Here is a 57,671-nt window from a genome sequence, read left to right as displayed (position 1 = left end):
GCGCGCTCGGGGTGAAGCTGGCCCGGCCGGAGGCGAAGGTGCTGGCCGTGGTGGGTGACGGCGCGTTCCTGATGAACTCCCAGGAGATCGAAACCGCGGTGCGGGAGAATATTCCGCTGGTGGTGCTGATCTGGGACGACGGCGGTTACGGCCTGATCGAGTGGAAGATGGACCTCGAACTCGGCGAGCACCACCACATCTCGTTCGGCAACCCGGACGTGGTGAAGTACGCGGAAAGCTTTGGCGCCAAAGGATATCGGATCAAGAGTGCCGACGAACTGCTGCCCACGCTGCGGGCGGCACTGGATGACGACGGGGTGACCATCATCTCCTGTCCGGTCGACTACTCGGAGAACCTGCGGCTTACCGACCGGCTGGGGGAGTTGGACGAAACGCTGTGAGCTCACCCGTGGTCGAATAGATCCGTGCTGTTCCGCCAGCTGGAGTACTTCGTCGCCCTTGCCCATGAGCGGCATTTCGCGCGAGCCGCGGCCGCCTGTTTCGTCTCGCAGCCGGCGCTGTCGGAATCCATCCGCAAGCTGGAGCAAGAGCTCAAGGTCCCACTGGTCCGGCGCGGGCAGAAGTTCGAAGGTCTCACTCCCGAAGGTGAGCGGCTGGTGCACTGGGCCAGACGCATCCTGGCCGACCGGGATGCGCTGCAACAGGAAGTCACCGCCCTGCAGACCGGCCTCAGCGGTGAACTCCGGCTGGGGGTGGTCCCGGCGGCCGCGACCACCGTGGCGCTGCTGACCGACCCGTTCTGCACCGCGCACCCACTGGTGCGCGTACAGCTGGAGACCAATCTGCGATCGGCCGGGATCATCGACCGGATCCGGCAGTTCGAACTCGACGCAGGCATCGTCTATCCCGATCAGCACGACGCCGACGACCTGCTGTTCACTCCGCTGTACCGGGAGGAGGAGGTGCTGCTGGTCGGCGCGGATCTGCTGCCCGGCACGACCGGCACCGTCAGCTGGCCGGCGGCGCTGGGGCTGCCGCTGTGTCTGCTCAGCAAGGGCATGCGGGGCCGGCGGCTCATTGACGACGCACTGGCCACCAAGGACCTGGTGATCACGCCGCAACTCGAGACCGACTCGGTCGGCGCGCTGTTCGCCCACGTCGCCACCGGGCGCTGGGCCAGCATCGTGCCACACACCTGGGTGGACGCCCTCGGTCCGCCGGCCGGCGCCACCGTGTTGCGTCTGGAGGAGCCGTCGGTGACCGCCCTGATCGCACTCGTCACCAACGCGGCCGAGCCTGGCTCACCGCTCACCCGCGCGCTGGTCCAGATGGCGCACTCCATCGCCCCGCCGCTCTGATCGGTCGCGCCTATCGGTTGTTCGGAACCACGTCTTGGACACGCGCTGCACCGCACCGCGAGACTGAAATCAGTTCAAACGCAAGCGAGGAGAGTCCGATGGCCAAGTGTGTGATGGTGCTGTACCCCGACCCGGTCGACGGCTACCCGCCGGCCTACGCCCGCGACAGCATTCCCAAGATCCACAGCTACCCCGGCGGCAGCACCGTGCCCACGCCGTCGAAAATCGACTTCACCCCGGGCGCATTGCTCGGCTGCGTCTCGGGCGCGCTGGGTCTGCGCGAGTTCTTCGAATCGGGCGGACACCAGCTGGTGGTGACGTCGGATAAGGACGGCCCCGAGTTCGAACGTGAACTGGCCGACGCCGATATCGTTATCTCCCAACCATTTTGGCCCGCATACCTGACCGCGGAACGGATCGCCAAGGCGCCCGAGCTGAAGCTGGCATTGACCGCCGGCATCGGTTCGGACCACGTCGACCTCGACCTGGCCCAGGAGCGCGGCATCACCGTCGCCGAGGTGACCTACAGCAACAGCATCAGCGTCGCCGAGCACGCCGTCATGCAGATCCTGGCGTTGGTACGCAACTTCGTGCCGTCGCACCGCTGGGCCGCCGACGGCGGCTGGAACATCGCCGATTGTGTCCAGCGCGCTTATGACCTGGAGGGCATGGACGTCGGCGTCATCGCCGCCGGCCGGATCGGGCGGGCCGTGTTGCGCCGGCTGGCCCCGTTCGACGTCAACCTGCACTACACCGACACCCGCCGGCTGCCGGCCGAAGTAGAGACCGAGCTCAACCTCACCTTCCATCCCGACGTGCAGTCGCTGGTCACAGCGGTCGACGTGGTGTCGGTGCACTCGCCGCTGTACGCGGACACCCGCGCAATGTTCGACGAGCAGCTGCTGTCCTCGATGCGGCGCGGCTCTTACATCGTCAACACCGCGCGCGCCGAAGAAGCGGTGCCCGAAGCGATTGTGGCGGCCTTGGAAAGCGGCCAGCTGGCGGGTTACGCCGGCGACGTCTGGTTCCCGCAGCCGCCGCCGGCCGACCACCCCTGGCGCACCATGCCGAACAATGCGATGACGCCGCACGTTTCCGGCACCACCCTGTCGGCGCAGGCGCGCTATGCCGCGGGCACCCGGGAGATCCTCGAGTGCTGGTTCGACGGCAGGCCGATCCGTCCCGACTACCTGATCGTCGAGGGCGGGAAACTGGCCGGCACCGGGGCACTCTCGTATCAGAAGTCCGGCAGTGACGTCGGCGGCACGTAACTGCCGATCAGGGACCGGTGCCACCACGCGTGCTCCCGGCGCAACTCGGCGGGCGTGGTGAAGCGGTACTCGTAGAGCAGCGCCCGCACATACCGGGGCGGTGCATCCGGAAAAGGATTGTGCCGCAACAACCGCAGCGTCGCGGCATCGTTACGTAGCAGCCGGTGCAGGAACGGCGTCATCCAGGCCAGCGCATAACCCGGCGATATCGCCGCGAACCACATCAGCCAGTCCAGTCGCAGATGATACGGCGCGAACTGGCGTGGCAGCCGGCGCAATCCGGTGGGTTTGCCCTTGAATTCGTACTCCTGCCAGACGGTCTGGCCGGTGACGTCCGGCTCCCGGGTGCCTTCGATCACCACCTCCCGACGGGTGCGGCAGATGCTGCCGAACGCGCCGTAGGTGTTGCCCAGGTGAAACATGTTGAAGGACGCGTTCATTCGCTGCCGGGGTGACAACATGTTGCGCGCCGGCCAGTAGCTCAGACACACCATCACCGCCGCGAACGCGACCACCACGACCACGAACCACCCCGGCGGTCGCGGCGTGGACGACACCGCGGACACCTCGACCGCGCTGAACGCCAGGAATATCGTCAGCCAGTTGAGCCAGGCGAAGTTACCGGACAGCACCAACCACAGTTGGGTGACGATGATGGTCGCCGCGGCGATGCCGGCCACCGGTTGCGGTGCGAACAACCCGAACGGCACCACCAGTTGGGCAAAGTGGTTGCCGGCCACTTCGATTCGATGTAGCGGCTTGGGCAGGTGGTGGAATAACCAGCTCAACGGTCCGGGCATCGGCTGGGTCTCGTGGTGGTAGTACAGGCAGGTGAGATCCCGCCAGCAGGAGTCGCCGCGCAGCTTGATCAAACCGGCGCCGAACTCGACCCGGAACAGCAGCCAGCGCACCAGCAGCAGGGTCAGCAGCGGCGGCGCCACCCGTTCCCCGCCGAGAAACACCATCAGGAAACCGGCCTCCAAAAGCAGTGATTCCCAACCGAATCCGTACCAGACCTGGCCGACGTTGACGATCGACAGGTACAGCACCCACAGCAGCAGCCAGGTCAGCATCCCGGCCCACAGCGGCACCACCCGCGTCAGTCCGCAGACCACGGCCGCCGCCAGTACCGCGCCCAGCCAGCACACTCCGGCGAACAGCCGGTCCGAATACCGGAACTGAAAGATGCTGGGCGCCTGCCAGAATGGCCGCCGGGCCAGGTATCCAGGCACCGGGAGCATCCCATCCGAGCCGATGAGCGGTCGGAACTGCCGCGCGGCGGCGACGAACGCGATGACATAGATCAGCGCCACCCCCCGCTGCAGCACCGCGGTGCCCAGCCAGTATCCGGGTGCCGAAAACCATTCCATGGCGGTGTCCAGTCAACCAGCCGAACTGCCGGCCGCCAACTACTCCGCACCACCGGATCGCAGTACCACCACCGATGCGGCCACCGCTGCGAGCGAAATCAGCGCCAGCAGTTGCACACTCGCGGAGTGTCCGGCGTAGCCGTGCACCGAGCGCCACGGATGCCGCGACAACGCCGCCCCGGCCGCGATCAGCCCGCCCGCACCGAGTGTCACCAGTAACCGGCCGCGCAGCGCATACCGCAGACCCAGCGCCGCGCCGAACACCACTACGCCGGCCACACCCGATATCAGCCCCCCGGCCGCGAGCACGGGCACCGCAGCCCAGGGGCCGGGTGCCCACGGCGGCGCAGCGGGATCGTCGTCGCGACCGGCGCGGCGGCGCCAGAACGCCAGCACTGCCAGCAACGGCAGCAGGGCCAGCCCTACGGCCAGGCCGGCGCGGTACACCGTGTTGGCCGCGAAGGTCAGCGTGATGGTGCCGGGATCCCCGGGGGGTACCAACCAGCCCTGCTGCCATCCGTTCACCGCGATCGGCGTCAGACGCGCCCCGGTGCTGGTGCGTGCGACCCAGCCGGGGTTGATGCTCTCCGGGATCACCAGCACCCGCGAGGTGCCCGACGGGGCCGCCCGCACCTCCCGCCGAGCCGGTCCCCACGTCCCGGTGACGGCGGAAGTTACTGCAGCACCGGGTAATTCCGGTGTGGCAGCCAACTGGGTGCCGTCTACGACGAATGCCGCCCCCGGGCTGATCAACAGTTCCTGCTGCCCTGCCGGCAGCGCGATGGGCTCGGTGTCACAGGGTTGCGCCGCCACCGGCTCGCCGTCCAGCAGGGCTCCCGCGCTGGTCCGGATCGAGGTGTGGACGAACCGGCCGGCGACCGCGATCACAGGTCCGTGCTCGCAGTCGACGACGATCTCGCGGGCGCGGTCCGGTTTGGCGGGCGCGACGGGTTGACCGTCGGCGCCGAGCGCGACGATCTCCGCCAACCCCGGCGGCTTGAGCTGATCGAAGCCCAGTGCGTTGCGGTCGATGATGTCCTGCCAGTCCAGCAGGCTCACCGTGACCGTGTCGGTCACGGTGGGATGCAGCGACAGGTCTGCACCGGACAACGTCCGCACCTGCGGCCCGTCACCCAGGTCTACGGCCACCATGGTCGGATGCGCCGGCAGCACCGACCGGCTCGGGATCAGCCGCAGGCCGGTCACCTCGGTCGGGTGCGGCAGCGTCAGCGTCAGCGTCGGCGGGGTCTTGTACTGCACCACCCGCTGCGGTGCCGTCCACGCGGTCGCCGGGTCGCCGTCGGTGGCCGCGTAGGCCGAGCCGAGGATCTCGACCAGGTCGGCGTCACCGCGCGCCCGCGTGGCGCCGGGTTCGGCGATCAGGTCGGCCAGCTTGGGACCCTGCCGTGGGCGCACCCACACCGTCGGTGTCACCGATACCGGGCGCGGCACGGTCAGGGTGCGGCTGAGGGTGACCGGCTCCTCCGGGGTCAGTGCCATCGAAGCGGCGCAGCGCACCCCGTCCGGCGCGGCGGCGCAGCCCGGTCTGCCCAACAGCTCGGCACCCAGGTCCCAGCGCGCCACCGCCGCATCCGGCGGCGGCCCGGGCACCGACACCGTGTGCCGCAGCGGCACCGGATGGGCGAATCCGGAGGCGTCGTACTGGGTGATGGACAACTCGGTGATGCCGAATTGCACGCCCGGCGAGCCGTCGTCGGTGGCCGCCGCGGTGATGCGCACCCACGGCGTCTCGCCGTACGGCAGGGCGGCGCCCAGCGGCTTCCCGTCCTCGTCGAACCGCAATGTGGTGCTGCCGTTGGCGGTTTCGACCAGGATGCGGCGGATCTGGGCTCCGACGGCCGTGGCGCTGGGCGTCAGGGTGAGCACGGCGTTGGTCACCGGGTGGTCGAAATCGACCCGCAGCCACTGCCCGACAGCCGCCTGCAGTGCGTTGGACACCCACGCGGTGGCCGGGTCGGTGTCGATCGCGGCAGCCGGTGAGGTGGCCGTCGCCACATCGGGCAGGGCGGTGGCATCCGAGGATGAACTCGACGCGGTGACGCGGCCGCCGGTCCAGCCGCCGTAGACCGTCTCGGCGCCGGGCACCGGGTAGTCGGGCACCCGGTTGTAGGTGTGCCGGGCATCGCCGGGCGCGCGGATGGCTGATGAATGCAGATCGACACGGCCGTAGTCGGTTTCGCGGGCCAGCGGGGTGTCGGTGACGGTGACCAGCGGCGTCGGCAGGCCCGCCGCGCGTGCGTCGGCCGTCATCAACATCGGCCCCAGCGGGGGCTGGTTCAGCAGACGGCGCCGCTCGTCGAGGCGCAGCAATACCTCAGGACCGCCGTCGACCCGCGCCAGCCGGTCGGTGTCGGCGAAGTACGGCGCAGTCGAACCCGCCGCATCGACCCGGTAGATCTGCACCGCCGGATAGCGCGGGCGCAACCCGCTGTCGTTGACGAACCCGGCCAGCGTGCCGGGGCCGACGGGTTCGCCGAACTCGGCCACCTCGGTCAAACCCGCCGACCCCGCGATCGCGCGGTGCACCAGGATCGGCCGCGCCGACCGCGACGATTCCGGGTCCAGGTCGTTGCGCACCACCACATGCGAAATACCCTGTCGGGCAAGGGTATCGGCCAGTCCGGCGGAGGGCCGCCCGGCGGCGAAGAGGCGCTGCACCGAGTCCAGCGCACGGATGGTCTGCGGCGGTGTCAGCGGGATCGAGTCGCGGACCCCCCAGGCGCTGGAGCCCAGCACCTGCAGCGGCTCGTCGTGGCTGGTGCCCCACACCTGGGTGGCGAACGGCGCGCCCGGCACCACCAGCACCCGGCCGCTGCGGTGTTCGGTGAGCCAGTCGGCGGCCCGGTGCCAGTAGTCCGGAATCGCGCTGAACGTGCCCGGCGGGGTCAGCCGGCCACTCCACGCCAGCGAACCGCTGACCAGCAGCGCGATCAGCGCCACGATGCCGACGGCGACTCGGCGGTCGCGCTCGGGGTGCGCGAAGGCGCCGAGCCACACCGACCTCGGCGCGCTGCCGGGCAGCGGGATCCGGCCCAGGAGCTGGGCGAAACCCAGTACCAGCGGGATCCGCACCACCGGCCCGACTTTGTGCACGTTGCGCAGTGGCGTACCGCCGGCATCCAGGAACGCCTGCACCCCATGGGCGATCGGAGAACCCAGCCCGCCGCTGTAGCCGATCGCCAGCAACACCACCGCGACCAGCAGCATGGTCACCAGCCGGCCCCGCGCCGGCATCGCCGGGGCGGCCAGCCCGGCCAGGCCCGCCGCCGCGACCAGGCAGGTGCCCAGGATCGCGACCGAGCCGGTGACCAGTGGAGCGCCCGCCGTCGCGGTGGGCGCCACGAACGGCGTCCAGCTGTCGGTGCCGCGCAGCAGCTCCACCAGTGAGGACCATTGGGTGGTCACCCCGGAGGATTCGATGAAATCCAGGAACGGCGGACTGACGTCGCGCAGCTGACTCAGCGCCACCACCCACCACAGCGCCGCGACCAGCACAGCCGGCACCAACCACCCCACGTACCGCAGCCACCGCTTGTTCGGACGGTGACACGCCAGCCAGATCACCGCCGGCAGACAACCTGCGGCCGTCGCGATCGCGTTCACCGCGCCCATCAGCGCCACCGCCAGCGCGGCCTGCCCGGCCAGCACCCGCACCGAACGGGCCGACGTGCCCTGCACTGCCCGGATCGCCGGCAACAACACCCACGGCGCCAGCATCATCGGCAACGTTTCCGACGAGATGGACCCGACCGTGGTCAGCACCCGCGGTGACAGGGCGAACGCGACCGCGCCCAGCACCCGCGACGACGGGCTGCCGATACCCAGCGCTTCGGCGACCCGCAGCAGCCCCCAGAACCCGACGGTCAGTAACAGCGCCCACCACAACCGCTGGGTGACCCAGCCGGGGAGCCCCAGTAGGTGGCCGGCCAGGAAGAAACTGCCGTGCGGGAACAGATAGCCGTACGCCTGGTTCTGGGACTGGCCGAACGGCAGTTCGCTGTTCCAGAGGTTGGTGGCGCGGGCCAGGAACCGCAGCGGGTTGGCGGTGAGGTCCAGCTTGGTGTCGGGCGAGACCTGCCCGGGGGACTGCGCGAAGGTCAAAACCAGCGAGACGGCCCCGACGAGCAGCAGCCAGCGACGCGACTGGGGCGCTGCCTGGCTAGCTGCGGTTACCGTACTCGACCCGGTTGAGCACCGACGACGACGGATCGCCCCCGGGCAGTGGCGGTTTCGTGTCCTGCTGGACCATCAGGGTGATTCCGAAGATCGCGGCCGCGCCGAGCAGCAGACCAACTACCACGCTGGCCGCGGCCGGCACGATGATCCGGTTCATAGCGGCCAACCTAGCAGAACGCCGGTCCCAGCCCGGGGCTCCGGGCAGCGGTCGCACCCGCACCCGCGCAGTGAAATGCCTCGTGACAGCATGTCCGGATGGCTTTTCCGCGCGCTCTGTTCGTTCTGGTTGCGGTATCCACGCTGGTCGCGGCCTGTCACGGCGGCACCAAGAGCGGGTCCTCCTCGACCACTGCCACGCCCGGCAGCACCGCCCCGACCAGCTCGACGACACCGGCCGCCGCGTCCGGACCCCGGGTGTGTGCCGATCCCAAGGATGTGCCCGCAGCGATACCCAACCTGCGTGACAAGTTGGCCCAGCTGCTGATGGTCGGGGTGAAAGACGCCGCCGACGCCAAGGCGGTGGTCACCGAATTCCACGTCGGCGGCATCATCATCGACAGCGACACCGACCTGACCATGCTGCCCGGCCCGCTGGCCGAGATCGCCGCCGTCGCGACACCGTTGCCGCTGGCGGTCGGCGTCGACGAGGAGGGCGGTCGGGTCTCCCGGTTGCGCACGCTGCTGGGCGGCCGGGGTCCGACGGCCAAAGAGATGGGTCAGACCCTGACCCCGCAGCAGGTTCACGATCTGGTGTTCGAGCGTGGCCGCAAGATGAAAGAGCTGGGTTTCACCATCGATTTCGCGCCGGTGGTCGACGTCACCGATGCCCCGGACGACACGGTGATCGGGGACCGCTCGTTCGGCCCGGACCCGGCCAAGGTCACCGAGTGGGCCGGTCAGTACGCGCAGGGTCTGCGGGACGCGGGGCTGCTGCCGGTGCTCAAGCACTTCCCCGGTCACGGGCATGGCTCCGGCGATTCGCACACCGGCGGGGTCAGCACCCCGCCCCTGCAGGAGCTGGTCGGCAATGACCTGGTGCCCTACCAGACGTTGCTGGCCAAGTCGCCGGTCGCGGTGATGGTCGGTCACATGCAGGTTCCGGGTCTGACCGGCACCGATCCGGCCAGCCTGAGCAAGCCCGCGCTGGACCTGTTGCGCAGCGGCACCGGCTACGGCGGCCCGGCCTTCGACGGCCCGGTCTTCAGCGACGACCTGTCCAGCATGGCCGCGATCTCCGACCGGTTCCCCGTGCCCGAGGCGGTGCTGAAGACGCTGCAAGCCGGCACCGACGTCGCGCTGTGGATCACCACCAAAGAGGTGCCTGCGGTCTTGGACCGCCTCGAGCAGGCGGTGAACGCCAAGGAGCTGTCCATGGAGTCGGTCAACGCATCCCTGGTGCGCGTGGCCACGATGAAAGGCGTCAAACCAGGCTGTGGCCGTTAGCCGGTCTAAAATACCCGGACTGGTCAGAGAGGCGCAGCGCAATGGCAGGTGGTACCAAACGGTTGCCCCGTGCCGTGCGCGAACAGCAGATGCTGGACGCTGCCGTCCAGATGTTCTCGGTCAACGGCTATCACGAGACGTCCATGGATGCCATCGCCGCCGAGGCGCAGATCTCCAAACCGATGCTGTACCTGTACTACGGCTCCAAAGAGGATTTGTTCGGCGCGTGCCTGAACCGTGAGATGAACCGGTTCATCGGCGCGTTGCGCGCTGACGTGGATTTCACCCAGAGTCCAAAAGACCTGCTGCGCAACACCATCAGTTCGTTCCTCAGATACATCGACGAGAACCGCGCGTCGTGGATCGTGATGTACACCCAGGCCACCAGCTCGCAGGCGTTCGCGCACACGGTACGCGAGGGTCGCGAGCAGATCATCGAACTGGTGGCGGGATTGGTCCGCGCCGGCACCCGCAGCCCTGCCACGGATACCGAAATCGACATCATGGCAGTGGCTTTGGTGGGTGCGGGGGAGGCGATCGCCAACCGGCTGAGCACCGGCGACACCGATGTCGACACCGCGGCCCAGATGATGATCGATCTGTTCTGGGCGGGGTTGCGCGGCGCCCCGGCCGATCGTGACGCCGGCACCAGCTAGGTCTGGGTTCGCACCCCGACGCGACCTCGACTTCTTCTGTGCCGTCGTCATCGTCGGGCTGCTGGCCGGCCTGGCCGGGTTGGCGACGACGGTGGTGCTGCGGTCGGTCGAACACCTCACGTATCACTACACTTTCGGTTCGCTGCTGGACGGCATCACTGGCAGCAGCGCGGTGCGTCGGGCACTCGCGCCGATGATGGGCGCGGGGTTGGCCGGCCTGGGGTGGTGGCTGCTGCGCCGGCGCGCCAGGGTGCCACCGCTGGCCGGGACCATCGCCCGCCATGAGCGAATCCCACGTCTTACCTGGAGCGTCGACGCGGTGCTGCAGATCGTGCTGGTCGGCTCGGGTGCCTCGCTGGGCCGGGAGGGCGCGCCGCGCCAATTCGCCGCTGTGTTGAGCGATTTGGGCACCGGGTGGCTGCGAAGGTTGTCGCCGGGCGACCGCGAGATCCTGCTGGCGTGTGCGGCCGGGGCGGGGCTCGGTGCGGTCTATGCGGTGCCGCTGTCCGGGGCGCTCTTCACCCTGCGCATCATGCTGAACACCTGGCGGTTACGGGCGATGGGCGCGGCGTTGCTCACTTCCGCGCTTGCTGTGGCGGTCGGCTCGCTGCTCACCCACAACCGTCCCGAGCTGGATTGGCCACGCGCCGAATCGAATTATCTCCTCAGTGCGCATGCGCTGGCATTGGTGCCGGTGGCTTTCGCGGTGGGATGGGTCTTCAACACAATCATCGCTGCGGCGCGGCCGGCCACCCTCATCCGGTCGTGGCTGCTGATCCCGGGACTCGCCGCCGCCGGACTGCTCACCGGAATCTGCTCCCACTGGTGGCCGCAGCTGCCCGGCAACGGCAGGAGCATCCTGTCGATCAGCCTGGCCAGCGGGCTGACGCTGGCGTCGGCGGCGGTGCTCCTGGTGTTGAAACCGCTTCTGACAGCGCTGTTTCTGCGGGCCGGAGGTGCCGGCGGCCTGCTCACGCCGTCCCTGGCCACCGGGGCGGCGGCGGGTACGGTGTTGGTGCTGACGCTGAATGCGGTGTTCGGGACGCACTGGCACGGCCCGGTCAATTCGCTCTGCGGGGCCGCCGGCGTGCTGGCGGTCACCCAGGGCTCACCGGTGTGGGCGGCGCTGTTCGTCTGGGAACTGGCGCACCCGCCGATCCGGATGCTGTTGGCCTTCGCGGTGACCGCCGTCGGCGCGCACGCGCTCAAGACATTCGTGCTCGGACGCCGACTGCCGCACCGCGACCAGCGTGCGGGGTGAACCCGGGCTAGAGCGGCCTCAGCGACCCGGTCAGGTGCGGGTAGCCCTTGGACAGGTTGCGCAGGGACAACTCCCAGCCGCCCTCTGCTTCCTCGACGTACAACCCCACGCTGGCCGGCAGCAGGATCGGTTTGCCGAAGCGCACCGAATACCGCACCGCATCCGGCACTTTGTTCTCGATGTTCGCTAAAACCGCTGCTGCACTGAACATTCCGTGCGCGATGGAGGTCGGGAAACCGAACAGTTTGGCGGCGAGGCCGCTGGTGTGGATCGGATTGAGGTCACCGCTGACCACCGCGTAGCGCCGGATCTGGCTGGGCGAAATCCGCAACACCGTCGACGCCGGGGGCAGCTTGGGCTGCTTCTGCGGCGGCGGTTTGGGTTCGTCGGACAGGCTGGTGCGCTGCTGGTGCAGGAAGGTGGTCACCTGGTGCCAGGCCAGTTCGTTGCCGACGTGGACGTCCGTCAACAGGTCGACCAGCAATCCCTTGCGGTGCTCCCGCAGGTTCTCGGCGTGGACCTGCACGCTCACCGTGTCGGTCACCGCGATCGGCCGGTACTGGGTGATCTCGTTCTCGGTGTGCACCGATCCCATTGCGGAGAACGGGAAGTCGAACCCGCTCACCAGCGACATGATCGACGGGAAGGTCAGCGCGAAGGGGTAGGTCAGGGGCACGTTGTTGCCGTACCGCAACCCGGTGACCGCGGCGTAGGCCGCCACATTGGACTGGTCGATCGACAACTCCTCGACCGTCACGGTGCGGTCGGGCAGCTTGTCCGAGCGGGGCACCACCGGCAGCGCCCCGGCCACCGCGCGCAGCATGTTCGTCAGACCGCTTGGTTGACTCATCTGGATCAAGCCCCGATCATGGCTTGGCCGCAGACGCGAATCACGTTGCCGGTCACCGCATTCGACGCCGGGTTGGCGAAGTAGGCGATGGTCTCCGCCACGTCGACGGGCTGACCGCCCTGCAGCAACGCGTTCAACCGGCGACCCACCTCGCGGGTGGCCAGCGGGATGGCCGCCGTCATCTGGGTTTCGATGAAGCCCGGTGCCACGGCGTTGATCGTGATGTCCTTCTCGGCGAGCACCGGTGCCAGCGCCTGGGTGAGGCCGATCATGCCGGCCTTGGTGGTGGCGTAATTGGTCTGACCGCGGTTGCCGGCGATCCCGGCCATCGACGACAGGCCGACTACCCGGCCGCCCGCACCGATCGTGCCGCCGTCGATCAGGCCTTCGGTAAGCCGTTGCGGGGCAAGCAGATTGACCGCCTGGACGGAGTCCCAACGCCCGTCGTCCATGTTGGCCAATAACTTGTCGCGGGTGATCCCGGCGTTGTTGACCAGGATGTCGGCGTGGCCACCGTGGTGATCGCGCAGGTGTTCGGTGATCTTGTCGACGGCGTCCTCCGCGGTCACGTCCAGCCACAGCGGGGTGCCGCCGACGTTGTTGGCGGTTTCGGCCAGGGCCTCCTCGGCGGATTCGACGTCGATCGCGACGACGCGGGCACCGTCGCGGGCGAACACCTCGGCGATCGTGCGACCGATGCCGCGCGCGGCCCCGGTCACCACGGCGACCTTGCCGTCCAGCGGCTTGTCCCAGTCGGCCGGCGGCGTGGCATCCTCGGCTCCGACGTAGAAGACCTGGCCGCCGACGTAGGCGGACTTGGCCGACAGGATGAACCGGGCGGTGGATTCCAGCCCGGTGGCCGCCGGCTTGGCGTCCGGCGCCAGGTACGCCAGGTTCACGGTGGCCCCGTTGCGGACCTCCTTACCCAGCGACCGGGTGAACCCCTCCAGCGCGCGTTGCGCGATGCGCTCGTCGGTGCTGCTCGCGGCCTCCGGCGTGGTGCCGATCACCAGCACGCGCGCGTTCGGTTCGAGATTGCGCAGCAACGGCGTGAAGAACTCGTGCAGCGCCTTGAGGTCGGCCGGTTTGGTGATGCCCGTGGCGTCGAACACCAGGCCGGCGAACTTGTCCGCCCAGCGACCGCCCAGATTGTTGCCGAGCAGATCGTAGTCGCCGTCCAGCGCCGCCCGCAGCGGCTCGACCACCCGGCCCGCACCGCCGATCAGCAGCGGTCCGGCCAGCGGCGGGTCACCCGGACTGTAGCGGCGCAGCGGCTCGGGCTGCGGGACGCCGAGCTGCTTGGCCAGGAACGATCCGGGTCCGGAGTTGACGACCTGGGAGAACAGGTCCGGCGAACGCTTGGTGGCCACTGGGTTGCCTTCCGTGTCAGGGACGAACTTACTTCCGAGTAAGAACAGTGAGTAGTATTGCCTGCTGAGCCGGGTACCCCAAAACTAACCCCCACACGAGCGCCGACACACGGAGAAAATAATGGCCACTGGAAGTTCTGAGTCGAGACAGCGCGTCGTTGTGCTGGGCGGCAACCGCATCCCGTTCGGCCGCTCAGACCGGAGTTATGCCGAAGCCTCCAACCAGGACATGTTCACCGCCGCGCTCGGCGGCCTGGTGGACCGGTTCGGGCTGAGCGGTGAGCGGCTCGGGGCCGTGATCGGCGGCGCGGTGCTCAAGCACAGCCGCGACTTCAACCTGATGCGCGAATGCGTCCTGGGCTCCGATCTCTCCCCGGAGACGCCCGCCTTCGACATTCAGCAGGCGTGTGGAACCGGCCTGCAGGCCGCCATCGCCGCCGCTGACGGGATCGCCGCCGGCCGCTACGAGGTGGCCGCCGCCGGCGGTGTGGACACCACCTCGGACGCGCCGATCGCGCTGGGCAACGAGCTGCGCAAGACGCTGCTCAAGGTGCGTCGGGCCAAATCCAACGTGCAGCGGGCCAAGCTGCTGGGCGCGCTGCCGGCCAACCTCGGGTTGGACCTGCCGGCCAACAGCGAACCCCGCACCGGGCTGTCGATGGGGGAGCACGCCGCCATCACCGCCAAGGAGATGGGCATCAAGCGCACCGATCAGGACGAGCTGGCCGTCGCCAGCCACCGCAACATGGCCGCGGCCTACGATCGTGGCTTCTTCGACGACCTGATCACGCCCTTCCTCGGGCTGTACCGGGACGACAACCTGCGCCCGGACGCCAGCGTGGAGAACCTCGCCAAACTGCGTCCGGTCTTCGGGGTCAAGGCCGGCGACGCGACGATGACGGCGGGCAACTCCACTCCGCTGACCGACGGCGCGTCGGTCGCGCTGCTCGCCAACGAACAGTGGGCTTCCGACCATTCGCTGTCGCCACTGGCCTATTTCGTGGACGCCGAGACGGCCGCCGTGGATTACGTCAACGGGCACGACGGTCTGTTGATGGCGCCGACCTACGCCGTGCCCCGGCTGTTGGCCCGCAACGGGCTGAGCCTGCAGGATTTCGACTTCTACGAGATCCACGAGGCCTTCGCCTCGGTGGTGCTCGCGCACCTGCAGGCCTGGGAATCCGACGAGTACTGCAAGGGACGGCTGGGTCTGGACGCGGCACTGGGTGCGGTGGACCGGTCCAAGGTCAACGTCAACGGCTCGTCGTTGGCCGCCGGGCACCCGTTCGCGGCCACCGGCGCACGGATCCTGGCCCAGACCGCCAAGCAACTTTCGGAGAAGAAAGCCGAGCAGCAGGGTGGCGGCCCGGTTCGGGCGCTGATCTCGATCTGCGCCGCCGGGGGACAGGGCGTCGCCGCGATTTTGGAGGCCTGACGCGGCGCACCTGGGCCACCGAAAACATCCGAAAAGATTATTTTGTCGGAGTTTTGGTACTGGAGGCTGTGGGTATCCGTGGGTCCGGATAGCCCCGTGTTGTGGTCTGACCCCCCGACCCCGACGGCAACGCGGGGCAATCCTTGGTCGACCGCCGGTCAGCGGAGACGGGCGAACGAAAAGGGCCGCCGCTGGAATGAGGGGATCCAGCGGCGGTCTTTTTACATCCGGCCCGCGAGCCTGCACCCACGGCATCGAGACTGAACGTAGGCGCCCCACCCCGGCGTGTCGTCGGCGTCAGTTCAGTGTCGGCGCAACCGGGCTGAGACCCAGAGCGCGAAAACCCCCGCCGAAGCGGGGGCTGTCACGCGAAGACCTGCTCAGAAAGCGGCTTCGTCCAATTCCATGATGTCGTTGTCCAGGGTCTCGATCACCTCGCGGGTGCTGGTCAACAGCGGCAGGAAGTTCTTGGCGAAGAACGCCGCCACCGCCAGCTTGCCCTCGTAGAAGGACCGCTCGGAACCGGTGGCCCCGGCGTCCAGCGCCTCGATGGCCACCGCGGCCTGGCGTTGCAGCAACCAGCCGATGATCAGGTCGCCGACGCTCATCAGGAAGCGCACCGAACCCAGGCCCACCTTGTACAGGCTGGTGACGTCCTCCTGCGCGGCCATCAGGTAGCCGGTCAGGCTGGCGGCCATCGCCTGGACGTCGGTCAACGCCTTGGCCAGCAGCGCACGCTCACCCTTGAGCCGACCGTTGCCGGCCTCGCTGTCGACGAACTTCTGGATCTCACCCGACACGTGGGCCAGGGCCACACCCTTGTCCCGAATGATCTTGCGGAAAAAGAAGTCCTGCGCCTGGATGGCAGTGGTGCCCTCGTAGAGCGAGTCGATCTTGGCGTCCCGGATGTACTGCTCGATCGGGTAGTCCTGCAGGAAGCCGGACCCACCGAAGGTCTGCAGGCTCTCGGTGAGCTTGGCGTACGCCTGCTCGGAGCCGACCCCCTTGACGACCGGCAACATCAGGTCGTTGATCTTGGCGGCCAACTCCGGGGTCACGCCGTGCACCGCCTCGGCCACCGCCGCGTCCTGGAAGGTGGCGGTGTACAGGTACAGCGCGCGCAGACCCTCGGCGTAGGCCTTCTGGGTCATCAGCGACCGGCGCACGTCCGGGTGGTGGGTGATGGTGACCCGGGGGGCGGTCTTGTCGGTCATCTGGGTCAGGTCGGCACCCTGTACGCGGGACTTGGCATACTCCAGCGCGTTCAGGTAGCCGGTGGACAGCGTGGCGATCGCCTTGGTGCCTACCATCATCCGGGCCTGTTCGATCACCTCGAACATCTGCGCGATGCCGTCGTGCACCTCGCCGACCAGCCAGCCCTTGGCGGGCACATCGTGCTGGCCGAAGGACAGCTCGCAGGTGGTCGAGATCTTCAGGCCCATCTTGTGCTCGACGTTGGTGACGAACACCCCGTTGCGCTCACCGGGTTCGCCGGTCTCGAAGTCGATCAGGAACTTGGGCACGAAGAACAGCGACAAGCCCTTGGTGCCGGGTCCGGCTCCCTCGGGGCGCGCCAGCACCAGGTGGAAGATGTTCTCGAACATGTCGTCGGAGTCGGCGGAGGTGATGAAGCGCTTGACGCCGTCGATGTGCCAGGAGCCGTCCTCTTGCTGCACGGCCTTGGTCCGGCCCGCACCCACGTCGGAGCCGGCGTCCGGCTCGGTGAGCACCATGGTCGAGCCCCAGCCGCGCTCGGTGGCCAGCACCGCCCACTTCTTCTGCTCCTCGGTACCGAGGTGGTAGAGGATCTGCGCGAAGCCGGCGCCGCCGGCGTACATCCATACCGCCGGGTTGGCACCCAGGATGTGTTCGTTGAGCGCCCACATTAGGGATTTGGGCATCGGCATGCCGCCGAGCGCCTCGTCGAGGCCGGCTTTGTCCCAGCCGGCGTCCATCACGGCCTTGACCGACTTCTTGAACGACTCGGGCAGCGTCACCGAGTGCGTCTTCGGGTCGAAGACCGGCGGGTTGCGGTCACCTTCGGTGAACGAGTCGGCGACGGGTCCCTCGGCCAGGCGAGCCATCTCCGCCAGCATTTCGCGGGCGGTGTCGGCGTCCAGGTCGCTGAATTCGCCTTGACCCAGCGCCTTATCGACGCCGAGCACCTCGAACAGGTTGAATTCCTGGTCGCGGACGTTGCTCTTGTAGTGGCTCACTACGGTCCTCCTCATTGAGAATGCCACCTGTGGTTGGGTACCAGGACTGGGCTCGCCTAAGTTACCCACCAGTAACGGTTCTAAATATACCCGTCGGTAACTTGATCGCAAGCGAGTGTGAGCTAAATTTCACCGGCTAACTAACCAACCAGTTGGGATGGCGCTGAGTGCATCCCTGGCAACCATCCTCACCTGCGACGATGATGGGTCTGATGAACAGTGTGGGGAGCGTCACGGCCCTGCCCGTGGTCGATCTACGAGCCGAGCCGCCGGTGCTGCGTGCGGGTCTTCGCGACGTCGCACACCGGGTCGGTTTCTGCTATCTGACGGGGCACGGCGTCCCCGGCGAGCTGTCCGCTCGGGTGCTGGATGCGGCGCGCCGGCTGTTCGGGCTGCCGCAAGCAGACAAGGATGCCGTCGCGATGGTGCGCAGCCCACATTTCCGCGGCTACACACGGCTGGGCGGTGAGCTCACCCGCGGCGAGACCGACTGGCGCGAACAAATCGACATCGGTCCGGAGCGCCCGCCCGTCGGAGGTCCCGGCCGCCCCGACTATCTGTGGCTGCAGGGTCCGAACCAGTGGCCGGCCGCGCTGCCCGAACTGCCCGGGATCATCGCCGAATGGGACGCCGCACTCGCGCAGGTGTCGCGCACGCTGCTGCGGCACTGGGCGGCCGCACTGGGCAGCCCGGCCGGGATATTCGACGCGGCCTTCGCCGAGGCCCCGGCGACGCTGATCAAGGTCGTGCGGTACCCGGCCAACCCGGCCGGTGCGCAGGGGGTGGGCGCGCACAAGGACTCCGGTGTGCTCACGTTGCTGCTGGCTGAGCCGGGCAGCCGCGGCCTGCAGGTGCGTCCTGCGGACGCGGCGGACTGGGTCGACGTGCCCCCGCTGGACGGTGCCTTCGTCGTCAACATCGGGGAGCTGCTGCAGTTCGCGACGGGCGGCTACCTGCGCGCAACCGAGCACCGGGTGAATTTGACCGACGCCACCGCCGACCGGATCTCCGTGCCGTACTTCTTCAATCCTCGTCTGGACGCCCAGATTCCCGTGCTGACGCTGCCCCCGGACCTGGCCAGATCGGCCCCGCCGGCGGTGCAGGATCCGTCCGACCCGATTTACCGGGTCTACGGCCGCAACGCCTGGAAGAGCCGGTTGCGCGCGCACCCCGACGTGGCTGCCCGGCACGGATACCGCGCCGGGTAGGCTGCGAAAACGAGAATCCCGTTCTCGGCTCGAGGAGCGAATGAAGTCCGGTGAACTCCCACAACAATCTGACCCCGACGTCGCTGCGTGAGGCATTCGGTCACTTCCCGACCGGGGTGGTGGCCATCGCCGCCCACGTGGACGGGGTGCGGCACGGTTTGGCGGCCAGCACCTTCGTCCCCGTTTCGCTGGAACCGCCGTTGGTGTCGTTCTGCGTGCAGAACACCTCGACTACCTGGCCGAAGTTGAAGGACGTGCCCTCACTGGGCATCAGTGTGCTGGGCGAGGCGCACGACGCGGCGGTGCGGACGCTGGCCGCCAAGACCGGCGACCGGTTCGCCGGGTTGGAAACGGTGGTCAGCCAGAGCGGTGCCGTCTTCATCAAAGGCACCGGCCTCTGGCTGGAAAGTGCGATCGAGCAGCTGATTCCTGCTGGGGATCACACTATCGTGGTGCTGCGGGTCAGCGAGGTCACGGTCGATCCAGACGTGGCGCCGATCGTGTTTCACCGCAGCGAACTGCGCCGGCTCGGCATCAAGTAACTGCGCGGTCTAGGTCGGCGAGCGGTCGGCAAGTCTTTCCCGGAGACCCTGGATACGCTGCTCCATCTCGGCGGCGTCGGAGTCCCGACCTTCCTTGCGGGCCGCGTCCACCCGGGTGGAGAGCTCGTCGATCGCGGTCTTGATCTCGTCAATGCTGGTGGGATCTAGCATCCCCATCGCATACCCGAAGGCGCTACGGGCCTAACCCCGGCAAGTCTCAGCGTCGGAACAGCTTGTTGCCGAGCCACACCACCGGGTCGTACTTGCGGTCCGCGACCCGCTCTTTCATCGGGATCAGGGCGTTGTCGGTGATCGTGATGTGCTCCGGGCACACTTCGGTGCAGCACTTGGTGATGTTGCAGTAACCCAGACCGAAGTCCTCCTGCGCCATGTCGCGCCGGTCCACGGTGTCCAGCGGGTGCATGTCGAGTTCGGCGATGCGCATCAGGTAGCGCGGCCCGGCGAATTCCTGCTTGTTCTCGTCGTGGTCACGGATCACGTGGCAGACGTTCTGGCACAGGAAGCATTCGATGCACTTGCGGAACTCCTGGGAGCGCTGCACATCGATCTGGGCCATCCGGTACTCGCCCGGCTGCAGTTCCTTCGGCGGCGCGAACGACGGGATCTCGCGGGCCTTCTCGTAGTTGAACGACACGTCGGTCACCAGGTCGCGGATCACCGGGAAGGTCCGGATGGGGGTGACGGTGACGACCTCGTTCTCTTCGAACGTCGACATCCGGGTCATGCACATCAGCCGGGGCCGGCCGTTGATCTCCGCCGAGCACGATCCGCATTTGCCGGCCTTGCAATTCCAGCGCACGGCCAGGTCGGGCGTCTGGGTCTGCTGCAGGCGGTGGATGACGTCGAGCACCACCTCGCCCTCGTTGACCTCGACCGTGTAGTCCGCCAGCGCGCCGCCGCCCTCGTCGCCGCGCCACACCCGCAAGCTCGCGTTGTATGCCATTACGCTCTCCGTTCCGGATGCTCAGCGAGCTCGTCGTCGGTGTAGTACTTCTCGAGTTCAGCGATCTTGAACAATTCCAGCAGGTCTTGGCGCATCGGCACCTGCGGTTGCCGCTCGATGGTGATGTGCGCGTCGCCGTCACCCTGCGCCTCGCGGCATACCAGCAGCGTCTTGCGCCACCCGGAATCCATGCCGGGATGGTCGTCGCGGGTGTGCCCGCCGCGGCTCTCGGTACGCTGCAGCGCAGCCCTGGCCACGCACTCGCTGACCAGCAGCATGTTGCGCAGATCGACTGCCAGGTTCCAGCCCGGGTTGTACCGTCGCTGTCCCTCGACCTGCACATTCTGGTATCGCGCCCAGAGTTCCTTCAGCAGCGTCAACGCCTTGGTGATCTCGTCCTCTTTGCGGATGATGCCGACCAGGTCGTTCATCACATGCTGCAGGTCCGACTGCAGCGCGTACGGGTTCTCCGGAGCCGAGCCGTCGGTCGGCCCCTGGAAGGGCTTCAGGGCCCGCTCGGCGGCGGCGTCGACGTCGTCGGGCGAGACCGACGGACGGCTGCTCAGCGCCCGCACATAGTCGGCTGCCCCGAGTCCGGCGCGCCGGCCGAACACCAGCAGGTCCGACAGCGAGTTGCCGCCCAGGCGGTTGGAGCCGTGCATGCCGCCGGAGCATTCACCGGCGGCGAACAACCCCGGCACTTTGGCCGCGCCGGTGTCGGCGTCGACCTCCACCCCGCCCATCACGTAGTGACAGGTCGGCCCGACCTCCATCGCCTCCTTGGTGATGTCGACCTCGGCCAGCTCCATGAACTGGTGGTACATCGACGGCAGCCGCCGCTTGATCTCCTCGGCGGTGAGGCGGGACGCGATGTCGAGGTAGACCCCACCGTGCGGACTGCCGCGGCCGGCCTTGACCTCCGAGTTGATCGCGCGCGCCACCTCGTCGCGGGGCAGCAGGTCCGGGGTGCGCCGAGCCGAGTCGTTGTCCTTGAGCCATTGGTCGGCTTCTTCGGCTGTCTCGGCGTACTGGCCTTTGAACACCGGGGGGATGTAGTCGAACATGAAGCGGGTGTCCTCGGAGTTCTTCAGAACTCCGCCGTCACCGCGCACACCCTCGGTGACCAGGATGCCCTTCACGCTCAGCGGCCAGACCATGCCGGTCGGGTGGAACTGGACGAACTCCATGTTGATCAGCGTGGCACCGGCCCGCAATGCCAGCGCGTGACCGTCGCCGGTGTACTCCCAGGAGTTCGAAGTCACTTTGAACGACTTGCCGATTCCGCCGGTGGCCAACACCACTGCCGGTGTCTCGAACAGCACGAAATTGCCGGTCTCGCGCCAATAGCCGAATGCTCCGGCGATCGAGTCGCCGTCTTTGAGTAGATCGGTGATGGTGCACTCGGCGAACACCCTGATGCGCGCGTCGTAATCGCCGAACTCGGCGTAGTCCTCCTGCTGCAGCGAGACGATCTTCTGCTGCATGGTGCGGATCAACTCCAGGCCGGTGCGGTCACCGACGTGCGCGAGCCGGGGGTAGGTGTGCCCGCCGAAGTTCCGCTGGCTGATCCGGCCGTCCTTGGTGCGGTCGAACAGCGCGCCGTAGGTCTCCAGCTCCCAGACCCGGTCGGGTGCCTCCTTGGCGTGCAGTTCCGCCATCCGCCAGTTGTTCAGGAATTTCCCGCCGCGCATGGTGTCGCCGAAGTGGGTCTGCCAGTTGTCTTTCGGGTTGGCGTTGCCCATGGAGGCGGCGCAGCCGCCCTCGGCCATCACCGTGTGGGCTTTACCGAACAACGATTTCGACACCACCGCGACCTTCAGGCCGCGTTCGCGCGCTTCGATGACCGCGCGCAACCCCGCGCCGCCGGCTCCGATCACGACCACGTCGTAGGCGTGCCGTTCGACCTCAACCATGAGAATTCCTCGCTAAGTTCTGTGATAGATGAATCGGCTTGTCAGCCAATAAATCTCAAGTCGGAGATGGTGTTGCTGGACACCAGCAGGATGTAGAAATCGGTGAGCATCAACGTGCCCAGCGTGATCCACGCGTACAGCTTGTGGCGGGTGTTGAGTTTGCTGATCTGGGTCCAGATCCAATACCGCACAGGGTGTTTGGAGAAGTGCTTGAGCCGGCCGCCGGTGACGTGCCGGCAGGAGTGGCAGGACAGCGTGTACACCCACAGCATGATGACGTTGCCGAGCAGGATCACGTTGCCCAGGCCGAAGCCGAATCCGCCTGGCCCGTCGGGAGAGTGGAACGCGACGATCGCGTCGTAGGTATTGATGATGGAGATCAGCGCGGCGGCGTAGAAGAAATACCGGTGGGTGTTCTGGATGATCAGCGGGAACCGGGTCTCGCCGGTGTAGTGCACCCGCGGTTCGGCCACCGCACAGGCCGACGGCGACTGCCACACCGTGCGGTAATAAGCGCCCCGGTAGTAGTAGCAGGTCAGTCGGAACAGCAGCAGGAACGGCAAGGTCAGCGCAGCGAACGGCAGCCACCACACATGCGGCAGGATCTGTGGCCAGAACTCGCTGGCCTCCCTGCTGCAGCCCTGACTGACGCACGGCGAGTAGAACGGCGTCAGGTAGTGGTACTGAGGAACGAAATAGTATTTCTGCTGAAAAGCTCGAAACGTCGCGTAGATGACGAACGCGGCGAAGCCGAGGTTGATCCGCAGTGGCTGCAGCCACCATCTGTCGGTGCGTAGCGTTTTTTGCCCGATTTTGGCTCGGGTGGGGGAAAAGACGCCGGAGTCAGCACGACTCGCCGTTGGTGCGCTCATCTATATGTGTTCCTCTTCGAACGGGCTGTAACCGAAGGGTACACAGAAACGGAGCCCGCTCTTTAGTCGGGCTTCGCTGTCAAGAGCGGTTGTGACCCCCGACACCCTCGTCGTCGACATCGCGCCAGAAATCGCTGTCATATTGCGTGTCGGGAATGGCGATCTTCTCGCCGGATTGGTGCACGGTGGCGCGGGCGAGATCCAATTCGGCAACATCACTGTCGAGTAATTGAATGTCGCTGAGGATGCGGTCGGCATCGATGATGATGCGCCGCGTCGCCGGATTGTCTCCGTAGCGGGCTTTGAGTGAACTCACGCACCGCCGCAGGCCGCCCATCAGGTCGTGCAGTTCGGCGATTTCAGTGGTGGTGGACAAGAGATCTCCCGGGGCTGAAGGTGTCACAAATCACAGTACGGACCCGATACTAACCGCTGGCAGCAGGCCGCGTCGGGCAAGCAACTGCCCGACAGGCACAAAAGCCCGCGGCACGCCGGGCGTGCGCGGGCTTCTGCGCCGGTGGACAGCCAGGGGCGGCTACTTGGTGATCGCGATGCGCTGTGCCTGGGCTCCGGTGTAGGCACCGACGACCCGGACGGTCAGCACGCCCGCGTCGTAGGACGCGGAGATGGCCTCCCCGGTGACGTGTGCGGGCAGCTGGAACGACCGGCGGAACGACCCGTACCGGATCTCTCGCAGGGTACGGCCGTCCTGCTCGTCGGCGTGCTCGTCGCGGTGTTCGCCGTGAATCACCAGGCGACCCTTGTCCACCTCGACGTTGACGTCCTTCTCGACGTCCACCCCGGGCAGCTCGACGCGGACTACCGCGTCGTCCCCGTCCTTCACGACCTCGGCGGCCGGGCTGAAACCGCTGGTCACCGGCTTGGCCCAGTCCGAATAGGCCGGACCGAAAAAGTCCCGCAACCACCGGTCGGTGTCCCACGTCGGACGCGACCACAAGGCGAGATTGCTCATGGATAACTCCTTGATCTTCGTTGTGAGTTTGCTGTGCCCGACGCTGTATCGGTCGGCTACCCGATAGAACATGAGTCGCCTACGCTTAAGTTCCACCTGGGTGTTCGCCCACCGCGAACGGTTGTCACACAGCCGGCTTTCAGCTGTGAGGACGCCTTGATGCGCGCGTCACATTCGGCGTCATTTTCGGCAACATCACCTTCGTAAGGTCGGGGACATGCCTGCAGCCGGAACGTCCGTGCGCCCTGCCACCCGGCAGGTGGTGGTGGTCGGCCACGGCATGGTGGGGCACCGGTTCGTCGAGGCGTTGCGCGCCCGCGACATCGACGGCGCCTGGAACATCACCGTGCTGGCCGAGGAAGCCGACGCCGCCTACGACCGAGTCGGCCTGACGTCCTATACCGAGAACTGGGACCGCAGCCTGCTGGCGCTGCCCGGCAATGACTACGCCGGCGACAACGCGGTGCAACTGCTGCTGAACACCCGGGTCGTCGAGATCGACTGCGCGGCAAAGGCTGTGGTGACCGCCGACGGCCGGTGGCACGACTACGACGCGTTGGTGCTGGCCACCGGGTCCTATGCCTTCGTCCCGCCGGTGACCGGCCACGACCTGCCGTCCTGCCACGTCTACCGCACGCTGGACGACCTCGATGCCATCCGGGCCGGCGCCCGGCGCGCCGTGGCCGCGGGACGCGGCAGCGCCGGCGTCGTGATCGGTGGCGGCCTGCTGGGCCTGGAAGCCGCCAATGCGTTGCGCCAGTTCGGCATGCCGACGCATGTCGTCGAGATGATGCCCCGGCTGATGGCCCAGCAGATCGACGCGGCCGGCGGCGCCCTGCTGGCCAGGATGATCGGCGATCTCGGTATCGAGATCCATGTCGGCACCGGCACCGAATCGATTGAGGCCGAGGGTGATTCGATGCGGGTGCGGTTGTCCGACGGCCACGTCATCGACGCCGGCGTGCTGATCTTCGCCGCCGGCATCCGCCCGCGGGACGAGTTGGCCCGCGCGTCCGGGCTGCAGATCGCGCCGCGTGGCGGCGTCCTCACCGACTTGTCTTGCCGCACCAGCGATCCCGACATCTACGCGATCGGCGAGGTCGCTGCGATCGACGGTAAGTGCTACGGCCTGGTCGGGCCCGGATACACCAGCGCCGAGGTGGTGGCCGACCGACTGCTCGACGGGGTCGCGGAATTCCCCGAGGCGGATCTGTCCACCAAACTCAAGCTGCTCGGGGTCGACGTCGCCAGCTTCGGCGATGCGATGGGCACCACCCCGAACTGCCTCGAGGTCGTCGTCAACGACGCGGTGAACCGCACCTACGCCAAGCTGGTGCTCTCCGACGACGCCAAGACCCTGCTCGGCGGAGTGCTGGTCGGCGATGCGTCCTCCTACGGTGTGCTGCGACCGCTGGTCGGCAGTGAATTGCCCGGAGACCCCATGGCATTCATCGCACCCGCCGGCTCCGGGGACGGTGCCGGCGCCCCGGGCATCGGGGCGCTGCCCGAATCCGCGCAGATCTGCTCCTGCAACAACGTCACCAAGGGTGACCTGAAGTGCGCCATCGCCGACGGCTGTGCCGACGTCCCCGCCTTAAAGGCCTGCACGGCAGCGGGTACCTCGTGCGGGTCGTGTGTGCCGCTGCTCAAGCAGCTGCTGGAGGCCGAGGGTGTGGCGCAGTCCAAGGCGCTCTGCGAGCACTTCAGCCAGTCGCGGGCCGAACTGTTCCAGATCATCGCGGCCACCGAGATCCGCACCTTCTCCGGGCTGCTGCAGCGCTTCGGCACCGGAAAAGGTTGCGACATCTGCAAACCCGTGGTCGCCTCGATCCTGGCTTCGACCGGTTCGGACCACATCCTGGACGGTGAGCAGGCCTCGCTGCAGGATTCCAACGACCACTTTCTGGCCAACATCCAGAAGAACGGCAGCTACTCGGTGGTACCGCGGGTACCCGGTGGCGACATCAAACCCGAGCATCTGATCCTGATCGGGCAGATCGCCCAGGACTTCGGGTTGTACACCAAGATCACCGGCGGCCAGCGCATCGATATGTTCGGCGCGCGGGTGGACCAGTTGCCCGCGATCTGGAAGCGCCTGGTGGACGCCGGCATGGAGTCCGGGCACGCCTACGGAAAAGCCTTGCGCACCGTGAAGAGCTGCGTGGGCAGCGATTGGTGCCGGTACGGACAGCAGGATTCGGTGCAGCTGGCCATCGACCTGGAACTGCGCTACCGGGGGCTGCGGGCGCCGCACAAAATCAAGTTGGGCGTGTCGGGCTGTGCCCGCGAGTGCGCGGAGGCGCGCGGCAAGGACGTCGGCGTGATCGCCACCGAGCAGGGGTGGAACCTCTACGTGGGCGGCAATGGGGGCATGACCCCCCGGCACGCCCAACTGCTGGCCGGCGATCTGGACACCGCGACACTGGTCCGCTATATCGACCGGTTTCTCATGTACTACATCCGCACCGCCGACCGGCTGCAGCGCACCGCGCCGTGGGTGGAAGCACTGGGTCTGGACCACGTGCGGGAGGTGGTCTGCGCCGACTCGCTGGGCCTGGCCGCAGAATTCGAGGCCGCGGTCGAACGTCACGTCGACAACTACAAGTGTGAATGGAAAGGCGTATTGGAGGACCCGGACAAGATGTCGCGGTTTGTGTCCTTCGTCAACGCCCCGGACGCCGTCGACGACACGGTGGTATTCACCGAACGGGCCGGTCGCAAAGTGCCGGTAGTCCTGGGCTTCCCGCGGATCCGCTGAGCAAGGAGAAAACTGATGAGCCGCACCGATATTCGAGTCTGGACCACAGCCTGCGACTACGCGCACCTGATCCCCGGCCGCGGGGTGGGCGTGCTGCTCGACGACGGCAACCAGGCCGCCTTGTTCCGCCTTGACGATGGATCGGTGCATGCCCTGGGCAACGTCGACCCGTTCTCCGGCGCCGCCGTGCTGTCCCGGGGCATCGTCGGTGACCGCGGTGGCCGCGCCATGGTCCAATCACCAATTCTCAAGCAGGCTTTCGCGCTCGACGACGGCAGCTGCCTGGACGACCCCGCGGTGTCGGTGCCGGTCTACCCGGTGCGGCTGACGGCCGACGGTCGCATTCAGATCGGTCGGTTTGCCGCGCGGTTGGCGGCCTAGAACCTCTGGTTCAGTCGATTTTGCCGACGAGGTAACGCTGCATCGTCGGCCCGATCGCGTCGACGACCTGCGACACCGTCATCGAGTGCAACGGCTCAGAACGCACCCCGTAGCGCATGATGCCCAGCCCCACCAGCTGCGAGGCGCACAGCGAAGCCCGAACCGCCACCTTGTCCGCCCCCAGCGTCTTCAGCAGCGGATTGAATACCGGCCCGATGAACATGGACTGCACGATCTCGGCGGTCTTGGCCAGCCCGGTGGACGCGATCGCGCTGGCAGCAAACGGACCCCCGCCGGCCGCATCCCACGTCGTGATGAGCATGTAGAGCGTGCGCCTGCCTACCTGATTGACACTGCCGGTGACGATCCGATCGATGAACTCCGGTGTGGCGAAGGGTAAACGCAGCATCTTCGCCACCGGGTCGAGGAGCCCGCGGGAGGGCTCTTCGTTACGGGCCATGGTGCCAGGATTACCTGGATATCACCAAAGATCAAGCCGCGCCGGTGTGGGGGCGCCCGGTCGGCAGCGCTTTGCGAGCGGCAGCACCCTGCGGAACCGGTTCGCCACCAGGCGGGCCAATCCGGGATGGGTGCTCAGCGGGGGCGTCACCAGGTCAGCGCCGCTGCAGTGCAACCGTTGTTGGAACAGCCCGTCGGCCAGCAGGTAGGACGCGAGCACCACGCGGCGGGCGCCCCGGTGGCGCGCATCGGCGACTGCGTCGGATACCGTCGGTGCGCCGACGGCGGCGAATCCCAACTCGACTGACGACCCGATGAGTGCCGACAACGACGCGGCCGCGCAACGCAGGTCGGCACGGGCCCGGGCGTCGGAGGTACCGGCCGCGGCGAGGATCACCGAATCGCCGGGACGCCAACCGGATTCCTGCAACACCTGGCCCAGCACGGCGACGATCTCCGGACCCGGACCCGGACCCAGAGCCGTGGCGACGGTCACGTGCGGGTGGCCACTGGCCGCGATGTGGGCCGGTAGGTCTGCGCGGACGTGGTAGCCGCGGGACAGGAACGCCGGCACCACGATGACCGGCGGGCAGTCCGGCGACCGGTCGGCCAGCCGCGACAGCACTTCGCTGGGCGTGGGTCCCAACACGTCGACGAACGCGACATGCACGCTGCGGTCCAGGAGTTCACCCACCCGGGCCGCGAGGTCGCCGATCATCGCGACGCCCGCGGACCGGCGGGTGCCGTGCGCCGCCAGGACCAGGTTCATGCGGCGTCGTGTTCGTTGTCGAGGGCCAACCGGTAACCGCGTTTGACTACTGTCGCGACGATGTTTTTGTCGCCCAGTGCAGTTCGCAGCCGCAGTACCGCGGTGTCCACCGCATGGGTGTCGTCGCCGTTGCCCGGTAGCACGCGCAGCAGCTCGGTGCGCGCGACGACGTCGCCGGGGCGATGGGCCAGGGCGCGCAGGATGGCCATTCCCGATCCGGACACCGTTTTGACCGAGCCGTCGACCAGGACGCAGGTGCCCCGGATGTCGACCAGGTGGCCGGCGGCCTGCACGCTGCACGAACCCAATGTCGGCAGCTCCTCGGCGATGTGACGGGCCAAGGCGCCCAGCCGCATCCGTGCCGGCGACGAGGTCGGCACACCCCGCCTGATCAGGGGCCGGGATGTCACCGGGCCGACACACATCGCGTGCACGCCGCTGCGCAGCGCATCGAGCACCTGTTCTTCGATGTCCAGTTCGCGACTGCGTTCCAAAACCGCCGCCGCCGCCGGGGCCGAGGTGAAGCTGACCGCGTCGAACTGGCGCCGCGCGATGCCGGTGACCAACTGGTCCAGATCCCCGCCCAAAGGCGTTGGCTTCCAACGGTATACCCGGATCGGAACCACCTCGGCACCGGCGGCCTCCAGGCCGGCGAGGAATTCGGGGAACGGATCCCACCCGTCGGCGGCACCGTGCAGCTGGATCGCGATGCGTTTGCCGTCCACCCCGGTGTCGAGCAGGTAGTCCAGGACCTCTTGCGAGGACTCGGAATCCGGTGACCACTCCTCGCGCAGTCCGGCTGCGCGCAGCGCCCCGGTCGCCTTGGGCCCGCGGGAGATGACCCGCCCGCGCGACAACGAGTCGAGGAGTTCAGCGGCCAGCCCCCAGCCTTCGGCGGCGGCGACCCAGCCGCGGAAACCGATACCGGTGTGTGCGATCAGGATGTCGGGCGGGTCGGCGATCAGGGACTGGGTGTTGCTGTGCAGTTCATCGTCGTCCGGCAGGGCGATCATGTTGATCGCGGGCGCACTGTAGACCTCGGCCCCGTGTCTGCGCAGCAACGCACACAGCTCCTCGGAACGACGAGCTGAGGTCACGGCAATCCGGTAGCCACTCAGTGGCACAGAAGGCTTCTGGGCCATACCAGTTGTGTATGCCCCGCAAGTTTCCGGGACGTTACCTGGCAATTGCTGCGGCATTGCCCTCACCTGCGTTCTCGGTCACAGCCGCCGGAACCGCGGTGGCCGGACGTCGCACGTACATCGCCCAGGTGAGCCACGCGGCCACCGCATAGCAGACCAGAAAAGCCCAGTAGGCCAGCGTTTCGCTGCCGGTGCGCAGGTAGGACTCGCGCAGTGCCAGGTTGATGCCCACGCCGCCGAGTGCGCCGACCGCGGCGCAGAACCCGATCAGCGATCCCGACATGGCGCGGGACCATTCGCGGCGGTTGGCCTCGCTCACCTCCAGTGCGCGGCTGCGTGCCTCGAAGATCGAGGGGATCATCTTGAACACCGAGCCGTTTCCCATGCCCGCCAGAATGAACAGCGCCAGGAAGCCCGACACATAGCCGGCCACCATGAAAGTGTCTGTACTGGACTGGTTTTCGGAACGACTGCTGAGCGTCACCAGTGCACCGGCGGCCAGCATCATGCCGCCCAGCACGGCCAGGGTGACCCGGCCGCCGCCGATGCGATCGGACAACCGGCCCCCGTAGATGCGTGCCAGCGAACCCAACAGCGGTCCGACGAAGGCGATTTGCGCGGCGTGCAGCGAAGCGTGCCGGGCGGTTTCGCCGTGGTGTTCGAAGTTGACCTGCAACACCTGACCGAACGTGAACGCGAACCCGATCCACGAACCGAAGGTGCAGATGTAGAGCAGCGAGATCACCCAGGTGTGCCGGACGAAGAGCACAGCCCCCATGGTCTTTACCTGTACGCCGTGTTCGACGCTGTCCATCGACAAGGTCGCGGCGACACCCACGATCGCCAGCAGCACCAGGTAGATCGCACATACCCAGTACGGTGCCTGGTGACCGGCCGTGGCCAGGGCGAGCAGCCCGACGAGCTGGATCACCGCCACGCCGAGGTTGCCGACTCCGGCGTTGACCGCCAGCGCCGCACCCTTGAGGCGCTGCGGATAGAACACGTTGACGTTCGCCAGCGATGCCGCGTAGTTGCCGCCGCCCAGTCCGGTCAGTGCCGCGCACACCACGTACGGCCACAGCGGCAGGCCCGGATTGGCCAGCAACACGATGGTGGCCGCGGTCGGTATCAGCAGCACAAAGGCCGAGAACGCGGTCCAGTTGCGGCCACCGAATCGGGCGATCCCCAACGTGTAGGGGATGCGCGCACAGCCGCCGGCCAGGGTCGCTGTCGCGCCCAGGAGCAGCTTGTCCCCGGCCGAGAAGCCGTAGACCGCTGTGGGCATGAACAGGACCATCACCGACCACAGCGACCATATCGAGAAGGCGACGTGGTCACCGGCCATGGTGCACAGCAGATTGCGGCGAGCGACCGCTTTGTCGCCGGCTTCCCACGCCGTGACGTCTTCAGGATTCCAGTCGGTGAGGTGATGCTCGCGACCCATCAGGATGTGCACCTTTCCAGGCGCACGTGGCGGCGCCGTCAGCTCAAGAGGCTTGCGCCGCTGTCGGTTTCGATGCTCACATCGGTGGCGTAAACCAGTCAACTCCACAGGGCCGATATCGCCTGAAAGTTGAGTCTCAGTTCTCTGGCAGGACACTGATAGTCCGAGCGACGTCGCTATACATAGGCCAGGCCCGCGCGCGGGTGACCAGTGGCCCGAAGGGGCTTGCGGACGTAGGCCACCCAGGTCAGCAGTGCGGCACCGACGTAGAACACGACGAAGACCCAGCAGGCTGACGTGGCGGTGCCGCTGCTCAGATACGACTGGCGCAGAGCCAGATTGACGCCCACCCCGCCCAGCGCGCCGATGGCCCCGGCGAAACCGATCAGGGCACCCGACATGGAGCGCGACCACTGGCGGCGCTGCGTCTCGGCGAGCGAAAGGGAATGGCTGCGCGCTTCGAAGATCGACGGAATCATCTTGTAGACCGAGCCGTTGCCGATTCCGGACAGGATGAACAGGGCGACGAAGCCCATGACGTAGCCGGCCATCACCGCCGACGGCACAGGTCCATGGCGGTGTGCGCCGAAAGTGCTGACACTGACCAGGATTCCGGCGGCCAGGATCATCGCGCAGAAGACACCCAGGGTTACCCGCCCGCCGCCGACGCGGTCGGCCAGCCGGCCGCCGTACACGCGGGACAGCGAGCCCAATAGTGGCCCCAGGAAGGCGATCTGGGCCGAGTGCAGGGCAGCCTGGGCGGTGCTCTGCCCGCCGGCGACGAAGTTGATCTGCAACACCTGGCCGAAAGCGAAGGAGAAGCCGATGAAGGAACCGAAGGTGCCGATGTACAGCAGCGCGATTGCCCAGGTGTGCGGTTCGGCCAGCACCGCACGCATGGTGTGCATCTCGATGCTGAACTGGGTCACATTGTCCATGTACAGGGCCGCGCCGATGCCTGCGACGCCCAGCAATACCAGGTAGATCGCACATACCCAATAGGGCTCGCGGTCGCCGACCGAGGCGATCACCAGGAGTCCGACCAGCTGGATCATCGGGACGCCGAGGTTGCCACCGCCGGCGTTCAGGGCCAGCGCCCAGCCCTTGAGCCGCTGCGGATAGAACGCGTTGATGTTGGTCATCGACGAGGCGAAGTTGCCGCCACCGAGGCCGGCCAACGCGGCGCACACCAGATACGGCCACAGCGGTAGACCTGGGTGGGCCAGCAACACGATGCTGCCGACGGTGGGGACCAGCAACACCAGCGCGGAGAAGATGGTCCAGTTGCGGCCGCCGAATCTGGCGGTGGCAAAGGTGTAGGGAAACCGCAGGCAGCCGCCCACCAAGGTCGCGGTGGCGCCCAGCAGGAATTTGTCGCCCGCGGAGAAGCCGTACACCGAGGCGGGCATGAACAGCACCATCACCGACCAGATGGACCAGACGGAGAAGCCGACGTGTTCGGCGGCCACCGACCAGATCAGGTTGCGGCGCGCGACGTGCTTGTTGCCGGCTTCCCACGCCGCCACGTCCTCGGGATCCCAGTCGGAAAGGGTGTGTGAACGGCGCGTGAGCTTGGCGAACACGAAGGACTCCTTATGGCTTGACCTGTTGCAGACCTGGTCGCCACGCTAGAAATCCTTTGTTGCCCGGGCGCTTCCCGCAGTGACCCCGGGCGGTGAACTTCCGCTCACCATCGTGCCGGTGACCGTGTGAGGACTACCAGACGTCGCCGTCGCGCCAGTCGCACATCAGCTCAGCGGAGGTGTCCAGGGTCACACTCACCGGCAGCACAAACACCGTGCCGTCGTCGTCAGGTGTGCGGGTCGGACCCGCGGGGGCCAGCACCGACGTCGGACCGAGCCACGGCGCCCAGCCGCGGGCGGCATACAGTCCGCGAGCCGCGAGGGTCGAGCTCAGCGCACCGAGCTGGTAGGCGCCGCGCAGCACCTGCTCGGCGCCGTCCAGCAGGGCCGTCACCAGGCCCTTGCCACGCCAATCCTCGCGTACCGCAACAGCTTCGAGGTAGCCGCAGCGCAACGCGCGGTCCCGGTAGAGCAACCGGCGCTGCACCACCGCGGCGTGCGCGATGATCGCGCCGTGGTGCCAGATCAATGCGTGCATGCCACCCAGCGCGTGTTCCCAGTCGGTCTCGGCGAAGTCACCGTCGAATGCCTCGGTGACCATCCGGCAGGCGCTGTGCCGGGTTCTGTCGTCGAGATCAGCGGTGTGGACCAGGCGTGCGGTGTGCACCGTCCTTGTCTACCAGGATCCAGCCGCCGTCACGACCGGGGCCGCGCCCAGTGCAGACGTACGTACTGGCCGGGCCGCACCTGGGCGACCTTGTCGATGTCCTCGTCGACCACGACGCCGACCACCGGGTAACCGCCGGTGATCGGGTGATCGGGACCCAAGATGACCGGTAATCCGTTGGGCGGCACCTGGATTGCGCCACGGGTGGTGCCCTCGCTGGGCAGCTGCCGGTCCGGCCAGCGGTGCGCTATGGGGCGACCCTCGAGGCGCATGCCCACCCGGTCGCTGCGATCCGAGACCATCCAGACGGTGTGCACCAGGGCGTCGGGATCGACGAACCAGTCGTCCCGCGGCCCGGGCACCACCATGACGTCGACCAGGTGGTTGTCGATCGCTGCGACGGGCGCCTGGTCGAGCTCGGGGTAGTCGTCGGTGTGTTCGCCGACCGGCACCACGTCGCCGGCCTGCAGCGGCAGCGGCCCGATCGCCGACATCACGTCGTAGCTGCGCGAGCCCAGCACCGGTGTGACGCAGATGCCCCCGCGCACCGCCAGATAGGTGCGAAGGCCTGTCCGCGGAGTGCCCAGCGAGATCACCTCGCCATCGCGTACATGCTGAATGCTGTTGGTGCCGAATACTTTTCCGTTTACCGTCGGCTCGGTGTCGGCGCCGGTCACGGCGATGTCCAGGTCGCCGCCGCGCACCCGGGCCGAGAAGCCGCCGAAGGTGACTTCGACGGTGGCCCGGTCGTCGGGGTTGGCGACCAGCCGGTTCGCCAGGGTATGGGACCGACGGTCAGCGGCCCCGGAGCGGCCGACGCCGAGGTGGGCCAGCCCGGCCCGGCCGAGGTCCTGGATGACCGCCAGCGGCCCGGTGCGCAGGATTTCCAGGGTGGTGTCCGTGTCCATGCCGACCTCCGTCACACGGCCCGGAACCGGACCCACGTGCCCGGGGTGAGCAGGGCCGGGTCCGGTCGGTCGATGTCCCACAGCACCGCATCGGTGCGACCGATGAGTCGCCACCCGCCGGGCGATCGCCGCGGGTAAACCGCGCTGAATTGGCCGGCCAGTCCCACCGATCCGGCCGGGACCGCGGACCGCGGTTCCGGGCGTCGCGGTACCCGCAGCCGTTCGTCGCCACCGATCAGGTAGGCGAACCCGGGTGCAAATCCGCTGAAGCCCACCCGCCACCGGGTGCTGGTGTGGGCGTCGATCACCTGGGCCGCGCTGAGCCGGGTGAGTTCGGCGACCTCGGCCAGATCGGGTCCGTCGTAGCCGACGTCGATGACGACTTCGCGCGTCGCCTGGTGCGGGTGCGGCTGCGCGCCAGGTGTGATGCGCAGCGTGCGTAACCGCTGCCGGGTGATCGCCTGCCGCCGCGGCCCGTCGAGCTTGACCAGCACCGTGGTCGCGGCCGGGACGACGTCGACGACACCGGGCAGCCGCGCCGCACGCAGTGCCTCGGCCCACGCCAAAACGTCAGCGGTGCAAGCACATTGCACCAGCAACGCCTGGTCGCCGTAGTCCACCACGGCGTCGGGCAGGTCGCGGTCCCCCTCGATGGTAGTGATCTCCATCACAGTCATAATTCGACGGTAACGCCGCCGCCGGGCACTCGGCACTGAATGTGGAGCACTGCCAGAGGTGCCTTAGCGAATACTCAATCAGCCCAGGATTTTACCGAGCTGCGGGGGAAGTTGATCGGCGACGACGGGATAACTCAGCGGCGACGCAAACGCGATGGCGCCGGCCAGGTCCTTGCCGGTGAAGAGATGGCGCTGGCGGGCGGTGTTCTGCGCTGCCGCCACCTCGGGATCGGCCAGAATCGCCTGCTGTTCCTCCGGACTCTCCGTGCACCAGATCACCACATCGGCTGAATCGAGCACGTCCTTGATGTGATCGCGGGGGATCAGCGCGCGGTGGTCGGTGGTGTACGCCTTGATGCCGTCGGAGATGACCAGGCCCATCTGGGTGAGGAAGTCGGTGCGCCAGCCTTCCGCGGTCGCCACCACCGTGCCCTGCCACATCCGGCCCTGCATCAGCAGCGCCTTCCTGCCCTTCCAGGAGGGATTCTTCTGGCCGACATCGGTGAACCCGGCCTTGACGGCGTCCACCAACGACTTCATCTGGTCGGCCTGGAAGACGGCCTGACCGATCGCGGCGGCCTGGTCCTGCCACGGCTCGAAGAACGCGTCGCCATCGGACTGCGCGATAGTCGGGGCGACGGCCGACAGCTTCTGATAGGTGTCGGCGTCCAGGCCCGCGTTGGTCGCCACGATCAGGTCGGGCTTGAGTGCGGCGATCTGATCGACCTGAATCCCGTTGTCCAGGGTCAGCACGGCGGGCTGCGCCGCGCCGAGTTTGGGTTGGGCCCACGGCCAGACCGCGAAGGGCTGATCACCGAACCAGTTGGTCACCGCGATGGGCACCACACCCACCGCCAGCAGATCGTCCTGCTCGGTGTAGCCCGCGCTGACCACCCGCTTCGGCGGCTCCTTGACGACGGTCTCGCCGAACAGGTGGGTGACGGTGACCGACCCGCCCCCGGGGGTGCCCGGCTTCGGCTTCGGGTCCGAACACGCCGCGAGCAGCCCGGACGCCGCGGCAACCTGCAGGAATCCGCGTCGACTCAGCCCGGTCACAGCGTGAGAGTAGCGCGTGTCTTACCCGGCCGTCAGTCGCGTGGCCGCTGCTTGGGCGTGTGTCCCACCCAGGGGGAGTAGTCGGCGATCAGTTCCTCCTGCGGCGGGCGGGCCGCGGCGGGCACGTGCTGCAGGTTGATCCGGATCCGGTACCAGATCGAGCTGGGTCCGCGCATCCCGTCGACCAGGACGTCGGCGGGCTGCAGAAGTTCAGCCGCGGCCGGATGGCGGGCGCGCCAGGTGTCCAGGGCGGCCATCGCCTCGTCCCGGGTCTTGGTCCGGGCGACCTCTATCAGCGGCATCACCGACTGCCGCCGGCCGCTCTTGCCGGCGCCCCTGGGTGCTTTCTCCGGTGGACCGAGCTCGTCGGCCAGGGCCAGCAGCTTGTCCAGGCCGCCCTTCGCATCGTCCATGCCGGCCCAGGGATCGCCCTGCGCGGCAAACCGATCCGGGACGGTACGCATGGTGAACCGCTCGGGCCGACAATCGGCGACCTCGTCCCAGCGCAGCGGCATGGACACCCGGGCATCGGGGGTGGCACGCACCGAATACGCCGAGGCGACCGTGCGGTCCTTCGCGTTCTGATTGAAGTCGACGAACACGCCTTCGCGTTCCTCTTTCCACCACCGGCTGGTCGCCAGGTCGGGCACGCGGCGTTCGACTTCGCGGGCCACGGTCTGCGCGGCCAACCGCACTTTGGCGAACGGCCAGTGTGGGTGGATCCGGGCGTAGATGTGAAAACCCCGCGACCCGGAGGTCTTGGGCCACGCGGTCAGACCGTGGTCTTCGAGCACCTCGCGTGCCACCAGCGCCACATCGACGATGCCCGACCAGGACACCCCGGGCATCGGATCCAGGTCGACGCGCAGCTCGTCGGGATGATCGAGATCGTCGGCCTGCACCGGATGCGGATTGAGATCCACGCAGCCCAGGTTGACCACCCACGCCAGACCGGCGGCGTCGTGGATGACCGCCTCGTCGGCGGAGGTGCCCGAGGCGTAACGCAGGGTGGCCACGTCCACCCAGTCCGGTCGGTTGGCGGGAGCGCGTTTCTGGAACACCGCCTCCTCGGTGATGCCCTTGACGAACCGCTTGAGGATCATCGGCCGACCCCGCACGCCACGCAGGGCGCCGTCGGCCACGCTCAGGTAATACCGGACCAGCTCGATTTTGGTGATGCCCGGGTCGGGAAACACGACCTTGTCCGGGTGGGTGACGGTGACCGGGCGGCCGCTCACTTCCAGCGACACGGGTTTGGTCATGGAAATTGATGGTAATTCGGGGGAAACCACTGGTCGCATTGCGACCTCCGTCACATATGGTGAGGACCATGCCTAGCCTGAGCGATGTACCCGGGTCCGGAAAACTTCAGCAGTACGTGGAACGCGGCGCAGCCGAACTGCATTACGTGCGCAAGATTTTTGAATCGGGCGCATTCCGGCTGGAACCGCCGCAGAACTATGCCGCGCTGGCCACCGGCCTGGTCAAATGGGGCGAGTTCGGCATGTTGCCCGCCCTGAATGCCGCCCGCACCCCGGACCGCGCGGCGTGCATCGACGAAGACGGCGAATTCAGCTTCAAGGAACTCGACGATGCCGCGCACGCCGTCGCCAACGGCTTGATCGACAAAGGCGTCAAAGCCGGCGACGGCGTCGCGATCCTGGCCCGCAACAGCCGCTGGTTCCTCGTCGCCTACTTCGGTGCGGCCCGCGTCGGTGCCCGCATCATCCTGTTGAACAGCGAGTTCTCCGGGCCACAGGTCAAAGAGGTCTCCGAGCGCGAAGGCGCCAAGATCATCATCTACGACGACGAGTACACCAAGGTGGTCAGCAAGGCCAAGCCGGAGCTGGGCTTCCTGCGGGCGCTGGGCACCAACCCGGACAGCGACGAGGACTCCGGTAGCGAGGACGAGACGCTGGCCGACCTGATCGAGCGCAGCAGTAAGGATCCGGCGCCGAAGGCCGCCAAGCACGCCTCGATCATCATCCTGACCAGCGGCACCACCGGCACCCCGAAGGGCGCCAATCGCAGCACGCCGCCGACGTTGGCCCCGGTGGGCGGCATCTTGTCGCACGTCCCGTTCAAGGCCAACGAGATCACCTCGCTGCCGGCGCCGATGTTCCACGCGCTGGGATTCCTGCATGCCACCATCGCGATGTTCCTGGGCTCCACGCTGGTGCTGCGCCGCAAGTTCAAGCCGCCGCTGGTGCTCAAGGACCTGGAGAAGCACGGCGCGACCGCCATGGTGGTGGTGCCGGTGATGTTGACGCGGCTGCTCGACGCGATCGAGGAGATGGACGAGAAGCCGGACCTGTCGAAGCTCAAGATCATCTTCGTGTCCGGGTCGCAGCTCGGTGGGGAACTGGCCAGCCGCGCGCTGAAGGATTTCGGTCCGGTGATCTACAACATGTACGGGTCCACCGAGATCGCGTTCGCCACCATCGCCGAGCCCAAGCACCTGGAGAAGAACCCGGCCACGTGCGGTCCGGTGGTCAAGGGCGTCAAGGTCAAGATCCTCGACGACAACGGCAAGGAGAAGCCGCAGGGCGAGGTCGGGCGGATCTTCGTCGGCAACGCGTTCCCGTTCGAGGGCTACACCGGCGGCGGCCATAAGGAGATCATCGACGGCCTGATGTCCTCGGGCGACGTCGGCTACTTCGACGAAGAAGGCCTGCTCTTCGTCAGCGGCCGCGACGACGAGATGATCGTCTCCGGCGGCGAGAACGTGTTCCCGGCCGAGGTCGAGGACTGCCTCAGTGGACATCCGGAGGTGGTGGAAGCTACCGCGATCGGTGTCGAGGACAAAGAGTACGGGCACCGGCTGCGCGCCTTCGTGGTCAAGAAGGACGGCTCCGACGTCGACGAGGACACCCTCAAGAAGCACGTCAAAGAGGAGTTGGCCCGCTACAAGGTGCCGCGGGAGGTCATCTTCCTCGACGAGCTGCCGCGCAACCCCACCGGCAAGATCCTCAAGCGCGAGCTGCGCGAGCTGGACGTCGACGACAAGGACGAGGCCAAGGACAAGGCCAAGGACCTGGACGAGAAGTCCGATAAGAAGGGCTCGGAGAAGGGTTCGGACAAGGACTCCGCGGACGGCGACAAAGCCGAGGGCGACGAGGCAACGGACGACAAGGCCGACGACGACAAGGCCGACGAAGACCAGGCCGAGGACGACAGGGCCGAAGACGACAAGGCCAAAGCCGAGTGACGCTGCGGCGTTGCGAGTGAAGGCACGGCGGGAAATTCGGCGCAAAATCCCGCCACCTGTTCACCCCGGACGCCGTAGCTTCACGCTCGAATGGGAGTGTCCCCAAGTCGTTACGGGTCGCGGGGCAGGCCGAGCAGCCGCTCGGCGATGATGTTCAGCTGGACCTCCGAGGTGCCGCCGTAGATGGTGGTGGCCCGGCTGGACAACAGATAGTCGCCCCACTTGCCTTGCGGCTGTTCAGGATCGGCGATCGCCGCATCCGAGCCGAAGGACGACACCGCGAATTCGGCGTAGCCCTGGCCGGTGCGCATCGAGAGCAGTTTGGATATCGCGGCCGAGGGCATGGCATCGCCGCCCGCCAACGTCAGCAGCGTGGAGCGCAGGTTGAGCACCTTGGCGGCGTGCCCTTCGGCGATCAGCTGACCGGCTCGCTGCCGGGCGGCCTGGTCGAAGTGGCCGTCGCGCACGAACTCGACGAACGCCGGCAGGCTGGCCAAGAAGTTCAGGTCGCTGCCGCCGATCGAAACCCGTTCGGCGGTAAGGGTATTGCGGCTGACCTCCCAGCCCCGGTTCACCTCGCCCAGTACGCACTCGTCCGGCACGAAGACGTCGTCGATGTAGACGGTGTTGAAGAACTCCTGCCCGGTGAGCTCACGCAGCGGTGTGACCGTCACGCCTTCGCTTTTCATGTCCAGCAGGAAATAGGTGATGCCGTTGTGCTTCGGCGCGCTGGGGTCGGTGCGCGCCAGCAGCGCACCCCACTGCGAGAACTGCGCCGCCGTGGTCCAGATCTTCTGGCCGGTGATGCGCCAACCACCGTCGACCCGGGTCGCCTTCGTCGACAACCCGGCCAGATCGGAGCCCGCGCCGGGCTCGGAAAACAGCTGGCACCAGACCATTTCGCCGCGGAAAGTGGGCGGCAGGAACTGCTGCTGCTGTTTTTCGGTGCCGAACGCGACGATCGACGGGATGATCCACGCGGCGATGCCGACCTGCGGCCGTTTCACCCGCCCGGCGGTGAACTCCTGGGCGATGATCACTTGCTCTACGGGGCTGGACGCCCGGCCCCACGGCTTGGGCAGATACGGCAGCACCCAGCCGGCCTCGGCGATCGCGACGGTGCGTTCCGCGCGGTCCATGTCCTTGAACGCGGCCACCTCGGCCCGGATCTCGGCACGCAACTGCTCGGTTTCCGGGTCCAGATCGATGTCCACCGCCCGCATTCCAGTGGTGGTGGCGGTGTCCACCACCCGCTGCGGGTACTCCGAGATGCGGCCGAAACCGGCGGCCAGCAGCAGTGCCCGGCGGTAATAGACGTTGGTGTCGTGCTCCCAGGTGAACCCGATGCCGCCGTGCACCTGGATGCAGTCCTGGGTGCACCGCTGCGCAGCGGCCGGTGCCAGGGTCGCCGCCACCGCCGCGGCGAACGGGACGTGCTCGTCGGCACCGTCCAGGGCGCGTGCTGCGTCCCACACCGCCGCCGTGGCGCGTTCGGTGTCGGCCATCATCTCCGCGCACTTGTGCTTGATGGCCTGGAACTGACCGATCGGCCGGCCGAACTGTTCGCGGATCTTGGCGTAGCCGGAGGCGGTGTCGGTCGCCCAGCGCGCCACGCCCACCGCCTCCGCGGACAGCAGCGTGGTCATCAGCGCGTGGGCGGTGGTCATGCTCAGGTTGCCCAGCACCACGTCGTCGCCGACCTCGACGGCGTTGGCCCGCACGTGGGCGATGGGACGCAGCGGGTCGATGCTCGCCACCGGCTCGATCTCGAGCTGATCGGACCGCAGCACCACCCACTCTTCGCCGCTGTCGATGGCTACCGGCAGCACCAGGATGGCGGCCTGTGCGGCGGCGGGTACGGCGCGCACTTCGCCACGGATCACCAGGCCGTCGCCGTGCCGCGTTGCGGTCAGGCTCGAATCCAGCGCGTAGGCGGCGATGGCCGCCCCGCTGGCCAGCTCGGTGAGCACAGCCGCCTTGGGATCGTGCGCGGCGATCAGCGCACTGGCGATCGCCGACGGCACGAACGGCCCGGGTACTGCGCCGTAGCCGAACTCGGCGAGCACGATGGCCAGCTCCAGGACACCGAAGCCCTGGCCGCCGACCGCTTCAGCAAGGTGCACTCCCTGCAGACCCTGGTCCGCGGCGGCCTGCCAGTACGGGGGCGGGTTGGAAACCGGAGTTTCCATGGCCTCGTGCAGCACCTCCGACGGCGCCACCCGCGCCACCAGGGACCGCACCGAGTCGGCCAGGTCTTGATGTTCAGGGCTGATTGCGATCGGCATTGGTCGCCTTCCCGTGCGCGGTTTCTACCAAGCTAACAACCGGTCGGTTGGGTGGATCTCACGGCCAGCGTTTGGCGATCCAGTCCGCGATGGTGTCGGCCTGCTCATCGCGGGCACCGGGCGTGGTGAAGTAGTGGTCGCTGTCGATAGCGACGCGTGTCTTGTCGGTTGCGGCCAGCGCGTCGTAGATGCGACCCGCATCCGAGGGGAAGACGCCGGTGTCGGCCTCGGCGTTGATCACCAGCGCCGGACAGGTGATGCGGGCCAGGTGCGGCTCGGCGCGGGTCTGCGCCACCCGCAGGCTCCACATGCCCAGCCAATTACGCAGCGTGGTGGCCGCGGCGATGCCCCGCGCGGAGCGATTGGCCTTCGCCGGGGTACCGGCATAGCACGAATTCGCCTGCCGCTTGGTCGGTTCGATACTCGGGTCAACCATGCGCGGATCGGCCCAGGTGCGCTGCACGGTGAACGGGCGATCCGAAAAGCCTGCGGCGCCAACACGTTTGAGCTCGGACTCGGCCCAGCCGGTGATCGCGTGGTTGCGCGCCACCTGAGCGGCCCGGTAGCGCTCGACGAACTCCGCTGAATACGGCGGCCCGTTGTTCTCGTCGAACAGGTCCAGATCGGGATCGGTTGCGACGGGATCGTTTTCGTCGACGACGGCACCGTCCATCCAGGCGGTCAGCACATCCGGGCGGCCCGGGTGGGCCGCGGTGGCGACGTAGCCGTCGGCGGCGGAGAGTTCGGTGACACCGGCGGCGGGCCGCATGCCCGGCAGCGGAGTCACATTCGGATCCACCGCCTGGGACTGATAGGCCGCCATCAGTGACCCGCCACCTGAGTTGCCCAGTAGCACCACGGTGTCCACTCCGGCTTCGTCGCGCAGCCAACGCACCCCCACCCCGATGTCGACGAGTGCGTGGTCGAGCACGAAGCTGCTTTCGAAACCCCGAAACCTGGTGTTCCAGCCCAGGAACCCGATGCCGCGGGCGGCCAGGTATTCGGCGATGTAGTGCTCGGCGAAGTCGATCTGGTAGTGCGTCGCGATCATCGCCACTTTCGGACGGTGGCCGGCGGCGTGGTGGTAGAGGCCCTGGTAGGGATGACCGCCGGCGCCGGCCCGCGCTCCGGTGGGGGACGTCAGTCCGAGGAACTCGCGGACGATCTCACTCAAGAGCGGTCCTTCTCGCTGTAGATGGCGCGATAGTAGATGTTGGCCAGCGTCCGGATGCACGCCTCGTCGTCCGGAACCTGGTGACGGGTCAGCTGGATGTAGCAGAACTGGTTGAACATCGCCACAATCGCCTCGGCGATGAGTTGCGGATCGTCGTCGGGGCAAAACCCTTGCTGCTGAGCACGTCTGACCGACTCGGCAATGAATGAAAGCGGGATGGAACACATTTCGGCCCAATGCCGCGCGAAATCCTCGCTGACCATCGCCAACTGGGAGACGCTGATCACTTCTGCCAACCGGTGCCGGTAGGTGTGCCAGTGCGCGGCGGCCGCCTGGTGGGCACGGTCGCGGTCCGACAGGCCGTGCTCGGTCACCGCCATGGCCCGCTCGTTGGCCTCGTCCCGGAAGCGCAGCGCCCACTGGCGCACCATCGCTTCCTTGGAGTCGTAGTAGTTGTAGAACGACGCCGCCGAGCGTCCGGCCTCGGTGGTGATGTCGGCGATGGTCGTCGCCAGAATTCCTTTGCGCGCGATCACTTTTCGGGCTGCGGCATCGATGGCGGCCTGGGTCCGCCGGCCGCGGTCGGTGGGGTACTGGGGACCTGCCTGTTGCGCCGCCGTCACCAGCACCTCCCCGGAACCTGAATCTGATGTTAGATTCAGGTCTGGATCTTAGGTAGGGAGACGCATCATGATCAAGCCGAACAACCCCAACACCGAATTCGAACTCGGCGGGATCAACCACGTCGCGCTGGTGTGCTCGGACATGGCGCGCACGGTGGACTTCTACAGCAACGTGCTGGGCATGCCGCTGATCAAGTCGCTCGACCTGCCCGGGGGTGCCGGCCAGCACTTCTTCTTCGACGCCGGCAACGGCGACTGCGTCGCGTTCTTCTGGTTCGCCGAGGCCGCCGACCGGGTCCCGGGACTGAGCTCGCCCGGAGCGCTGCCGGGCTTGGGTGACATCACCAGCGCGGTGAGCACCATGAACCACCTCGCGTTCCACGTGCCGGCAGAGCAGTTCGATGCCTACCGGCAGCGGCTGAAGGACAAAGGCGTGCGGGTCGGACCGGTGCTCAATCACGACGAGAGCCCTATGCAGGTTTCGGCGACCGTGCATCCCGGCGTGTACGTACGCTCCTTCTACTTTCTGGATCCCGACGGCATCATGCTGGAATTCGCTTGCTGGGTCAGGGAATTCAACGAGGCGGACACGCCGGCGGTGCCCCGGACGGCGGCCGACCGCCGCCCGCCGGTGACGGCCGGGGTGGTATGAGCGAGGCCGCTCAGGTGGCGGCGTCGGCTCGTCCCGACAGTCCGTACAGGCTGGGGTGGGTCAGTTCGCCGACCAGCAACGTCAGTTGATCGACCAGTTCGTCCGGGTCGAGGCGGACGTCACCGGTCAGCCAGGCGCTGATCGCCTGCCCGACCCCGCCCACCGCGAAGTGGGCACCCATCTTGATGCGCTCGTTGGCGCCGATGTGCAGGGCGGTCGTCGCATGGTGACCGGACAGCAGTGCGAACAGGGCGGTGGACTCCGCTCGTTTGCGGATGACGACAGGGTCGGTGAGTTTGTTGCTGAAGATCAACCGGCCGATCCGGGCGTCGCCGGCGATTGTGCGCACGATGGTGCTCAGCCCGACCCGGGTCTGTTGCTGTATGGGTGCAGTGAGTACCGCGGCCTGCGTCTGTGCCGCGAGGTCGGCGATGATCCAGTCGAACACCGCGCCAATGAACTCGTCTTTGTCAGTGAAGTTCTCGTAGAAGTAGCGGGTGGCGACACCCGCCCGTTGGCAGATACCGCGCACCGTCACCGCGGACAGGTCTTGCTGATCTGCACCGAGCAGATCGAGACCGGCTGTCAGCAATTTCTGGCGTCGCTCGGCGAACCGAGCTGCCGCCCCGACGCCGCGGTACGGCCGGGCGGGCACCCCCCCACTATCCGAAGCCATCAGTTCATATTGACACCGCGGCCAGGTACCGACAAATATCTGGAAACACGGGTACGCACAATTAGCGGACCCCGCGGGACCGGAAAGGTCGTGGAATGGCCATCCTCGAAGGGGTAGCTAAGCCCCTGCAACACGTCGAGCGGACCATCGCGGAGCCGGCTCGCAGGGATCGAAGATCCGTCCCTAAGCGCCGGCCGGGCATCGACGAAGGCATGATGGGCGTCGCGCTGCTGGCTGGACCGGCCAACGTGATCATGCAGCTGGCGCGGCCCGGAGTCGGCTACGGCGTGATGGAGAGCCCGGTCGACAGCGGGCGGGTAGATCTGCACCCGATCAAGCGGGCCCGCACCACATTCACCTATCTGGCGGTTGCCACCGCCGGCAGTGACAGCCAGAAGGCGGCCTACCGGCGCGCGGTCAACCGGGTACACGCCCAGATTCGCTCGGCACCGGACAGCCCGGTGCAGTACAACGCCTTCGATCCGAACCTGCAGCTGTGGGTGGCTGCCTGCCTGTACAAGGGCGCGGTGGATGTGCACCGCACGTTCGTCGGGGAACTGAGCGAAGCCGACGCCGAGCGTCATTACCGCGAGGGCATGAACCTGGGCACCACGTTGCAGGTGCCGCCGGAGATGTGGCCGGCCGACCGGGCCGCTTTTGACCGGTATTGGCAGGAATCACTGGAGCTGGTGCACATCGACGACGCGGTACGGGAGTACCTGTACCCGATCGCCGTCGCGCGCCTGAAGAAGTTGCCCCTGCCGGGCGTGGTGACCGCGCTCCCGGAAAGTCTCGCGTTGCTGATCACCACCGGATTCCTGCCGCAGAAGTTCCGGGACGAGATGGGCTTCCCGTGGGACCGCACCCGGCAACTGCTGTTCGACCAGCTGATGACGGTGGTGCGCATCGGCAACGGATTGCTGCCGCGCGTCGTCCGGCAGTTCCCGTTCAACGTGTTGCTGTGGGATCTCGACCGCCGAATCAAGGCCGGTCGTCCCCTGGTGTAGCCGGCCGTCGGCCCCACGGCAGGAACGCGGACGTCGACGCCTGCCGGTCGGCGACGAATACCGCCTGACGCACGCTGCGCAGGACTTGCGCAGGGCGCGCATATGGTGTCGAATGGCCGATAATGAAAACCATATTCATCAACATGGTTGGCTGATGCATGTCTTGGATGGCGTCACCCCCTGAGGTGCACTCGACGTTGCTCAGCAGCGGGCCCGGACCGGGACCGTTGTTGTCGGCCGCCGCGGCGTGGACGGCGCTGAGCACCGAGTACACCGCGGTGGCCGACGAACTCGTGGCCACCCTGGCAGCGGTGCAGGGCGGGGCCTGGGAGGGGCCGAGTGCCGCGCAGTATGTCGCCGCCCACGCGCCCTACGTGGCCTGGCTGACGCAGGCCGGTGCCGACAGCGCCAGCGCCGCCGCCCAGCACGAGACGGCGGCGGCCGCGTACACCACCGCGTTGGCCGCCATGCCCACGCTGGTGGAGCTGGCGGCCAATCACGCGATACACGGCGTGCTGGTCGCGACCAACTTCTTCGGGATCAACACCATCCCGATCGCGCTCAACGAGGCCGACTACGCGCGGATGTGGGTGCAGGCGGCCACCACCATGGCGACCTATGACGCCCTCTCGGGTGCGGCAGCGGCGGCGACGCCAGTGACGTCGCCGGCGCCGGAGATCGTGCACGACGAGCACGAGCACGAGGACGAAGACGGCCACGAACACGAGGGGGAGGAGGGCCACGAGGGTCACGAGCACGGCGACCCGACCCAATTGGACTTCCTCGTCGCGGACTTGCTGCGCGCGCTGACCAACGGCCAGATCAACTGGGACCCGCTCGAGGAGACCCTCAACGGGGTCCACATGCATGACATCACCGACGCGACCCAGCCCATCTGGTGGGTCGCCCGTTCCCTGGAGTTCGGTCAGCAGTTCGAAACCTTCGTCCAGCAGCTGTTCACCAATCCCGCGGGGGCGCTGGAATACGTCGTCGAGCTCGCCGAATTCGATTGGCCGACGCACCTTGCGCAACTTGCGCCGTTGCTACAGTCGCCGCAGTTGCTGGCGGCCGCAATGGGTAGCGCCGTGGCCAACCTGGGTGCGACCACCGGTTTCGCCGGGCTCGCGGGGCTCGGTGCCATTCCAGCCCCCGTCGTCGCCGCGATCGTCCCCCCGGTCGCCGCCGCGCCGGTACTGCCGGCCGTCGGCACCGCGGCCCCGTCCGTCGTCGCATCGGCGCCCGCGTCGGCCGCCCCGGCACCTACCACCGCGACGGCAACAGCCACGGTCACCAGTGCCCCGTCGGCGCCCCCGCCGGCTCCGGTCGCCGGCGGCGGCTTCCCCTTCCTGGTGGGCGGGGGACCCGGCGTCGGGTTCGGCTCCGGTATGAGTGCCGGTGCCTACGCCAGCAGAAAAGCGTCAGAGCCCGATGCGGCTGTCGTGGCCGCGGCCGCGGCGGCACGCGAGCAGGCGCGCCGGCAGCGGCGCCGACGGACGGCGCTGCACGAACACGGCAACGAATTCGCCGACATGAATGTCGACGTCGACCCCGACTGGGATGCCGAACCGGAGTCCTTCGCGTCGAACCGGGGGGCGGGGAAGCTGGGTTTTGCCGGCACGGTTCGCAACGAGTCGGCCGACGATGCGACGGGGCTGACCGCCCTGGCCGGCGACGAGTACGGCGGCGGCCCCCGGGTCCCGATGCTGCCGAACAGCTGGAACCCCGGCCGCGCGTAAGGTCGGCCCGGTGCGCAGTGACGGAGACAGCTGGGACATCACCACAAGTGTCGGATCGACGGCACTGTTCGTGGCAACCGCGCGGGCGTTGGAGGCGCAGAAGGCCGATCCGCTCGTCGTCGACCCCTACGCGGAGCTGTTCTGTCGTGCGGTCGGTGGATCGTGGGCGGATGTCCTCGACGGCAGGGATCCCGACCACGAATTGAAGAGCGAGGACTTCGGTCAGCACTTCGTCAACTTCCAGGGTTGCCGCACCAGGTACTTCGATGCCTACTTCGAGCGCGCCGCCGCGGCCGGTGTGCGGCAGGTGGTCATCCTGGCGGCCGGATTGGACTCCCGCGCGTACCGGTTGCCTTGGCCGGACGGCACCACGATCTTCGAGCTCGATCAGCCGCAAGTCCTCGACTTCAAGCGGCAGGTGCTCGCCGAGCACGGTGCGCAGCCGCGGGCCGAACGTCGTGAGATCGCCGTCGACCTCCGCGACGACTGGTCACAAGCGTTGCGGGACAAAGGATTTGACCCCGAACGACCTTCAGCCTGGATCGCCGAAGGTCTGCTGATCTATCTGCCGGCCACCGCCCAGGAGGCGCTGTTCACCGGGATCGACGCGTTGGCCGGTCCAGGCAGTCACGCGGCGATCGAGGAAGGCGCCCCGCTGCCCCGAGACGAATACGAGGCCAAGGTGGCAGCAGAACGCGCCGATCCGGATGCCGGTCAGCGTCCTTTCTTTCAACTGGTCTACAACGAGCAATGCGCCCCGGCCACCGAATGGTTCGGTCGGCGCGGCTGGACGGCGGTCGGTACGCCGCTGAACGATTACCTGCGTGAGGTGGGCCGGCCCGTCCCCGGCCCGGACTCCGAGGCCACGCCGATGTTCTCCCGCATCACGCTGGTGAGTGCTGCGAAGTCGTAACACCGGGTGTCGAAAGGCGCCGCTGCAACGGTTCTGGCACCGCTCCGCCCCGCCGTTGTTAATGAAAACCATATTCAGTAAGCTGGGCGGCTGGGCGTCGTTCGGCCGCGAAGAGCAGAAGACTCGCTGGTCAGAGGGCTGAGACGGGAGTTGGTGTGGTGAAGCGCACGCAATTGACCGCCTCGACAGTTAGCTTAGGGAATGCTAACTTCGGGGGGCTAACGGGCGGAGTCTGCCAATGGAGATCTTAACCTCAGGTGAAGGCGGGGGCGTGGAACGCGGTGACATAGGTGGTCGGTCGGGCCTGTCGACGGGCATGGTTGCGGCCGAACCCCGACCCTCCCGGACCGACAGCAGGGTCGACGAAGACGTGATCAGCAGGTTCGCCACCTGCTGCCGGGCCCTGGGCATCGCGGTTTACGAGCGGCAACGTCCCGCCGACCTGAGCGCGGCCCGCTCGGGCTTCAGCGCGCTGACCCGGATCGCGCACGAACAGTGCGACGCCTGGATCGGCCTGGCGGCCTCCGGCGACACCTCCAAGCGTGTGCTGGAACAGATTTCGCGCACCGTGGCCACGGCCGGTGTGCTGCAACGACAGGTGGAACTGACCCCGGGTGCACTCGGCTACCGGTACGACACCGGCCTGTACCTGCAGTTCCGGGCCACCACCGCGGACGACTTCCACCTGGCCTACGCGGCCGCACTGGCCTCCGAAGAACAGTTCGCCGAGGCCTACGACATCGTCAGCCGCATCGTCGAACGCCGGCCCAAGTCGCGCGAGGCGCGCTGGATCGCGGTCGTCATCAATTACCGGGCGGAGCGCTGGTCGGACGTCGTGAAGTTGCTGACCCCGATCGTCAACGACACCGACCTGGACGAGGCCTTCGCGCACGCGGTGAAGATCGCGCTGGGCACCTCGCTGGCCCGGTTGGGCATGTTCGCTCCGGCGCTGTCCTACCTCGAGGAACCCGAGGGCCCTATCGCCGTGGCCGCGGTCGACGGCGCGCTGGCCAAGGCGCTGGCGCTGCGCGCACACGTGGACGAAGAAGCGGCCAGCGACGTGTTGCACGAGCTCTACGCGGCCAACCCGGAGAACCAGGAGATCGAGCAGGCGCTGTCCGACCCGAGTTTCGGGATGGTCACCACCACCGCGGCGCGTATCGAAGCCCGCACCGACCCGTGGAACCGCGACACCGAGCCCAGCGACGCCGACTTCGTGGACCCGGGTGCCCGCGAACGCAAGGCGACCCTGCTGGCCGAGGCTGAGGTGGCACTCAACGAATTCATCGGTCTCGACGAGGTGAAGAACCAGGTTTCCCGGCTCAAGAGCTCGGTCGCCATGGCGGTGCTGCGCCAGCAGCGCGGATTGACCGTCGCGCAGCGCACCCACCACCTGGTGTTCGCCGGCCCGCCCGGAACGGGTAAGACCACCATTGCCCGGGTGGTCGCCAAGATCTACTGCGGCCTGGGGCTGTTGAAACGCGAGAACATCCGCGAGGTGCACCGTGCCGACCTGATCGGTCAGCACATCGGCGAAACCGAAGCCAAGACCAACGCCATCATCGACAGCGCCCTGGACGGCGTGCTGTTCCTCGACGAGGCCTACGCTCTGGTGGCCACCGGCGCCAAGAACGACTTCGGCCTGGTGGCCATCGACACGCTGCTGGCGCGCATGGAGAACGACCGCGACCGGCTGGTGGTCATCATCGCCGGATATCGAGCCGACTTGGACAAGTTCCTCGACACTAACGAGGGTCTGCGGTCGCGGTTCACCCGCAGCATCGACTTCCCGTCCTACCAGCCGGCGGAGCTGACCGAGATCGCGAATCTCATGGCGCAGCAACGGGACAGCGTATTCGAGCCGGCCGCGCTGGAGGACATGCAGCGACTCTTCACCCACCTGGCGCAGACGTCTTCGCCGGACAGCAACGGGATCAGCCGGCGCAGCCTCGACATCGCGGGCAACGGCCGGTTCGTCCGGAACATCGTCGAACGGTCGGAAGAGGAGCGCGAATTCCGGCTCGACCACTCCGAGCAGGCCGGTACGGGTGAATTCACCGATGAGGACCTGATGACAATCACCGCACAAGATGTCGGCAACACCGTGGCCCCGCTGTTGCGCGGGCTGGGACTGTCGGTGCCGGCATGAGCAAGAACGACGCCGACGGCGAATGGGCGGACGACCGACGTTCGTTCACCTCTCGCACCCCGGTCAACGAGCACCCCGACAAGGTGGAATATCGGCGCGGTTTCGTCACCCGGCACCAGGTGACAGGTTGGCGATTTGTGATGCGCCGCATCGCTTCTGGGATCGCGCTGCACGACACCAGGATGCTGGTCGACCCGCTGCGCACCCAGTCGCGCGCGGTGATGATGGGCGTGCTGCTGCTGATCACCGGGTTGATCGGCTGCTTCGTGTTCTCGCTGATCCGGCCCAATGGGCAGGTCGGCAACAACGTGGTACTGGCCGACCGGTCCACGGCCGCACTGTATGTGCGGGTGGGCGATCAGTTGCACCCGGTGTTGAACCTGACCTCCGCCCGGCTGATCGCCGGTCAGCCGGTCAACCCGACCACAGTGAAAAGTGCTGAGCTGGACCGGTTTGCGCGCGGCAACCTGATCGGCATCCCGGGCGCCCCGGAGCGCATGGTGCAGAGCAGCTCCCGCGACGCGGCCTGGACGGTGTGCGACGGCGTCACCGGGCAGGGTGGGCGCGGCGCCCGCAGCACCGGTGTGACTGTTATTGCGGGACAACCGAAGACCGACGGCACCCGGGCCGCGGCGATCAGTCCGACGCAGGTGATCCTGGTCGACGCAGCCGCTTCCGGGGGCAACGGCACCTGGCTGCTGTGGGAAGGCAAGCGCAGCCAGATCAACCTGGCCGACCATGCGGTCACCAACGCGCTCGGCCTGGGCACCGAGGTGCCGGCGCCGCGGCCGGTTGCGGCCGGACTGTTCAATGCGATTCCGGAGTCGGCGCCGTTGGCGGCGCCGCCCATCCCGAACGCCGGTGCCCCGGCGGGCTACCCCGTCCCCGCCCCGATCGGCGGCGTGGTGGTGGCCTATTCGCTGGACAGGGCCGGCTCGGACACCTTCTACGCGGTACTGCCCGACGGTCTGCAGCCGATCTCGCCGGTGTTGGCCTCGATCCTGCGCAACACCAATTCCTATGGCCTGCAACAACCGCCGCGGTTGGCCGCCGACGAGGTGGCCAAGCTGCCCGTCTCGCGGATGTTGGACACCTCGCGTTACCCCGCCCAGCCGGTCACCCTGGTCAACGCGGCCAGCAACCCGCTCGCCTGTGCCTTCTGGAGCAAGCCGTCCGGCGCCGCCACCAGTTCCCTGACCCTGTTGTCGGGTTCGGCACTGCCGGTGGCCGAGGGCGTGCGCACCGTCGATCTGGTCGGGGGTGGGGCCAAGATCGCGCTCACCCCGGGCACCGGATACTTCACCCAGACGGTGGGTGGTGGTGCGGCGGCGCCGGCGACCGGCTCGCTGTTCTGGGTCTCCGACACCGGGGTGCGGTACGGCATCGACAACGAGTCTGACCGGTCCGGGACCAACGGCAAAGCCGTTGAGGCACTGGGGCTGCAGTCGCCGCCATTGGCCATCCCGTGGTCGATCCTGTCCTTGTTCGCAGCAGGTCCGACGCTGTCGCGCGCCGATGCGCTGTTGGCGCATGACGGTTTGCCGCCGGACAGCCGACCGGGCCGTCCGGTATCCGCCGAAGGGGAGCCCCGATGAGCAGACTGATCTTCGAGGCACGCCGACGGCTGGCGCCGCCGAATGCCCGCAAGGGCACCATCACCATCGAGGCGCCGCCGGAGTTGCCGCGGGTCATCCCGCCGTCGCTGTTCCGGCGTGCGATGCCGTACCTGATCGGCATCCTGATCGTCGGCATGATCGTCGCGCTGTTCGCCACCGGCATGCGGCTGATCTCGCCGCAGACGCTGTTCTTCCCGTTCGTGCTGCTGCTGGCCGCCACCGCGCTCTACCGCGGCGACAGCAACAAGATGCGTACCGAGGAAGTCGACGCAGAACGTGCCGACTACCTGCGGTACCTGTCGGTGGTCCGGGACAACATCCGGGCCGCCGCCGCCGAGCAGCGCGCCGCCGCGCAGTGGTCGCATCCGGAGCCCGGGGCGCTGGCCGCGGTGCCCGGTTCCCGGCGCCAGTGGGAGCGTGACCCCCACGACCCGGACTTCCTGGTACTGCGCGCCGGTCGCCACTCCGCGCCGCTCACCACCACGCTGCGGGTGAATGACATCGCCGATGAGATCGACCTGGAACCGGTGTCGCACAGCGCATTACGTAGCCTGCTCGACACCCAGCGGACCGTCGCCGACGTGCCGACGGGTATCGACCTGAGCAAGGTCTCGCGGATCAGCGTGCTGCCCGGCCCCGATGGCGGCGAGCCGGACGTGCACGCGGCGGTACGCGCGTGGATCGCCCACGCGGTCACCTGGCATGACCCGACCGTGCTCGGTGTCGCGCTGGCCTCCCGCAATCTGGAGAGTGCCGACTGGTCGTGGTTGAAGTGGTTGCCGCACGTCGACATTCCCGGCCAGGTCGACGGCGTCGGCCCGGCCCGTTACCTCACCACCGATGCCGACGATCTGGCCGAGCTGCTGGCGCCGGCGCTGGAGGACCGCCCGGCGTTCACCGGGCAGCCGGTCGACGCCCTGCGGCATCTGCTGATCGTCGTCGATGACCCGGACTACGACCTGACCGCGTCCACGCTGGCCGTCGGACGCGCGGGCGTCACCGTCCTGCACATCTCGGCCACACAGCCCAACCGCGAGCAGTACTCCGACCCGGAGAAGCCGATCCTGCGGATCGCGGGTGGCGGCATCCAGCGCTGGCAGACCGGCGGTTGGCAACCCTACATCGACTCCGCCGACGGACTGGGGGCCGAGGACGCGTCGCACCTGGCGCGTCGGCTGTCCCGCTGGGACTCCAACCCGACCCACACCGGGCTGCGGTCGGCGGCCACCCGCGGGGCGAATTTCACCACGCTGCTGGGGATTCCGGATGCGTCCCGGCTGGATGTGCCCGCATTGTTCGCACCGCGGCGCCGCGACGACGAGTTGCGCGTGCCGATCGGCGTGACCGCGACCGGCGAGCCGCTGATGTTCGACCTCAAGGACGAGGCCGAGGGCGGGATGGGTCCGCATGGCCTGATGATCGGTATGACGGGTTCGGGCAAGTCGCAGACCTTGATGTCGATCCTGTTGTCGCTGTTGACCACTCACTCCGCGGACCGCCTGATCGTCATCTACGCCGACTTCAAGGGTGAAGCCGGGGCCGACAGCTTCCGCAATTTCCCGCAGGTGGTCGCGGTCATCTCGAACATGGCGGAGAAGAAGTCGCTGGCCGACCGGTTCGCCGACACGCTGCGCGGCGAGGTGGCCCGGCGCGAGATGTTGCTGCGCGAGGCCGGCCGGCGGGTGCAGGGCAGCGCGTTCAACTCGGTGACCGAGTACGAGGCGGCGCAGGCTGCCGGGCACGACTTACCGCCCGTGCCGACACTTTTCGTGGTCGCCGACGAATTCACTCTGATGCTGGCCGATCACCCGGAGTACGCGGAGTTGTTCGACTACGTCGCGCGCAAGGGCCGTTCGTTCCGCATCCACATCCTGTTCGCGTCGCAGACCCTGGACGTCGGCAAGATCAAGGACATCGACAAGAACACCTCGTACCGGATCGGTCTGAAGGTGGCCAGCCCCAGCGTGTCCCGGCAGATCATCGGCGTCGAGGACGCCTACCACATCGAATCGGGCAAGGAGCACAAAGGCATCGGGTTCCTGGTGCCCGCGCCGGGTGCGACCCCGATCAAGTTCCGGTCCACCTACGTCGACGGCATCTACGAGCCGCCGCAGACCGCCAAAACCCTTGTCGTGCAGTCAGCTCCAGAACCGAAGCTGTTCACGGCCGGCGCCGTGGAGCCGGACCCGGGCACCGTGATCTCCGGCATCGAGGAAGACGAACCGGCCGGTCCGCCGCGCAAGCTGATCGCGACCATCGGCGAGCAGCTGGCCGCCTACGGGCCGCGGGCACCGCAGCTCTGGCTGCCGCCGCTGGACGAGCCGATCCCGCTGACCTCGGTGCTCGCCCGGGCCGGGATACCGCCCCGGCAGTGGCGTTGGCCGCTCGGCGAGGTCGACAAGCCCTTCGAGATGCGGCGCGACCCGCTGGTGTTCGACGCGACCTCGTCGGCCGGCAACATGGTCATCCACGGTGGTCCGAAGTCCGGGAAATCGACTGCGCTGCAGACGTTCATCATGTCGGCGGCCGGTCTGCACTCGCCGCGCGACGTCACGTTCTACTGCCTGGACTACGGCGGCGGTCAGCTGCGCGCGCTGGAGGGTCTGGCGCACGTCGGCAGTGTCGCCTCGGCGCTGGAGCCCGAACGCATCCGGCGCACCTTCGGCGAGCTCGAGCAGCTGCTGCTGTCGCGTCAGCAGCGCGAGACGTTCCGCGACCGTCCCGGCAACGGCCAACACGCCGCGCCGGACTCCGGTCTCGCGGACGACGGGTTCGGCGAGGTGTTCCTGGTCATCGACAACCTGTACGGTTTCGGCCGCGACAACACCGACCAGTTCAACACTCGAAACCCGTTGCTGGCCAAGGTGACCGAACTGGTCAACGTCGGCCTGGCCTACGGCATCCACGTGGTCATCACCACGCCGAGCTGGCTGGAGGTGCCGCTGGCGATGCGGGACGGGCTGGGCCTGCGCCTGGAGCTCAAGCTGCACGACGCGCGCGACAGCAACGTCCGGGTGACCGGAGCGCTGCAACGCCCGGCCGAGGCGGTGCCGCACGACCAGCCGGGTCGGGGGTTGACCATGGCCGCCCAGCATTTCCTGTTCGCCGAACCGGAGCTGGACGAGATCCCCGCGATCAACGCGCGCTACCCGGGCCAGGCCGCACCGCCGGTGCGGTTGCTGCCCACCGACCTCACGCCGGCAGCGGTCGGTGCGCTGTATCGGGGACCGGAACGGGTCGTGCTCGGCCAGCGCGAGGAAGACCTTGCGGCGGTGGTCCACGACTTCGTCGAGAACCCGCTGCTGATGGTGTTCGGCGACAGCAAGTCCGGCAAGACCACGCTGCTGCGCCACATCATCCGGACCATCCGCGAGAACTCGACCGCCGACCAGGTGGCCTTCACCGTGCTGGACCGCCGGTTGCACCTGGTGGACGAGCCGCTGTTCGCCGACAACGAGTACACGGCCAACATCGACCGGATCACCCCGGCGATGATCGGGCTGGCCAACCTCATCGAATCGCGCCGTCCGCCGGCGGGCCTGTCGCCGGCTGAATTGTCCCGCTGGAACTTCCGGGACCAGTCAGCCGACCACCCGTCCGGCCACACCCATTACCTGATCATCGACGACGTCGATCAGATCCCGGACTCACCGGCCACCAGCGGCCCCTACCTCGGGCAGCGACCGTGGACCCCGCTGATCGGTCTGCTCGGCCAGGCCAGCGAACTGGGACTGCGGGTGATCGTCACCGGCCGTGCCTCGGGGTCGGCACACGGCTTGATGACCAATCCGTTGCTGCGCCGGTTCAACGACTTGCAGGCGACCACCCTGATGCTGGCCGGAAATCCACAGGACAGCGGCAAGATTCGCGGCCAGCGGTTCAGCCGGCTGCCCGCCGGCCGCGCCATGCTCCTCACCGACAGCGACTACCCGACCTTCATCCAGTTGGTCAATCCGCTCGTCGGTGCAGCCGCGATATTCGGTGATACGCAACAGAAAGGAAGTCAGTAATGGCGTTGCGAGTAGTTCCTGAAGGACTGGCCGGCGCGAGCGCCGCCGTGGAAGCCTTGACCGCCCGATTGGCGGCGGCGCACGCCGCTGCGGCGCCGCTGATCACCGCGGTGGTGCCACCGGCCGCGGACCCCGTGTCGCTGCAGACCGCTGCCGGGTTCAGCGCCCAGGGCCAGGAGCACGCCGCCGTCGCGGCGCAGGGTGTCGAAGAGCTGGGCCGGGCCGGTGTCGGTGTCGGCACGGCGGGCGCCAGCTACCTCGCCGGTGACGCGGCGGCCGCTGCGACCTACGGGATCGCGGGCGGCTGACCATGAGCTCCCCCCTGGGGCCGATCTGGATTGCATCGCCGCCTGAGGTGCATTCGGCGTTGCTGAGTAGTGGACCGGGACCGGCGTCGCTGTTGGCGGCCGCCGGGGCCTGGAACGCGCTCAGCGCCGAATACGCGGCGACGGCAGCAGAACTCAGCGGTCTGGTGGGCGGAGTACAGGCGGGTTCGTGGGAGGGGCCGACCGCCGAACAATATGCCGCGGCACATCTGCCGTATGTGGCGTGGCTGCAACAGGCCAGCGCCGATGCGGCCGGAACGGCGGCCCAGCACGACATCGCGGCGTCGGCATACACCGCCGCCTTGGGGGCCATGCCGACACTGGCGGAGCTGGCCGCCAACCACGTCATGCACGGCGTGCTGGTGGCGACGAACTTCTTCGGGCTCAACACCATCCCGATCGCGCTCAACGAAGCCGACTACACGCGGATGTGGCTGCAGGCCGCGGCCACGATGGGCCTGTACCAGGCGGCCGCGGGGACGGCGCTGGCCTCGGCGCCCCGCAGCACTGCGGCGCCGACCATCGTCAACCCCGGTGCGGAGGCAGCATCGGCGGCCGACGTCACCCAGGCCGCCGCAGCCGCACCCGCCGCCGACGCCGGTTCGCAGTTCAACATCCTGCAGATCATCGTGGACCTGCTGCGTTCCTACGTGCTGACGCTGCCCGACGGCCAATTGCTGTGGGACTTCCTGTCCAATCCGCTGCCGGCCATCGAGCAGATGATCATCGACTTCGCCACCAACCCGCAGGCCGCCCTGGTCACTTGGGGGCCGCTGCTGTTCGCGCTGGGTTACCAGGCGTTCTTCCAGCCGGTCGGTTGGGGTACCTGGGGCACGGTGCTCAGTGCGCCGCTGTGGGCACCCCCGCTGCTCGCCGTCGGGCTGGCCAGTCTGGGTTTCCTGAGTCTGCTGAACGTGGACGTGGTTCCGGAGGTCCCGGCGGCGGCACCGCCGCCTGCGCCGATGCCGGTCGCCCAGCACCAGAGCTTCCCGGCCGTGGGACTCGGTTCGACGGTGGCGGGTCCGGCCGGGGCGCCGGCGTCCGCGCCGGCCGCGGGTGCGCCCGCCGGTTCGGTGCCCGCGACCGCCCCGGCGACGGCGGCTTTCCCGTATGCCGTTGCCGGACCGGATGACTGGGGGCCGAGTCTGGGTCCGACCGTGGGTGGCCGTACCGCGGCCAAGGCGCCAGCCGCGACCATTCCCGCCGCCGGAGCGGCCGCGGTGAGCAGCGCAGCGGCCCGGGCCAAGCGGCGGCGTCGCGCACCGCTGCACGACCACAGCGACGAGTTCCTGGACATGGACTCCGCCGTCGATCCCATCTGGAACGGCGACGACGCGCAGGCGTCCGAGCGCGGCGCCGGCACGTTCGGCTACGCCGGCACCATACCCAGGCAGACGGTGCAGCGGGCCGCCGGGCTGACGGCGCTGGCCGGCGACGAATTCGGCGGTGGCCCAAAGGTTCCGATGATGCCAGGTACCTGGGAGCAGGCCGGAGAGGAAGGGGGGCCGGAAAGTCAGCGAGATGACTTACCGCGTAACGGGCAGTGATGGTTTTGCGATTCGGCTGAATCGAAGAGATGGAAAGGAAGAGCT

At 67.8% G+C, this 57,671-nt stretch carries 46 protein-coding genes and 1 pseudogene (1 of these 47 running past the window's edge); 21 read left to right on the top strand and 26 right to left on the bottom strand.

The window, feature by feature from the left end; all coding sequences use genetic code 11:
* The 3 genes from AC5Y5Z_RS23200 to AC5Y5Z_RS23190 all read left to right on the top strand — a co-directional run.
* Positions 1–401, top strand: the end of a protein-coding gene (locus AC5Y5Z_RS23200) for an acetolactate synthase large subunit (protein ID WP_473140215.1). It extends 1,246 nt beyond the left edge of the window; only the last 401 of its 1,647 coding nucleotides appear in the window; its start codon lies beyond the left edge, outside the window; it ends in the stop codon at positions 399–401.
* A gap of 24 nt (positions 402–425) precedes the next feature.
* Positions 426–1,319 (top strand): LysR family transcriptional regulator, encoded by an 894-nt coding sequence (locus tag AC5Y5Z_RS23195; RefSeq protein ID WP_463828670.1) that lies wholly within the window; start codon positions 426–428, stop codon positions 1,317–1,319.
* Between the two features lie 98 nt (positions 1,320–1,417).
* Positions 1,418–2,590, top strand: a complete 1,173-nt coding sequence (locus AC5Y5Z_RS23190; protein WP_499927786.1) for an NAD-dependent formate dehydrogenase — start codon at positions 1,418–1,420, stop codon at positions 2,588–2,590.
* Here the strand turns inward: AC5Y5Z_RS23190 and AC5Y5Z_RS23185 are convergent.
* From AC5Y5Z_RS23185 to AC5Y5Z_RS23175, 3 genes are read right to left on the bottom strand one after another with little or no spacing between them, the layout of a single operon-like run.
* Entirely contained in the window at positions 2,557–3,960 is a 1,404-nt protein-coding gene (locus tag AC5Y5Z_RS23185; RefSeq protein WP_499927784.1) for a lipase maturation factor family protein, read from the bottom strand. The two genes, AC5Y5Z_RS23190 and AC5Y5Z_RS23185, sit on opposite strands and share 34 nt — an antisense overlap.
* A gap of 39 nt (positions 3,961–3,999) precedes the next feature.
* The gene (locus tag AC5Y5Z_RS23180) at positions 4,000–8,190 is read right to left on the bottom strand and encodes a DUF3367 domain-containing protein (RefSeq protein ID WP_499927794.1); all 4,191 of its coding nucleotides are present in this window, start codon (positions 8,188–8,190) and stop codon (positions 4,000–4,002) included.
* Positions 8,141–8,314: a DUF2613 domain-containing protein gene (locus AC5Y5Z_RS23175; protein WP_463828673.1), complete on the bottom strand. Its 174-nt coding sequence runs from the start codon at positions 8,312–8,314 to the stop codon at positions 8,141–8,143. Before AC5Y5Z_RS23175 ends, AC5Y5Z_RS23180 begins: the two co-directional genes overlap by 50 nt.
* Before the next feature lie 98 nt (positions 8,315–8,412).
* Here AC5Y5Z_RS23175 and AC5Y5Z_RS23170 point away from each other — a divergent pair, with 98 nt between their 5' ends.
* The 3 genes from AC5Y5Z_RS23170 to AC5Y5Z_RS23160 are packed head-to-tail and all read left to right on the top strand — an operon-like array spanning position 8,413 to position 11,517.
* A complete protein-coding gene (locus tag AC5Y5Z_RS23170; RefSeq protein ID WP_463828674.1) occupies positions 8,413–9,600 on the top strand; it encodes a glycoside hydrolase family 3 N-terminal domain-containing protein in 1,188 nt (395 codons plus the stop codon).
* Between the two features lie 41 nt (positions 9,601–9,641).
* A complete protein-coding gene (locus AC5Y5Z_RS23165) occupies positions 9,642–10,256 on the top strand; it encodes a TetR/AcrR family transcriptional regulator (protein WP_463828675.1) in 615 nt (204 codons plus the stop codon).
* Positions 10,237–11,517: a chloride channel protein gene (locus AC5Y5Z_RS23160; RefSeq protein WP_499927781.1), complete on the top strand. Its 1,281-nt coding sequence runs from the start codon at positions 10,237–10,239 to the stop codon at positions 11,515–11,517. Before AC5Y5Z_RS23165 ends, AC5Y5Z_RS23160 begins: the two co-directional genes overlap by 20 nt.
* Positions 11,518–11,524: 7 nt before the next feature.
* Here the strand turns inward: AC5Y5Z_RS23160 and AC5Y5Z_RS23155 are convergent, their stop codons facing one another.
* Positions 11,525–12,367 (bottom strand): MaoC/PaaZ C-terminal domain-containing protein, encoded by an 843-nt coding sequence (locus AC5Y5Z_RS23155; protein ID WP_463828677.1) that lies wholly within the window; start codon positions 12,365–12,367, stop codon positions 11,525–11,527.
* Positions 12,368–12,372: 5 nt separating this feature from the next.
* Positions 12,373–13,737, bottom strand: coding sequence for a 3-oxoacyl-ACP reductase (locus tag AC5Y5Z_RS23150; protein WP_473140221.1), 1,365 nt, complete (start codon positions 13,735–13,737; stop codon positions 12,373–12,375).
* 121 nt (positions 13,738–13,858) lie between these two features.
* Between AC5Y5Z_RS23150 and AC5Y5Z_RS23145 the strand changes: the two genes are divergently transcribed.
* The gene (locus tag AC5Y5Z_RS23145; protein WP_473140222.1) at positions 13,859–15,172 is read left to right on the top strand and encodes an acetyl-CoA C-acetyltransferase; all 1,314 of its coding nucleotides are present in this window, start codon (positions 13,859–13,861) and stop codon (positions 15,170–15,172) included.
* Positions 15,173–15,552: 380 nt separating this feature from the next.
* On the opposite strand, the gene AC5Y5Z_RS23140 is transcribed toward AC5Y5Z_RS23145, so the two are convergent.
* Complete coding sequence (locus tag AC5Y5Z_RS23140) at positions 15,553–17,388, bottom strand: acyl-CoA dehydrogenase (protein WP_463828680.1); 1,836 nt, start codon at positions 17,386–17,388, stop codon at positions 15,553–15,555.
* Between the two features lie 212 nt (positions 17,389–17,600).
* Between AC5Y5Z_RS23140 and AC5Y5Z_RS23135 the strand changes: the two genes are divergently transcribed.
* Together AC5Y5Z_RS23135 and AC5Y5Z_RS23130 are read left to right on the top strand one after the other, a co-directional pair.
* Complete coding sequence (locus AC5Y5Z_RS23135) at positions 17,601–18,596, top strand: isopenicillin N synthase family dioxygenase (RefSeq protein ID WP_499927779.1); 996 nt, start codon at positions 17,601–17,603, stop codon at positions 18,594–18,596.
* A gap of 50 nt (positions 18,597–18,646) precedes the next feature.
* Complete coding sequence (locus AC5Y5Z_RS23130) at positions 18,647–19,138, top strand: flavin reductase family protein (RefSeq protein ID WP_473140224.1); 492 nt, start codon at positions 18,647–18,649, stop codon at positions 19,136–19,138.
* A 9-nt stretch (positions 19,139–19,147) separates the two neighbouring features.
* On the opposite strand, the gene AC5Y5Z_RS23125 is transcribed toward AC5Y5Z_RS23130, so the two are convergent.
* The 6 genes from AC5Y5Z_RS23125 to AC5Y5Z_RS23100 all read right to left on the bottom strand — a co-directional run bounded on the left by AC5Y5Z_RS23125 (position 19,148) and on the right by AC5Y5Z_RS23100 (position 23,860).
* Positions 19,148–19,309 (bottom strand): hypothetical protein, encoded by a 162-nt coding sequence (locus AC5Y5Z_RS23125; protein ID WP_463828714.1) that lies wholly within the window; start codon positions 19,307–19,309, stop codon positions 19,148–19,150.
* A gap of 46 nt (positions 19,310–19,355) precedes the next feature.
* Positions 19,356–20,102 (bottom strand): succinate dehydrogenase/fumarate reductase iron-sulfur subunit, encoded by a 747-nt coding sequence (locus AC5Y5Z_RS23120; protein ID WP_463828683.1) that lies wholly within the window; start codon positions 20,100–20,102, stop codon positions 19,356–19,358.
* On the bottom strand, positions 20,102–22,015 hold the full coding sequence (locus AC5Y5Z_RS23115; protein WP_463828684.1) for a fumarate reductase/succinate dehydrogenase flavoprotein subunit: 1,914 nt from the start codon (positions 22,013–22,015) through the stop codon (positions 20,102–20,104). Before AC5Y5Z_RS23115 ends, AC5Y5Z_RS23120 begins: the two co-directional genes overlap by 1 nt.
* Positions 22,016–22,056: 41 nt before the next feature.
* Entirely contained in the window at positions 22,057–22,887 is an 831-nt protein-coding gene (gene sdhC / locus AC5Y5Z_RS23110) for a succinate dehydrogenase subunit SdhC (protein WP_499927776.1), read from the bottom strand.
* Positions 22,888–22,966: 79 nt separating this feature from the next.
* On the bottom strand, positions 22,967–23,263 hold the full coding sequence (locus AC5Y5Z_RS23105) for an Rv0250c family protein (RefSeq protein ID WP_499927774.1): 297 nt from the start codon (positions 23,261–23,263) through the stop codon (positions 22,967–22,969).
* Between the two features lie 159 nt (positions 23,264–23,422).
* Positions 23,423–23,860, bottom strand: coding sequence for an Hsp20/alpha crystallin family protein (locus tag AC5Y5Z_RS23100; protein WP_499927772.1), 438 nt, complete (start codon positions 23,858–23,860; stop codon positions 23,423–23,425).
* A 217-nt stretch (positions 23,861–24,077) separates the two neighbouring features.
* On the opposite strand from AC5Y5Z_RS23100, the gene nirB reads away from it, so the two are divergent.
* Positions 24,078–26,618 (top strand): nitrite reductase large subunit NirB, encoded by a 2,541-nt coding sequence (gene nirB, locus AC5Y5Z_RS23095; protein WP_499927771.1) that lies wholly within the window; start codon positions 24,078–24,080, stop codon positions 26,616–26,618.
* A gap of 15 nt (positions 26,619–26,633) precedes the next feature.
* Positions 26,634–26,999, top strand: coding sequence for a nitrite reductase small subunit NirD (gene nirD, locus AC5Y5Z_RS23090; RefSeq protein WP_473140228.1), 366 nt, complete (start codon positions 26,634–26,636; stop codon positions 26,997–26,999).
* A 10-nt stretch (positions 27,000–27,009) separates the two neighbouring features.
* On the opposite strand, the gene AC5Y5Z_RS23085 is transcribed toward nirD, so the two are convergent.
* The 10 genes from AC5Y5Z_RS23085 to ligD form a co-directional block, all read right to left on the bottom strand.
* Positions 27,010–27,459 (bottom strand): TetR/AcrR family transcriptional regulator, encoded by a 450-nt coding sequence (locus AC5Y5Z_RS23085; RefSeq protein ID WP_463828690.1) that lies wholly within the window; start codon positions 27,457–27,459, stop codon positions 27,010–27,012.
* Positions 27,460–27,480: 21 nt separating this feature from the next.
* Positions 27,481–28,227 (bottom strand): sirohydrochlorin chelatase, encoded by a 747-nt coding sequence (locus AC5Y5Z_RS23080; protein ID WP_499927768.1) that lies wholly within the window; start codon positions 28,225–28,227, stop codon positions 27,481–27,483.
* Positions 28,224–29,369: a uroporphyrinogen-III synthase gene (locus tag AC5Y5Z_RS23075; protein ID WP_499927766.1), complete on the bottom strand. Its 1,146-nt coding sequence runs from the start codon at positions 29,367–29,369 to the stop codon at positions 28,224–28,226. The genes AC5Y5Z_RS23080 and AC5Y5Z_RS23075 overlap by 4 nt, the downstream gene beginning before the upstream one ends.
* A gap of 34 nt (positions 29,370–29,403) precedes the next feature.
* Positions 29,404–30,813 carry a nitrate/nitrite transporter gene (locus tag AC5Y5Z_RS23070; RefSeq protein ID WP_463828693.1) on the bottom strand — a complete coding sequence of 470 codons (1,410 nt, stop codon included), beginning with the start codon at positions 30,811–30,813 and terminating at the stop codon, positions 29,404–29,406.
* 176 nt (positions 30,814–30,989) lie between these two features.
* The gene (locus AC5Y5Z_RS23065) at positions 30,990–32,396 is read right to left on the bottom strand and encodes a nitrate/nitrite transporter (protein ID WP_499927764.1); all 1,407 of its coding nucleotides are present in this window, start codon (positions 32,394–32,396) and stop codon (positions 30,990–30,992) included.
* A 133-nt stretch (positions 32,397–32,529) separates the two neighbouring features.
* Positions 32,530–33,063, bottom strand: coding sequence for a GNAT family N-acetyltransferase (locus AC5Y5Z_RS23060; protein ID WP_463828695.1), 534 nt, complete (start codon positions 33,061–33,063; stop codon positions 32,530–32,532).
* Positions 33,064–33,092: 29 nt separating this feature from the next.
* Positions 33,093–33,971 (bottom strand): 5-oxoprolinase/urea amidolyase family protein, encoded by an 879-nt coding sequence (locus tag AC5Y5Z_RS23055; RefSeq protein WP_499927762.1) that lies wholly within the window; start codon positions 33,969–33,971, stop codon positions 33,093–33,095.
* Between the two features lie 11 nt (positions 33,972–33,982).
* Positions 33,983–34,639: a 5-oxoprolinase subunit B family protein gene (locus tag AC5Y5Z_RS23050; protein WP_499927760.1), complete on the bottom strand. Its 657-nt coding sequence runs from the start codon at positions 34,637–34,639 to the stop codon at positions 33,983–33,985.
* An 87-nt stretch (positions 34,640–34,726) separates the two neighbouring features.
* On the bottom strand, positions 34,727–35,704 hold the full coding sequence (locus AC5Y5Z_RS23045) for an ABC transporter substrate-binding protein (RefSeq protein ID WP_473140234.1): 978 nt from the start codon (positions 35,702–35,704) through the stop codon (positions 34,727–34,729).
* 32 nt (positions 35,705–35,736) lie between these two features.
* Positions 35,737–36,966, bottom strand: coding sequence for a non-homologous end-joining DNA ligase (gene ligD / locus AC5Y5Z_RS23040; RefSeq protein WP_463828699.1), 1,230 nt, complete (start codon positions 36,964–36,966; stop codon positions 35,737–35,739).
* A 68-nt stretch (positions 36,967–37,034) separates the two neighbouring features.
* Between ligD and fadD2 the strand changes: the two are divergent.
* Positions 37,035–38,696, top strand: a pseudogene (gene fadD2, locus AC5Y5Z_RS23035) (long-chain-fatty-acid--CoA ligase FadD2); the annotation flags it as partial.
* Between the two features lie 326 nt (positions 38,697–39,022).
* Here the strand turns inward: fadD2 and AC5Y5Z_RS23030 are convergent.
* From AC5Y5Z_RS23030 to AC5Y5Z_RS23020, 3 genes are read right to left on the bottom strand one after another with little or no spacing between them, the layout of a single operon-like run.
* A complete protein-coding gene (locus tag AC5Y5Z_RS23030; protein ID WP_499927758.1) occupies positions 39,023–41,197 on the bottom strand; it encodes an acyl-CoA dehydrogenase family protein in 2,175 nt (724 codons plus the stop codon).
* 58 nt (positions 41,198–41,255) lie between these two features.
* Positions 41,256–42,371, bottom strand: a complete 1,116-nt coding sequence (locus AC5Y5Z_RS23025; protein WP_499927756.1) for an alpha/beta hydrolase family protein — start codon at positions 42,369–42,371, stop codon at positions 41,256–41,258.
* A complete protein-coding gene (locus tag AC5Y5Z_RS23020; protein ID WP_499927792.1) occupies positions 42,368–42,997 on the bottom strand; it encodes a TetR/AcrR family transcriptional regulator in 630 nt (209 codons plus the stop codon). Before AC5Y5Z_RS23020 ends, AC5Y5Z_RS23025 begins: the two co-directional genes overlap by 4 nt.
* 64 nt (positions 42,998–43,061) lie before the next feature.
* Between AC5Y5Z_RS23020 and AC5Y5Z_RS23015 the strand changes: the two genes are divergently transcribed.
* Entirely contained in the window at positions 43,062–43,646 is a 585-nt protein-coding gene (locus AC5Y5Z_RS23015; RefSeq protein ID WP_463828702.1) for a VOC family protein, read from the top strand.
* Between the two features lie 10 nt (positions 43,647–43,656).
* Here AC5Y5Z_RS23015 and AC5Y5Z_RS23010 read toward each other — a convergent pair whose 3' ends face one another.
* Complete coding sequence (locus AC5Y5Z_RS23010) at positions 43,657–44,322, bottom strand: TetR/AcrR family transcriptional regulator (protein ID WP_499927754.1); 666 nt, start codon at positions 44,320–44,322, stop codon at positions 43,657–43,659.
* Between the two features lie 95 nt (positions 44,323–44,417).
* Between AC5Y5Z_RS23010 and AC5Y5Z_RS23005 the strand changes: the two genes are divergently transcribed.
* The 8 genes from AC5Y5Z_RS23005 (at position 44,418) to AC5Y5Z_RS22970 (ending at position 57,626) form a co-directional block, all read left to right on the top strand.
* Positions 44,418–45,329: an oxygenase MpaB family protein gene (locus AC5Y5Z_RS23005; RefSeq protein ID WP_463828704.1), complete on the top strand. Its 912-nt coding sequence runs from the start codon at positions 44,418–44,420 to the stop codon at positions 45,327–45,329.
* 167 nt (positions 45,330–45,496) lie between these two features.
* On the top strand, positions 45,497–47,065 hold the full coding sequence (locus AC5Y5Z_RS23000; protein ID WP_499927752.1) for a PPE family protein: 1,569 nt from the start codon (positions 45,497–45,499) through the stop codon (positions 47,063–47,065).
* A 10-nt stretch (positions 47,066–47,075) separates the two neighbouring features.
* On the top strand, positions 47,076–47,978 hold the full coding sequence (locus tag AC5Y5Z_RS22995) for a class I SAM-dependent methyltransferase (protein WP_463828706.1): 903 nt from the start codon (positions 47,076–47,078) through the stop codon (positions 47,976–47,978).
* A gap of 271 nt (positions 47,979–48,249) precedes the next feature.
* Positions 48,250–50,127 (top strand): type VII secretion AAA-ATPase EccA, encoded by a 1,878-nt coding sequence (gene eccA, locus AC5Y5Z_RS22990; RefSeq protein WP_473140245.1) that lies wholly within the window; start codon positions 48,250–48,252, stop codon positions 50,125–50,127.
* Positions 50,124–51,722 (top strand): type VII secretion protein EccB, encoded by a 1,599-nt coding sequence (gene eccB / locus AC5Y5Z_RS22985; RefSeq protein WP_463828707.1) that lies wholly within the window; start codon positions 50,124–50,126, stop codon positions 51,720–51,722. Before eccA ends, eccB begins: the two co-directional genes overlap by 4 nt.
* The gene (gene eccCa / locus AC5Y5Z_RS22980) at positions 51,719–55,753 is read left to right on the top strand and encodes a type VII secretion protein EccCa (protein WP_499927749.1); all 4,035 of its coding nucleotides are present in this window, start codon (positions 51,719–51,721) and stop codon (positions 55,751–55,753) included. Before eccB ends, eccCa begins: the two co-directional genes overlap by 4 nt.
* On the top strand, positions 55,753–56,061 hold the full coding sequence (locus AC5Y5Z_RS22975; RefSeq protein ID WP_463828709.1) for a PE family protein: 309 nt from the start codon (positions 55,753–55,755) through the stop codon (positions 56,059–56,061). The genes eccCa and AC5Y5Z_RS22975 overlap by 1 nt, the downstream gene beginning before the upstream one ends.
* A 2-nt stretch (positions 56,062–56,063) precedes the next feature.
* Positions 56,064–57,626, top strand: a complete 1,563-nt coding sequence (locus AC5Y5Z_RS22970; RefSeq protein WP_463828710.1) for a PPE family protein — start codon at positions 56,064–56,066, stop codon at positions 57,624–57,626.
* Positions 57,627–57,671 lie beyond the last annotated feature (45 nt).

The sequence above is a fragment of the Mycobacterium sp. NGS29 genome (assembly GCF_059812965.1).
The sequence above is the reverse complement of the archived record's forward strand: the minus strand, read 5'-3'. Positions and strand labels throughout refer to the sequence as shown.

Excerpts from the sequence above, each read along its gene's own strand:
- AC5Y5Z_RS23190 (WP_499927786.1), top strand. The coding sequence starts at position 1,418 with ATGGCCAAGTGTGTGATGGTGCTGTACCCCGACCCGGTCGACGGCTAC.
- AC5Y5Z_RS23185 (WP_499927784.1), bottom strand. The coding sequence starts at position 3,960 with ATGGAATGGTTTTCGGCACCCGGATACTGGCTGGGCACCGCGGTGCTG.
- AC5Y5Z_RS23175 (WP_463828673.1), bottom strand. The coding sequence starts at position 8,314 with ATGAACCGGATCATCGTGCCGGCCGCGGCCAGCGTGGTAGTTGGTCTG.
- AC5Y5Z_RS23170 (WP_463828674.1), top strand. The coding sequence starts at position 8,413 with ATGGCTTTTCCGCGCGCTCTGTTCGTTCTGGTTGCGGTATCCACGCTG.
- AC5Y5Z_RS23165 (WP_463828675.1), top strand. The coding sequence starts at position 9,642 with ATGGCAGGTGGTACCAAACGGTTGCCCCGTGCCGTGCGCGAACAGCAG.
- AC5Y5Z_RS23155 (WP_463828677.1), bottom strand. The coding sequence starts at position 12,367 with ATGAGTCAACCAAGCGGTCTGACGAACATGCTGCGCGCGGTGGCCGGG.
- AC5Y5Z_RS23145 (WP_473140222.1), top strand. The coding sequence starts at position 13,859 with ATGGCCACTGGAAGTTCTGAGTCGAGACAGCGCGTCGTTGTGCTGGGC.
- AC5Y5Z_RS23135 (WP_499927779.1), top strand. The coding sequence starts at position 17,601 with ATGAACAGTGTGGGGAGCGTCACGGCCCTGCCCGTGGTCGATCTACGA.
- AC5Y5Z_RS23125 (WP_463828714.1), bottom strand. The coding sequence starts at position 19,309 with ATGCTAGATCCCACCAGCATTGACGAGATCAAGACCGCGATCGACGAG.
- AC5Y5Z_RS23120 (WP_463828683.1), bottom strand. The coding sequence starts at position 20,102 with ATGGCATACAACGCGAGCTTGCGGGTGTGGCGCGGCGACGAGGGCGGC.
- AC5Y5Z_RS23115 (WP_463828684.1), bottom strand. The coding sequence starts at position 22,015 with ATGGTTGAGGTCGAACGGCACGCCTACGACGTGGTCGTGATCGGAGCC.
- sdhC (WP_499927776.1), bottom strand. The coding sequence starts at position 22,887 with ATGAGCGCACCAACGGCGAGTCGTGCTGACTCCGGCGTCTTTTCCCCC.
- AC5Y5Z_RS23100 (WP_499927772.1), bottom strand. The coding sequence starts at position 23,860 with ATGAGCAATCTCGCCTTGTGGTCGCGTCCGACGTGGGACACCGACCGG.
- nirB (WP_499927771.1), top strand. The coding sequence starts at position 24,078 with ATGCCTGCAGCCGGAACGTCCGTGCGCCCTGCCACCCGGCAGGTGGTG.
- nirD (WP_473140228.1), top strand. The coding sequence starts at position 26,634 with ATGAGCCGCACCGATATTCGAGTCTGGACCACAGCCTGCGACTACGCG.
- AC5Y5Z_RS23085 (WP_463828690.1), bottom strand. The coding sequence starts at position 27,459 with ATGGCCCGTAACGAAGAGCCCTCCCGCGGGCTCCTCGACCCGGTGGCG.
- AC5Y5Z_RS23080 (WP_499927768.1), bottom strand. The coding sequence starts at position 28,227 with ATGAACCTGGTCCTGGCGGCGCACGGCACCCGCCGGTCCGCGGGCGTC.
- AC5Y5Z_RS23075 (WP_499927766.1), bottom strand. The coding sequence starts at position 29,369 with ATGGCCCAGAAGCCTTCTGTGCCACTGAGTGGCTACCGGATTGCCGTG.
- AC5Y5Z_RS23070 (WP_463828693.1), bottom strand. The coding sequence starts at position 30,813 with ATGGGTCGCGAGCATCACCTCACCGACTGGAATCCTGAAGACGTCACG.
- AC5Y5Z_RS23055 (WP_499927762.1), bottom strand. The coding sequence starts at position 33,971 with ATGGACACGGACACCACCCTGGAAATCCTGCGCACCGGGCCGCTGGCG.
- AC5Y5Z_RS23050 (WP_499927760.1), bottom strand. The coding sequence starts at position 34,639 with ATGGAGATCACTACCATCGAGGGGGACCGCGACCTGCCCGACGCCGTG.
- ligD (WP_463828699.1), bottom strand. The coding sequence starts at position 36,966 with ATGACCAAACCCGTGTCGCTGGAAGTGAGCGGCCGCCCGGTCACCGTC.
- AC5Y5Z_RS23030 (WP_499927758.1), bottom strand. The coding sequence starts at position 41,197 with ATGCCGATCGCAATCAGCCCTGAACATCAAGACCTGGCCGACTCGGTG.
- AC5Y5Z_RS23015 (WP_463828702.1), top strand. The coding sequence starts at position 43,062 with ATGATCAAGCCGAACAACCCCAACACCGAATTCGAACTCGGCGGGATC.
- AC5Y5Z_RS23010 (WP_499927754.1), bottom strand. The coding sequence starts at position 44,322 with ATGGCTTCGGATAGTGGGGGGGTGCCCGCCCGGCCGTACCGCGGCGTC.
- AC5Y5Z_RS23005 (WP_463828704.1), top strand. The coding sequence starts at position 44,418 with ATGGCCATCCTCGAAGGGGTAGCTAAGCCCCTGCAACACGTCGAGCGG.
- AC5Y5Z_RS23000 (WP_499927752.1), top strand. The coding sequence starts at position 45,497 with ATGGCGTCACCCCCTGAGGTGCACTCGACGTTGCTCAGCAGCGGGCCC.
- eccB (WP_463828707.1), top strand. The coding sequence starts at position 50,124 with ATGAGCAAGAACGACGCCGACGGCGAATGGGCGGACGACCGACGTTCG.
- eccCa (WP_499927749.1), top strand. The coding sequence starts at position 51,719 with ATGAGCAGACTGATCTTCGAGGCACGCCGACGGCTGGCGCCGCCGAAT.
- AC5Y5Z_RS22975 (WP_463828709.1), top strand. The coding sequence starts at position 55,753 with ATGGCGTTGCGAGTAGTTCCTGAAGGACTGGCCGGCGCGAGCGCCGCC.
- AC5Y5Z_RS22970 (WP_463828710.1), top strand. The coding sequence starts at position 56,064 with ATGAGCTCCCCCCTGGGGCCGATCTGGATTGCATCGCCGCCTGAGGTG.